This window comes from Chryseobacterium sp. CFS15, from assembly GCF_031118795.1.
Taxonomy (GTDB): Bacteria; Bacteroidota; Bacteroidia; order Flavobacteriales; family Weeksellaceae; genus Chryseobacterium; species Chryseobacterium indoltheticum.
In genome coordinates this window covers 403,699-456,448 of the sequence record NZ_JAVHYL010000003.1, presented here as the reverse complement: position 1 = coordinate 456,448, position 52,750 = coordinate 403,699, and the positions used below count along the sequence as shown (strand labels likewise).

At 34.0% G+C, this 52,750-nt stretch carries 45 protein-coding genes (1 of these 45 cut by a window edge); 29 read left to right on the top strand and 16 right to left on the bottom strand.

Annotated features, from left to right (window positions below):
* Positions 1 to 461: 461 nt before the first annotated feature.
* On the top strand, positions 462 to 656 hold the full coding sequence (locus tag OH814_RS07125) for a hypothetical protein (protein WP_308827691.1): 195 nt from the start codon (positions 462 to 464) through the stop codon (positions 654 to 656).
* 259 nt (positions 657 to 915) lie between these two features.
* Here the strand turns inward: OH814_RS07125 and OH814_RS07120 are convergent, their stop codons facing one another.
* Positions 916 to 3,399, bottom strand: a complete 2,484-nt coding sequence (locus OH814_RS07120) for a DUF5686 family protein (RefSeq protein ID WP_308827690.1) — start codon at positions 3,397 to 3,399, stop codon at positions 916 to 918.
* A 403-nt stretch (positions 3,400 to 3,802) separates the two neighbouring features.
* Between OH814_RS07120 and OH814_RS07115 the strand changes: the two genes are divergently transcribed.
* From OH814_RS07115 to OH814_RS07090, 6 genes are all read left to right on the top strand, one after another.
* Positions 3,803 to 4,255, top strand: coding sequence for a DUF6932 family protein (locus OH814_RS07115; RefSeq protein WP_115619593.1), 453 nt, complete (start codon positions 3,803 to 3,805; stop codon positions 4,253 to 4,255).
* Positions 4,245 to 5,165, top strand: a complete 921-nt coding sequence (locus OH814_RS07110) for a hypothetical protein (RefSeq protein ID WP_308827689.1) — start codon at positions 4,245 to 4,247, stop codon at positions 5,163 to 5,165. The genes OH814_RS07115 and OH814_RS07110 overlap by 11 nt, the downstream gene beginning before the upstream one ends.
* Before the next feature lie 66 nt (positions 5,166 to 5,231).
* Complete coding sequence (locus OH814_RS07105) at positions 5,232 to 6,215, top strand: hypothetical protein (RefSeq protein WP_308827688.1); 984 nt, start codon at positions 5,232 to 5,234, stop codon at positions 6,213 to 6,215.
* Between the two features lie 348 nt (positions 6,216 to 6,563).
* Positions 6,564 to 6,761: a hypothetical protein gene (locus OH814_RS07100; protein ID WP_308827687.1), complete on the top strand. Its 198-nt coding sequence runs from the start codon at positions 6,564 to 6,566 to the stop codon at positions 6,759 to 6,761.
* A gap of 32 nt (positions 6,762 to 6,793) precedes the next feature.
* On the top strand, positions 6,794 to 7,486 hold the full coding sequence (locus OH814_RS07095) for a hypothetical protein (protein ID WP_308827686.1): 693 nt from the start codon (positions 6,794 to 6,796) through the stop codon (positions 7,484 to 7,486).
* 349 nt (positions 7,487 to 7,835) lie between these two features.
* Positions 7,836 to 8,129, top strand: coding sequence for a GIY-YIG nuclease family protein (locus tag OH814_RS07090; RefSeq protein WP_201134844.1), 294 nt, complete (start codon positions 7,836 to 7,838; stop codon positions 8,127 to 8,129).
* A gap of 1,540 nt (positions 8,130 to 9,669) precedes the next feature.
* On the opposite strand, the gene alaS is transcribed toward OH814_RS07090, so the two are convergent.
* On the bottom strand, positions 9,670 to 12,273 hold the full coding sequence (gene alaS / locus OH814_RS07085) for an alanine--tRNA ligase (protein WP_308827685.1): 2,604 nt from the start codon (positions 12,271 to 12,273) through the stop codon (positions 9,670 to 9,672).
* 459 nt (positions 12,274 to 12,732) lie between these two features.
* Between alaS and OH814_RS07080 the strand changes: the two genes are divergently transcribed.
* The 4 genes from OH814_RS07080 to msrB all read left to right on the top strand — a co-directional run bounded on the left by OH814_RS07080 (position 12,733) and on the right by msrB (position 15,199).
* Positions 12,733 to 13,287: a sigma-70 family RNA polymerase sigma factor gene (locus OH814_RS07080; RefSeq protein WP_308827684.1), complete on the top strand. Its 555-nt coding sequence runs from the start codon at positions 12,733 to 12,735 to the stop codon at positions 13,285 to 13,287.
* A gap of 9 nt (positions 13,288 to 13,296) precedes the next feature.
* Positions 13,297 to 13,569: a hypothetical protein gene (locus tag OH814_RS07075; RefSeq protein ID WP_123885504.1), complete on the top strand. Its 273-nt coding sequence runs from the start codon at positions 13,297 to 13,299 to the stop codon at positions 13,567 to 13,569.
* A 78-nt stretch (positions 13,570 to 13,647) separates the two neighbouring features.
* Positions 13,648 to 14,100 carry a DUF417 family protein gene (locus OH814_RS07070; protein WP_308827683.1) on the top strand — a complete coding sequence of 151 codons (453 nt, stop codon included), beginning with the start codon at positions 13,648 to 13,650 and terminating at the stop codon, positions 14,098 to 14,100.
* Positions 14,101 to 14,110: 10 nt separating this feature from the next.
* Positions 14,111 to 15,199, top strand: a complete 1,089-nt coding sequence (gene msrB, locus OH814_RS07065; RefSeq protein ID WP_308827682.1) for a peptide-methionine (R)-S-oxide reductase MsrB — start codon at positions 14,111 to 14,113, stop codon at positions 15,197 to 15,199.
* Positions 15,200 to 15,431: 232 nt separating this feature from the next.
* On the opposite strand, the gene OH814_RS07060 is transcribed toward msrB, so the two are convergent.
* From OH814_RS07060 to OH814_RS07045, 4 genes are all read right to left on the bottom strand, one after another.
* Positions 15,432 to 17,693 carry a glycoside hydrolase family 3 C-terminal domain-containing protein gene (locus OH814_RS07060; protein WP_308827681.1) on the bottom strand — a complete coding sequence of 754 codons (2,262 nt, stop codon included), beginning with the start codon at positions 17,691 to 17,693 and terminating at the stop codon, positions 15,432 to 15,434.
* Positions 17,694 to 18,055: 362 nt separating this feature from the next.
* A complete protein-coding gene (metQ, locus tag OH814_RS07055; protein ID WP_308827680.1) occupies positions 18,056 to 18,865 on the bottom strand; it encodes a methionine ABC transporter substrate-binding lipoprotein MetQ in 810 nt (269 codons plus the stop codon).
* Between the two features lie 150 nt (positions 18,866 to 19,015).
* Positions 19,016 to 19,672 (bottom strand): methionine ABC transporter permease MetI, encoded by a 657-nt coding sequence (locus OH814_RS07050; protein WP_308827679.1) that lies wholly within the window; start codon positions 19,670 to 19,672, stop codon positions 19,016 to 19,018.
* Entirely contained in the window at positions 19,665 to 20,693 is a 1,029-nt protein-coding gene (locus tag OH814_RS07045; RefSeq protein ID WP_308827678.1) for an ATP-binding cassette domain-containing protein, read from the bottom strand. Before OH814_RS07045 ends, OH814_RS07050 begins: the two co-directional genes overlap by 8 nt.
* A 516-nt stretch (positions 20,694 to 21,209) precedes the next feature.
* Here OH814_RS07045 and OH814_RS07040 point away from each other — a divergent pair.
* Positions 21,210 to 21,767, top strand: a complete 558-nt coding sequence (locus tag OH814_RS07040; RefSeq protein WP_308827677.1) for a DUF2652 domain-containing protein — start codon at positions 21,210 to 21,212, stop codon at positions 21,765 to 21,767.
* A 115-nt stretch (positions 21,768 to 21,882) separates the two neighbouring features.
* Here the strand turns inward: OH814_RS07040 and OH814_RS07035 are convergent, their stop codons facing one another.
* The gene (locus OH814_RS07035; RefSeq protein WP_308827676.1) at positions 21,883 to 23,529 is read right to left on the bottom strand and encodes a T9SS type A sorting domain-containing protein; all 1,647 of its coding nucleotides are present in this window, start codon (positions 23,527 to 23,529) and stop codon (positions 21,883 to 21,885) included.
* A 426-nt stretch (positions 23,530 to 23,955) separates the two neighbouring features.
* On the opposite strand from OH814_RS07035, the gene OH814_RS07030 reads away from it, so the two are divergent.
* The gene (locus OH814_RS07030) at positions 23,956 to 26,082 is read left to right on the top strand and encodes a DNA topoisomerase 3 (protein ID WP_308827675.1); all 2,127 of its coding nucleotides are present in this window, start codon (positions 23,956 to 23,958) and stop codon (positions 26,080 to 26,082) included.
* A gap of 201 nt (positions 26,083 to 26,283) precedes the next feature.
* Here OH814_RS07030 and OH814_RS07025 read toward each other — a convergent pair whose 3' ends face one another.
* Together OH814_RS07025 and OH814_RS07020 are read right to left on the bottom strand one after the other, a co-directional pair.
* Positions 26,284 to 27,591, bottom strand: a complete 1,308-nt coding sequence (locus OH814_RS07025; protein ID WP_308827674.1) for a helix-hairpin-helix domain-containing protein — start codon at positions 27,589 to 27,591, stop codon at positions 26,284 to 26,286.
* A gap of 346 nt (positions 27,592 to 27,937) precedes the next feature.
* Positions 27,938 to 28,282, bottom strand: a complete 345-nt coding sequence (locus OH814_RS07020) for a MerR family transcriptional regulator (protein ID WP_034757421.1) — start codon at positions 28,280 to 28,282, stop codon at positions 27,938 to 27,940.
* A gap of 114 nt (positions 28,283 to 28,396) precedes the next feature.
* Between OH814_RS07020 and OH814_RS07015 the strand changes: the two genes are divergently transcribed.
* Complete coding sequence (locus OH814_RS07015; protein WP_308827673.1) at positions 28,397 to 29,275, top strand: helix-turn-helix transcriptional regulator; 879 nt, start codon at positions 28,397 to 28,399, stop codon at positions 29,273 to 29,275.
* A gap of 4 nt (positions 29,276 to 29,279) precedes the next feature.
* Here the strand turns inward: OH814_RS07015 and ccoG are convergent, their stop codons facing one another.
* The gene (gene ccoG, locus OH814_RS07010; RefSeq protein WP_308827672.1) at positions 29,280 to 30,722 is read right to left on the bottom strand and encodes a cytochrome c oxidase accessory protein CcoG; all 1,443 of its coding nucleotides are present in this window, start codon (positions 30,720 to 30,722) and stop codon (positions 29,280 to 29,282) included.
* Positions 30,723 to 30,975: 253 nt separating this feature from the next.
* Between ccoG and OH814_RS07005 the strand changes: the two genes are divergently transcribed.
* Entirely contained in the window at positions 30,976 to 31,866 is an 891-nt protein-coding gene (locus OH814_RS07005; RefSeq protein WP_308827671.1) for an SMP-30/gluconolactonase/LRE family protein, read from the top strand.
* Between the two features lie 75 nt (positions 31,867 to 31,941).
* On the opposite strand, the gene OH814_RS07000 is transcribed toward OH814_RS07005, so the two are convergent.
* Positions 31,942 to 33,249 carry a DEAD/DEAH box helicase gene (locus OH814_RS07000; RefSeq protein WP_308827670.1) on the bottom strand — a complete coding sequence of 436 codons (1,308 nt, stop codon included), beginning with the start codon at positions 33,247 to 33,249 and terminating at the stop codon, positions 31,942 to 31,944.
* Between the two features lie 90 nt (positions 33,250 to 33,339).
* Between OH814_RS07000 and OH814_RS06995 the strand changes: the two genes are divergently transcribed.
* The 4 genes from OH814_RS06995 (at position 33,340) to OH814_RS06980 (ending at position 40,865) form a co-directional block, all read left to right on the top strand.
* A complete protein-coding gene (locus OH814_RS06995; RefSeq protein ID WP_308827669.1) occupies positions 33,340 to 33,762 on the top strand; it encodes a PaaI family thioesterase in 423 nt (140 codons plus the stop codon).
* Between the two features lie 94 nt (positions 33,763 to 33,856).
* The gene (locus OH814_RS06990) at positions 33,857 to 34,201 is read left to right on the top strand and encodes a phage holin family protein (RefSeq protein WP_308827668.1); all 345 of its coding nucleotides are present in this window, start codon (positions 33,857 to 33,859) and stop codon (positions 34,199 to 34,201) included.
* Positions 34,202 to 34,493: 292 nt separating this feature from the next.
* Positions 34,494 to 38,693, top strand: coding sequence for a T9SS type B sorting domain-containing protein (locus OH814_RS06985; RefSeq protein WP_308827667.1), 4,200 nt, complete (start codon positions 34,494 to 34,496; stop codon positions 38,691 to 38,693).
* Positions 38,694 to 38,879: 186 nt separating this feature from the next.
* Complete coding sequence (locus tag OH814_RS06980; RefSeq protein WP_308827666.1) at positions 38,880 to 40,865, top strand: urocanate hydratase; 1,986 nt, start codon at positions 38,880 to 38,882, stop codon at positions 40,863 to 40,865.
* Positions 40,866 to 41,003: 138 nt separating this feature from the next.
* Here OH814_RS06980 and OH814_RS06975 read toward each other — a convergent pair whose 3' ends face one another.
* Together OH814_RS06975 and OH814_RS06970 are read right to left on the bottom strand one after the other, a co-directional pair.
* Entirely contained in the window at positions 41,004 to 42,956 is a 1,953-nt protein-coding gene (locus OH814_RS06975) for a DUF262 domain-containing HNH endonuclease family protein (protein ID WP_308827665.1), read from the bottom strand.
* Positions 42,957 to 43,711: 755 nt separating this feature from the next.
* Positions 43,712 to 43,867, bottom strand: a complete 156-nt coding sequence (locus OH814_RS06970) for a hypothetical protein (protein WP_308827664.1) — start codon at positions 43,865 to 43,867, stop codon at positions 43,712 to 43,714.
* A gap of 440 nt (positions 43,868 to 44,307) precedes the next feature.
* On the opposite strand from OH814_RS06970, the gene OH814_RS06965 reads away from it, so the two are divergent.
* The 5 genes from OH814_RS06965 (at position 44,308) to OH814_RS06945 (ending at position 46,825) form a co-directional block, all read left to right on the top strand.
* On the top strand, positions 44,308 to 44,814 hold the full coding sequence (locus OH814_RS06965) for a S1-like domain-containing RNA-binding protein (protein ID WP_308827663.1): 507 nt from the start codon (positions 44,308 to 44,310) through the stop codon (positions 44,812 to 44,814).
* A gap of 19 nt (positions 44,815 to 44,833) precedes the next feature.
* Positions 44,834 to 45,295, top strand: a complete 462-nt coding sequence (locus OH814_RS06960) for a hypothetical protein (protein WP_308827662.1) — start codon at positions 44,834 to 44,836, stop codon at positions 45,293 to 45,295.
* A gap of 119 nt (positions 45,296 to 45,414) precedes the next feature.
* Positions 45,415 to 45,759, top strand: coding sequence for a hypothetical protein (locus tag OH814_RS06955; RefSeq protein WP_076559296.1), 345 nt, complete (start codon positions 45,415 to 45,417; stop codon positions 45,757 to 45,759).
* A complete protein-coding gene (locus tag OH814_RS06950; RefSeq protein WP_308827661.1) occupies positions 45,740 to 46,036 on the top strand; it encodes a hypothetical protein in 297 nt (98 codons plus the stop codon). Before OH814_RS06955 ends, OH814_RS06950 begins: the two co-directional genes overlap by 20 nt.
* Before the next feature lie 15 nt (positions 46,037 to 46,051).
* The gene (locus tag OH814_RS06945) at positions 46,052 to 46,825 is read left to right on the top strand and encodes an NAD(P)-binding domain-containing protein (protein ID WP_308827660.1); all 774 of its coding nucleotides are present in this window, start codon (positions 46,052 to 46,054) and stop codon (positions 46,823 to 46,825) included.
* Positions 46,826 to 46,876: 51 nt separating this feature from the next.
* On the opposite strand, the gene OH814_RS06940 is transcribed toward OH814_RS06945, so the two are convergent.
* Both OH814_RS06940 and OH814_RS06935 read right to left on the bottom strand, forming a co-directional pair.
* Positions 46,877 to 47,377 carry a hypothetical protein gene (locus OH814_RS06940; RefSeq protein WP_147293577.1) on the bottom strand — a complete coding sequence of 167 codons (501 nt, stop codon included), beginning with the start codon at positions 47,375 to 47,377 and terminating at the stop codon, positions 46,877 to 46,879.
* Between the two features lie 176 nt (positions 47,378 to 47,553).
* Positions 47,554 to 48,012, bottom strand: coding sequence for a VOC family protein (locus OH814_RS06935; protein ID WP_308827659.1), 459 nt, complete (start codon positions 48,010 to 48,012; stop codon positions 47,554 to 47,556).
* Between the two features lie 170 nt (positions 48,013 to 48,182).
* On the opposite strand from OH814_RS06935, the gene OH814_RS06930 reads away from it, so the two are divergent.
* The 3 genes from OH814_RS06930 to OH814_RS06920 all read left to right on the top strand — a co-directional run bounded on the left by OH814_RS06930 (position 48,183) and on the right by OH814_RS06920 (position 51,041).
* Complete coding sequence (locus OH814_RS06930; RefSeq protein ID WP_308827658.1) at positions 48,183 to 48,788, top strand: TonB-dependent receptor plug domain-containing protein; 606 nt, start codon at positions 48,183 to 48,185, stop codon at positions 48,786 to 48,788.
* 81 nt (positions 48,789 to 48,869) lie between these two features.
* Positions 48,870 to 49,256: a hypothetical protein gene (locus OH814_RS06925; RefSeq protein ID WP_308827657.1), complete on the top strand. Its 387-nt coding sequence runs from the start codon at positions 48,870 to 48,872 to the stop codon at positions 49,254 to 49,256.
* A 156-nt stretch (positions 49,257 to 49,412) separates the two neighbouring features.
* Positions 49,413 to 51,041, top strand: coding sequence for an NADP-dependent glyceraldehyde-3-phosphate dehydrogenase (locus tag OH814_RS06920; protein WP_308827656.1), 1,629 nt, complete (start codon positions 49,413 to 49,415; stop codon positions 51,039 to 51,041).
* 94 nt (positions 51,042 to 51,135) lie between these two features.
* Here OH814_RS06920 and OH814_RS06915 read toward each other — a convergent pair whose 3' ends face one another.
* Complete coding sequence (locus tag OH814_RS06915) at positions 51,136 to 51,966, bottom strand: alpha/beta hydrolase (RefSeq protein ID WP_308827655.1); 831 nt, start codon at positions 51,964 to 51,966, stop codon at positions 51,136 to 51,138.
* 202 nt (positions 51,967 to 52,168) lie between these two features.
* Between OH814_RS06915 and OH814_RS06910 the strand changes: the two genes are divergently transcribed.
* Complete coding sequence (locus OH814_RS06910) at positions 52,169 to 52,660, top strand: RNA polymerase sigma factor (RefSeq protein WP_076559279.1); 492 nt, start codon at positions 52,169 to 52,171, stop codon at positions 52,658 to 52,660.
* 83 nt (positions 52,661 to 52,743) lie between these two features.
* Positions 52,744 to 52,750 carry the start of a hypothetical protein gene (locus tag OH814_RS06905; RefSeq protein ID WP_308827654.1) on the top strand. It continues 596 nt past the right edge of the window, so the window shows 7 of its 603 coding nt (coding positions 1–7); it begins with the start codon at positions 52,744 to 52,746; the stop codon falls past the right edge of the window.

Genomic DNA, 52,750 nt, shown 5'->3' with positions numbered 1-52,750 from the left:
ACCTTTTATCTTGAGTGTAAATCTTACTTAAAATCTTGAGTTTTGAGCTTTACATTTCAAGATGTTAAACATTGAATTCTAAAAAGATGAATTTGAAACCTGTAATTGTATTAAAGAACAAATATTACTTTAGAATGCAACTAACCCTAGCCAGAATAGAAGCGGTTAACGCGCAACAGAGTGGAAAAGTCGAAGGTTTAGCTTTGGCAAAGAAAAGAGTGAGTAAAAGCGGATAGCCGGATAAAGATCCTGAAAAAAGTATTTATTTTAAAATAGTTTTAAATTGTAATTATCTTTAATACAAGATTTTAAAGTATCAATAATTATAAATTTTATATTTATAATCAGTTATTTCGAAATAAAATTCTAAATTATATTTCATCATATATTGAAAAATTACTATTTTAGTCAAGCGGAATCCGAAAAGCATTAATAGAGTAGGAACCATTCAAAATCAAAATATGAAAAATTTAATCAAAATCTCTAGAGAAAATCTAAAATCACTTAACGGGGGCGGTGGCCCGACATGTCCTGATGATCCCGCATTCGGAATGTGTTATCCTCCAGGCTGGCCAAATGGAATTTGTATGACAAGGTATCAATGTTGTCTTAAACTTGGGATTGATGAAAAAACTTGTAAAGAATTTCATAGTTAAGAACTAAATCAAAAGATGTTTCACAACTTAATAAATAAACTTGTTTTATTATAATTTCATTAATATAGGTAAAGTTATTAATTATAGTTGCTGTAAAGTCAAATATCATCTACAAGCTGTAGATGATATTTTTATGTTTTATGATAACTTAATGTAAGCCTATATTTCATCAAATCTAAAATATTTTCAAAAAAAACCGCCATAAACTTTAAAAGTGAATGACGGTCTACTATTTTTTACTTTGTTTGTAACAAATTTATCAATTTAAAAGATTAAACCTTAGTTTAATTCCAAAGTTATCTTTGAATTGCGAAGTTTGATAATGTCCTAATCTATAAGAGAAACCTACGCCAAAACCTCTACCTAAAAATCGGTTCCAGATAAAGCCGACTTCCTGATAATAGTGATCGAGTACCTGAAAATCAAACAGATGGTCGCCTCTGTTTTTGAAATCTCCAATGGCTGATTGATATTCCAGCTCGATGTTTGAATATCTTGATCCAAAAGTTTTAAATCTAAACGGCAAATACTGCGAGAATTTAAATGCTATAAATTTATCGGCAAAGAAAGTTCCCGAAGGCATTGTGGCAAACGCTAAGTTGTTTGGAGTATTAATATTAGAATACCAATGATCCGGATTTCTGTCATTCTGACCCGCAATTTCAAAGTTTTTCCAGATTGGAGCTGTTCCTGATGAAATTCCTCCAAAAAGTTTAAGATTAGTAATTCCCAGTTTTGATCTGAACTGGTGAATAATCAATGCATCAGCTCTGTAATAATCCAGATCTCCTCCTAAGGCATCAACTCCTTTTTCAAAATTTACATACACTTGTGGAAATTCTTTTTCATAGGTGTATTTTCCGCTTGGCGTCATAATGTTTTTATCGTTTGGCGAGAATTTTAATGATAATGTTGTACTCACATTGTCAAAACGATTTCCTAAATTTTTGTATTGATAATCAAAAAGTGCTTCTTGTTTCTCTTTATTCACGGCAAGTTTCATGCTTAAAGAGTTTGAAATATCATATAAAAATGAAGCTCCCCATTTCTGATTTTTATAAAAATTGGCATTATGCAAATCTAAATTTAAATCATTCACTTTCATCATCATATCCCACATAGTATTGCTGAATCTTCCTGCAGCAAAGACATCATCTACATAATCAATACGGAAAACAGAGGTTCTTTTATCAGACAATTTCATGTCTAGACCAAGTCCGTATTTCCAGGTGTGATCTTTAAAACCATAGCCGAAATATCCATCCGGAGAGAATGTTTTGCTGAATTTTTCGTTCAGTTTTACACCGGCTCCTAATCGAAGACCTTGATATTTATCATAGCTGAAAAATTTAGTCAGATCAAAATCTATCATTTTATAGCGCAGATTTCCCCGCATTAATTGGGTTAAAAAAGTTAGCTTTTTTTCAAAGTCATGTTTCTCTACAAAGCTGTCAATCTTTGTATAGGTCGCACTTTCTCTTGCGGTCAAACTGTCGGTTCTGTATTGCTGAAGCAGGCTTCCGTCAGAGTTTTTCATTTCGAGAGAATAGCCTTTGAATTCTGAGGCTTTCTGCGTTTCATTCAATTGGAAATCAAAAAAACGGTTTTTTACATACAGATAATTTCCAAATGTTTTTCGGTTGTATTTCTGTCGGTCGCTCAGTTTTTCGCCTTTCTTCAGCGTATCCGTTTTTACGCTGTCTTTTTTTGAAATATTAAACGTCTGGTCCCCCATTTTCAGTTTAATGTCTTCATAATCCAGAAACCATTTTCCGTCAATCGGTTTCCACACCGAAACAATATCGCCTTCGTTTCTTTTTTTACTGGCACTTTCAAACTTTTTCAGGGCATACGTTTCAGAATCAATATAAATCTTTCCATTAAATTTTCTCGGATTTTGCTTTTTCTTGTCGGTAATTTCTTTGAACTTAATAACGTAAGTTTTCCTGCCGTCTAACTGTAAAGTATCTGACAGATAAAAATTAAAAAGCTTTCTGTTTTCCGGTCTTAATTGCCTTGGTGTTCTGTTCAAATTGGATATATTAATAGCTAAAGCCTCATAAATCGGATTTTTAAAACCCGACATTCTGTTGTCGATGATATTGGTTTTCTCCCCGAACTTCTGGGAATATTTGTATTCCGCCGCTTTTTCCCAAAGGAACATCTGACTTTCCTGAGTAGCGTCGAGCAGATCTTCGCCGATCAGAGAATCCTTCTTTTCACTTTCTTTTTGTTTAAATTCTTTTTTATCGACTTTTGAGAGAGAATCTTTTCTCGAAGCAAGGAAATTTTTAAAAGTATCAATTGAATCTTTATCGACATCAATCGAGAATTTGGAATAAGATTTAAAATTGTAGGTATCCAATGACTTTGGTGAGTTTTCTTTTTCCCTTTTATTGACTTCATCTAAAATCCTCAAAGCTTTCGGATCACTTTTATCGGTGATTACCACTTTATCAATATTGCTCTGTTTCTCAGACAGTGGCTGCATGGCAACTTCCATTGATTTTTTAACATCAGCGGTGATATCTTCAAAATTGCTGGCAAGAATTTCTACTTTTTTACATTTTGTTTTAAAAGATAAAATGCCGTCAAAATTGGTTTTCCCCAACAGATTGTCGTCGCAGTAAACGGCTGCATCACGAATCGGTTTTTTATCGGTTTTACTGAAAACTTTCAGTGAAGTCTGCCCGAAATAGAGTACGGTGAAAAATAAAAATAACGTAGATAAATTTTTTGTCATTGAGTTTTTTATTAATAAGACAAAACTATTGATAAGAAGGTTACAAAACCATAACAGAAAATATAATCTTTTGTTAAAAATAAAATTGGCTGTATTTGCTTTATTGATACTTTGTTATTGAGATTTTCAATTCTCGTAGTAAGGATAAATGGAGATTTATTTAAGAGATTTTAAGGCTTTTTGAAAATTAAATACTTTTTCATTAATGACCTGCGTCAGTTCGAATAAAAATTATTGGTAGAATAATTTTGTGTCGAGAACTTTAGACTTCGGTTTTTTTCATTTGGTTCGAATTAAATATTTTATTATAGTGAAAATTATTTATATTTAAACAAAAATATATATTGAATTATGTAGTTTTTAAAGACATTATTCATTGAGATATTTATAAAAACTAAAACTAATGACCAAACCCGAATTTCCGCCATTATTTCCGCCAGGTTTTCACACAATAAGTATTGATGAAATTAATCAAATTTGTGTTACAAACTTTCCTAGAAATGATAAACGAAAAGAGCTATTTGATAATTTTTTAAAATTCTTGAAGCATTTGGAAATGGTGAATTCAAAATTTGAAATTTGGGTTGATGGTTCATTTACTACTGAAAAAGAGGAGCCAGAGGATATTGATATTTTAATTATCTATGATGAACTTCATTTGAAAACATTAGCACCAGGTGAAATAAATATTATAAACAGTTTATTTAATAGAAGTCTTTCTAAGATTAGATTTAATTTAGATGTATTGTTATGTGAAAAAAATGATATTAATCAAAGGAGTTATTGGAGAGGTTGGTTTGGTTTTTCAAGAAGCGAACAATTAAAAGGAATTGCAAAATTTGAATATGGATATTAATAAAATTAAATATAATATTGATTTTTTAACTGAAGAAGTTAAATTATTGTCATTAAAATTAATTGACAACGATAGTCCTATTTTAAAAACTCAAATCGAAAGTTTAAACTTAGAAATTAGGAATTTACAAAATGAACTTAGAAAATATAACGAGATTAGAAATAAAGAAGTTATTTCCTTAAGGTTGATGGGTGAAATAGCTAAGAATGGAACTTTTCCTCTAATATCTGTCGGTGGAATAACTGATTCCTTCGCTAATGCAATATTTAAGACTTCTCAATATTTGCAATATGGTATAAAAGGTGGGAAGAAAATTGAAAAAATTCTAAATGAAAATCTTGACTTACGTTTAGAAGCTTTAGGACAGGGATCTACAATTTTTTATATTTCAGCTAAAACAAATCCAGATTTGTTTGGTAATAGCATAATTCAAAATTCGCTTGAATCAACTTTTGAATTACTTAGTAGTGAACAACCTCATGATTTAATTGAGAACATAGAAAATATTGGAATAAACAGTGCAAAATATTATAAAAATTTCTTTGGTGAGCTGTTAAAAGATAATTTAGAAATAGAAATTTCATGGGAAGATTACAACTTTGAAACAAAAAAATGGTTTGGGACAAAGCAAAAATTACTTCAATTTTATAATACTTTTGATAATATAAACACTCTTGAACCAGAATATCTTGTTGATGATTTTGAAATTATCACATTGAGTCTAAAGAATAGAATTGAAGCAAGAGATATTATTTCTGACAAAATTATAAATATTAAATATTCCCAAGATTTCATTGATTTAATTAAAACATTACATGTCGGAGAAGTTGTAACTCTTAATTATTCAAAAACCACAATTATTAATGAAGTAACTAAAAAAGAAAAATTTCAATTTAACTTAATGGAATAAGACTGTTAGCGAAAATCGAATAATACATTCATAATTCTTCCATTGTTTGCAATCATAAAATTATAAATGAAAAGACTAATCTATTACCCAACCTTAGAACCACAAGATATCAATTGGTTGAAATATGCACTTATATATATTGATAATTTTTCACCAATTATACCAAAATCTGCTGAAAATAAAATCACAGATGTTTTTAAATCAATTACTGATAACACGGATTTAATAACTATACTTAAACCGACTTATAATCAAGGTGATCGGGCTTCTACAAAAACTTTAGTAGAATTGGAAAATATTCAGAGATTTCCAAATCAATATAGAGATAAGTTTAACGTAGTCAATATTGAAAAAACTCTAAAAGATGTAGGCAATTGGGATTATAAAATTCTTAAAGAAAAATTCAATATGGATTTTGGTGATGAAATTCTTAAAAGAGGGTTAGGTATTCAAGTAAAAGAGGGTATAAGAACATCATCTGAATTAGGTAATTTATTTATGATATTCTTATCAGAAGAAATTGCCAAAGATGAAAAAGGTAATCCAATAACTGATATTACAAAGTATGATAATTTAACTACATATATTAGAAGTATTGACATTAACCAGCATGATGTTCCTGCTCATTTTATTAGAACAATTATTGATTTAAGTTTACCAAAAAATATACAAGATATTCCTGTCGAAAAGTTAATAGAATTTAGGAATTATAGTGAAATAAACGAATTACGAAATAAATTAAATATCAGTCTTTCTAATTTTTACAAGTCATTAGAAAATGGTACAGATCCACATCAATATTTGAAATTTATTGAACAAAATTCTAATGAACTAGCTCAGCAAATTTTGCTTTTTTTTGGTGGTTTGTTTGGTGTTTCCTTAGCTGCATCAACGATAATGTCTAACCCTTTAAGCACAGAATCAATTAAAGAAATAACAGAAGGTACATTAATGTCAGTCGAAGCAATAAGCGCTATAAAATCTGCATGGTCTAGTAATGGAGAAAAACGAGCTGCAAGAAAATTTCTAACTAAATTAAACCAAATTTAAAGCTGCTTCCACACTTCCACATGATTACCAACATAAAAACCTCGCTGTCCGCGAGGTTTTCCCATTTCAAAAAAAATATAATCCCAATCCCATTGTATTTAAAAATATTTTTATATTTGTTTTAAGAACAACAAAAAACAAAATGATGATATTAAGAAATAATCTCGCAGTTCATGCGCAAGCTTCCGGCACTTCCGGTTTCAATATCCAACTCAATACTTTTCAACCCATTGCTCATCTTAAAAAACGGTAAACCGTTCCGTTGGTTCGTTCAGGCAGTTTGAGGAGTGCTTCAACCAGTTAGAAAGGGCAATCAGGCATTCCGTTGAAGTAATCAACCACTTCGTAATGGCGTTTAAGTGTTCCGTAAAGGCAGTCAACCGTTCCGAAGAGCCAATCAACCATTCCGAAGAGGCGATCAATCACTCCGAAGAAACAATCAACCACTCCGAAGAGGTAATCAAGTACAATTTGTTATATTTCAGCACTTTACAGCTGTTTCCGAAAAGTCAGGAGATTCAACAGACAAGATACAATAGACTTTAAACCCATTTTTAAACACAAAAAATTACTTTATTATGAAAAAAGAACAGGTATTACGCACTTTCAAACTCGCAGACGCTGTACTGAAACAAAAAGCAGATGAACTGATCGCTTTGATCGACAGAGACATCACCGAATTTACAGATCGTGGCTATAACACCGCAAAAAAGACCGAACTGACGACAGCACGAAACACGGTAGATAGTTTCCCAAGCGATGAACAGCTGGAAGCCATCAAAATAAATCTGACCGAACAAAAAGACGCCGCCAGAAATGCCCTGGAAAAATCGATGCGCAGTATTTTTAAGATGGCAGAACATGTTTTCGGACTCTACAGTGCCAAATACAAAGAGTTTGGCAATGCAGGAATCAGTCAGCTCAGCGATGCCGAGGTGGTACGCATTGCAAAAATGATGAGCGTAACGGCAGAAAAATATCTTCCCCAACTTGCTGACGAAGGTCTTACCTCAGAGAAAATTAATACCCTGATTACCCAACGTGAAGCTCTGGATATTGCTATTGACGCACAGGCTCAAGGGATATCCGACCGGGATGTTGCCACCGAGAGTCGAGTAGAAGCTCTTAATAAACTCTACCAACTGTCCACAAAATATGCAGGCATCGGTCAGGATATTTTTTACGAAACCAACGAAGCCAAATACAACGACTACATCATCTATGACACCCCAAGTGGACTTCCGGAGCTACCACCTGTAAATCCTGTATAAAAAATGTATCTCGTCAGTCCCCTCGTCAGTTCGAGTGTTTTTCGTAGCGCAGCGCAGAAAAATGTATCGAGAACCAGTGAACCGAAACACAAATTTTGTCTGTGAATCAAAAACTTCTCGATACGTTTTTCTTCAAAATCTACTCGAAGTGACGTATTGTTTACACGATACGAAAACGGTTTCGTCAGTTCGAGTGTTTTTCTTAGCGCAGCGTAGAAAAATGTATCGAGAACTAGTGAACCGAAGCACAAATTTTGTCTGTGAATCAAAAACTTTTCGATACTCTCCGCTTCGCTTCGTTACTCGAAGTGACGTTCGTTGAATCAAAAACTTCTTTATACGATTAATCATGCAAACATCATTCGTCTACATATTACTTTGTTCCGATAAAACCTACTACACTGGAGTAACCGAAAATGTGTACAAACGTTTTGACGAACATCAAGACGGTAAATATTTTGGCTCTTACACATTCTCAAGACGCCCGTTACAGCTAGTCTATTTTTGTCAGTTTATGGATATTGAGCAAGCAATTATTTTTGAGAAAAAGATTAAGAAATGGTCTCAGGCAAAGAAATTGGCATTAATTGAAGGACGATATGAAGACCTGCCTAATCTTGCGAAAAAGAATTTTGGGAAGTAATTGATTTATCTTATCAATTTGCCCTCGTCAGTCGCTCCGTCAGTTCGAGTGTTTTTCGCAGCGCAGCGCAGAAAAAAGTATCGAGAACCAGTGAACTGAAGCACAAATTTTGTCTGCGAATCAAAAACTTCTCGATACGGTTTTTTGCGAAACCTACTCGAAGTGACGTCTTGTTTACACGATACGAAAACGGTTTCGTCAGTTCGAGTGTTTTTCTTAGCGCAGCATAGAAAAATGTATCGAGAACCAGTGAACTGAAGCACAAATTTTGTCTGTGAATCAAAAACTTCTCGATACGATTTTTTGCAAAAATCACTCGAAGTGACGTCTTGTTTACACGATACGAAAACGGTTTCGTCGGTTCGAGTGTTTTTATTAGCGCAGCGTAGAAAAATGTATCGAGAACCCGTGAAGGGAAGCACAAATTTTGTTCTATAATCAAAAACTTCTCGATATGACTTTTTGCAAAATTCTACTCGAAGTGACGTCTTATTTACACGATACGAAAACGGTTTCGTCAGTTCGAGTGTTTTTCGTAGCGAAGCGTAGAAAAAAGTATCGAGAACCAGTGAATTGAAGCACAAAATCTGTCTTCCCATCAAAAACTTCTCGATACGGTTTTTTTCAAAACCTACTCGAAGTGACGACTTGTTTACACGATACGAAAACGGTTTCGTCGGTTCGAGTGTTTTTCGTAGCGCAGCATAGAAAAATGTATCGAGAACCAGTGAATCGAAGCACAAATTTTGTCTTCCAATCAAAAAACTTCTCGATACGGTTTTTTGCGAAACCTACTCGAAGTGACGTCTTGTTTACGCGATATGAAAACGGTTTCGTCAGTTCGAGTGTTTTTCTTAGCGCAGCATAGAAAAAATTATCGAGAACAAGTGAATCGAAGCACAAATTTTGTCTGTGAATCAAAAACTTCTCGATACGATTTTTTTGCAAAAATCACTCGAAGTGACGTCTTGTTTACACGATACGAAAACAGTTTCGTCAGTTCGAGTGTTTTCTTAGCGCAGCGTAGAAAAATGTATCGAGAACCCGTGAACTGAAGCACAAAATCTGTCTTCCCATCAAAAACTTCTCGATAAGATTTTTTGCAAAAATCACTCGAAGTGACGTCTTGTTTGCACGATACGAAAACAGTTTCGTCAGTTCGAGTGTTTTTCTTAGCGTAGCGCAGAAAAATGTATCGAGAACCAGTGAATCGAAGCACAAAATATGTCTTCCCATCAAAAACTTCTCGATACGGTTTTTTTCAAAACCTACTCGAAGTGACGTGTTATTTACACGATATGAAAACGGTTTTGTTAGTTCGAGTGTTTTTCGCAGCGCAGCGCAGAAAAATGTATCGAGAACTCGTGAACCGAAGCACAAAATCTGTCTTCAATCAAAAACTTCTCGATACGAATTTTTTCAAAATTCTACTCGAAGTGACGATGTACGATTGACGTTGTAAAATACAAACAATCCCTTTCAAAAACTGAAGGGGATTATTTGTGTAGAAACCGCAAAAGCGGTAATATTTATTAGTAATTTAAATATTCAAAGCTTTCTGATAAGCATTTTCCAAGCCATCAATATTTTTTCCTCCGGCTGTAGCAAAACCTGGGTTTCCGCCGCCGCCGCCCTGGATTTCTTTAGCTAACTCTTTAATAAGTGCTCCAGCCTGATAAATTCCTGCTAAATCATCAGAAACGCCAACGGTAATCATTGGTTTTCCGTCTGCGTCGGACAGGATAATCGTTATAGAAGTTGGGATTTCTTTCTTTAACTGGAAGACGATATCTTTTACAGAACCCGCGTCCAGAGAAGTTTTCTTCACTAAAAGTAATTTATCGCCTTTTTGCTCATAAGCACCTTTCCAGTCACCGATTTCGCCTTTTGCTTTTTCCTTTTTCAAAACGTCAACTTCAGACTTCAATGCTGCATTTTCTTCAATTAACTTCTCGATAGAACGTACAACATCTTTAGATTTTAGCAATTGAGAAAGCTCAACAACCTGCTTTTCTAAACCTTTGAAATATTCCTCAGATTTGTCTCCCGAGATTGCTTCAATTCTTCTGATTCCTGCTGCCACAGAGCTTTCAGAATTAATTTTAAAGTGACCGATTTCGCTGGTGTTTTTTACGTGAGTTCCACCGCAAAGTTCTTTTGAACTTTCAAACTGAATCATTCTTACGCTGTCACCATATTTTTCACCAAATAAAGCCATTGCACCTTTATCAATCGCTTCTTTGATCGGAATATTTCTAAACTCTTGCAGAGCTATATTTTCTTTGATTTTTGCATTGACCTTTTCTTCAATTAAAGCCAATTCTTCCTCCGTCATTTTACTGAAATGTGAGAAGTCGAAACGAAGATAATCAGGACCAACGTAAGAACCTTTTTGTTCAACGTGAGTTCCCAAAACCTCTCTCAAAGCTTCGTGTAACAAGTGCGTTACCGAGTGGTTTGCCTGAGAATTTTTTCTTTCTGCGGCATTTACTTTAGCGTAAAAAACAGCACCTGCATCTTTCGGAAGTCCGTTGATTAGGGAAATAATCAATCCATTTTCCTTTTTAGTTTCAAGAACTTCAAAACTTTCAACAGCATTTTCCAGAACGCCTTTATCACCGATTTGTCCACCACCTTCAGGATAGAAAGGGGAGTCGCTCAATACAACCTGATAAAACTCACCGTCTTTATTTTCTACTTTTCTATATCTTGTAATGTAGGTTTCAGCTTCAATTTGGTCGTAACCTACAAAAGTTTCAGGTTTTTCTTCTAAAACAACCCAGTCATATACTTTAGAAGCAGAATCTTTTTTAGAACGTTGCTTTTGTTTTTGCATTTCAGCTTCAAAACCTTGTTCATCGATAGTCAAACCTTTTTCTTCCGCAATAATTCTCGTTAAATCATCCGGGAAGCCATACGTATCGTACAGTTCAAAAACTTCTACACTTGGAAGAACTTTAGAATTTTCTGCAATGGTCTGCTGAATTAATTTTTCAACTCTTATCAAACCATTTTCAATAGTTTTTAGGAAAGATTCTTCTTCACTTTTAATGACTTCAGTAACCAATTTTCCTTGCTTTTCCAATTCCGGGAAGAATGCTCCCATTTGATTTTGAAGAACGGCAACCAATTTATAAAGGAAAGGTTCTTTCATATCTAAAAATCTGTAAGAATAAGAAATTCCTCTTCTCAAAATTCTTCTGATTACATAACCTGCTCCTCCGTTGGAAGGTAACTGTCCGTCTGCAATTGCAAACGAAACCGCTCTGATGTGGTCTACCACAACACGAATCGCAATATCTTTTTCGTCTTCTAAAATTCCGGTATATTTTTTACCAGAAACCTCTTCAACTTTAGCAATCAAAGGCGTAAAAACGTCTGTATCGTAGTTGGAAGATTTCCCTTGAAGCGCCATACAAAGACGCTCGAAGCCCATTCCTGTATCAACGTGTTGCTTCGGTAGTTTTTCTAAGCTTCCGTCAGCTTTTCTGTTGAATTCCATGAAAACCAGATTCCAGACTTCTACCACTTGAGGGTGGTCGTTGTTCACCAATTCAAGTCCTGAAACTTTAGCTTTTTCTTCAGGAGTCCTCAAGTCAATATGAATTTCCGAACATGGTCCGCAAGGTCCGCTTTCACCCATTTCCCAGAAATTATCTTTTTTATTTCCGTTGATAATTCTGTCTTCAGAAATGTAAGATTTCCAGAAATTGTAAGCATCCTGATCTCTTTCAAGATTTTCAGAAGCGTCACCTTCAAAAATAGTTACGTATAGGTTTTCTTTCGGAATTCCGTAAACTTCCGTCAACAATTCCCAGGCAAAAGCAATAGCATCTTTCTTAAAATAATCACCAAAAGACCAGTTTCCCAGCATCTCAAACATGGTGTGATGATAGGTATCACGGCCCACATCATCCAAATCGTTATGCTTCCCTGAAACTCTCAGACACTTTTGTGTATCGGCAATTCTCGGTGCTTTAGGATCTTTGTATCCTAAAAAATAATCTTTGAACTGCGTCATTCCGGAGTTGGAAAACATTAAAGTAGGATCGTCTTTCAACACAATGGGCGCCGAAGGAACAATAAGGTGGTCTTTGCTTTTAAAATAATCTAAAAATTTCTGACGGATCTCTTGTGATGTCATAATTATATATTGCTTTGCTTTTTACAAATTTTTGATAAGATGCAAATTTAATGTTTTTAAAGCAATAGAAAAATATAGTTTTGTGTTTTAATTTATTTGTAAAGTAGTATTTGAGTTTGTCATTTCGACGAAAGAGAAATCTATTATTCTTAATCTTGTAATCTTCCATCATCCAGCTTCTAACTTTCTTTCTTTTTTGGAGCTATTTCCCGCTTTCCGCACTCGCTATTTTTTGTGTTTTGGCGACGGCAAAGCCGCCGCCAAAACACAAAAAATGAGCTCAGACAAATGCTCCAATCGGGGCTAAACCTGTTGCAGAAAAAACAAACCTCATAGGTTTTTAAAACCTATGAGGTTCTAGACTGATTTTTTGAACAGAAAAAAGGATTAATAAAAACTTTGCACTTCTGAGTTTAACTTATTACCTTCGCTAGTATCTGAAAAGAGACAAACAAAAAAATGACGAAAAACGAGACCTTAAAAAACTGGATAGAACAATACTCTGAATCGTTGTTGAGAAGAGCAATTTATTTGCTTTCGGATAAAGTGGAAGCAGAGGATGTCGTTCAGGAAGTTTTTATTGCTGCCTTTTCGTCTTACGGTTCTTTTGAAGGAAAAAGCAAGCCACTCACTTGGCTCAACACGATTCTCAATAATAAAGTTGCCGATTTTTACCGCAAAAAATACAAGTCTGAACCATATATAAAACTCGATCATTTTTTTGATGAAACCGGATCCTGGAAAAACGATTCGGTGTTGAATGATTGGAACGTTTCTAACCAGGAATCTGAACTTCTGGACAATCAGGATTTTAGTAAAAGCTTGGAAGACTGCATTGAAGATCTTCCCTCACGATGGAAGATCCCGATGAAAATGTATTACCTCGAAGAAAAAAAAGCACCCGAAGTGAGTCAGGAATTGGATATCTCTACGACTAATCTTTGGAAGATTTTACAACGCACCAGAATGCAGCTGCGGGAATGCCTGGAAATTAATTGGTTTTCAAAATCATAAGGAATAAAAATGTTAAAAAAAATAATTCATATTTTCTTTTTACCGTGCAGTAAAGCTACTTTACTGATGGAAAAGCGTAATGCAAAAAGCATTTCGCCAAAAGAAAACTGGCAGCTTTCTATGCATGTAAAGATTTGTAAATGGTGCAAAGCTTATCAGAAAAAAGTAGAGATTTTAGATTCCATCTTGAAAAAGAAATGGTTCGGAGAAGAAGAAGTTGATATCAATACTACTGAAATTCAAAACTTTAAAGATAAAGTATTTAGGAAATTAGATTTTTAGTAAAAGCCTGTCAGGATTTTGTAATTGTTGCGACTATAGTTTTGAAAATAATAAATATTAATTCAAAATCTAAGAACAATGCAACAGACATCGCAACACAAAAGTTTACCAACGTACAAAATCGGTTATTACATTTCGCTTTTCGGAGCTGCAATTATTTTGCTTTGGATCGGGGCTTTCAAATTTACACCCACGGAAGCTGCAGCCATAAAACCTTTGGTAGAAAACCATTTTCTTACGTTTTTCGTATATGATATTATGAGCGCCCAGGCGGTTTCTAATATAATCGGCGTCATAGAAATTATCATTGCCTTGTTACTGATCTTTAGCGTGAAATTTGCATATCTAAAAAAGTTTGCAGGTATCGGAATGGTGGTAACTTTTTTGGTGACACTGAGTTATCTCTTTACAACACCGAATATTTGGCATATTGTTGACGGCGTTCCTGTTACAGACTTTTTTATTCTTAAAGATCTGATGCTTTTAGGATTTGGTTTAATGCTTTTAAATGGAAAAAATGAAAACATATAATAAAACAAAAATGAAAAATATATTAACATTTCTCGGAATGATTCTGGGAATTGCAGTCTTTGCAACAAGTTGTGGAGAAGCAAAACAACAATCTTCATCAATTAAAAAAGGAAATGAGACCATTATGAATGCTAAAAATGTAAAAGAAGTTTATTTTGCAGGCGGATGTTTTTGGGGAACGGAACATTTTTTTCAACAAATCAGAGGAGTGGTAGGAACTGAAGTTGGGTATGCCAACGGGAATAAGAAAAATCCTACTTATGAGGAAGTTGTAAGTCATACAACAGGTTTTGCCGAAACCGTGAAAGTAAAATACGATCCGGAGCAGGTTGACCTTAAGCTTTTGATTGATTTATATTTTAAAACAATTGACCCTACAAGCTTAAACAAGCAGGGAAATGACAGAGGCGATCAATACAGAACCGGGATTTATTCTACAGACAAAGAGACAGAGGCGGTAATTAAAGAGGAAGTTCAAAAACTAGCGAAAAATTATAACAAACCTTTGGTTGTAGAAACGATTCCGTTGAAAAACTTCTACAGTGCTGAAAATTATCATCAGGATTATTTAGATAAAAACCCGGGAGGTTATTGCCACATTGAGCCGGGATTATTTGAAATGGCAAGAAATGCAAACCCACTTCCAAAAGCTAAATATCAAAAACAGGATAAGGAAGTTTTAAAGAAAAAACTAACTGCAGAACAATATGCAGTTACGCAGGAAAATGCTACAGAAAGACCTCACACCAATGAATATGACAAAGAATTTCGTGAAGGAATTTATGTGGATATTACAACAGGAGAGCCGTTATTTATCTCAACTGATAAATTTGAATCAGGTTGTGGATGGCCAAGTTTCTCAAAACCCATATCTAAAAATGTTATCGACGAAAAAACCGATAATTCAATCGGAATGGCAAGAACAGAAGTAAGAAGTAAAACGGGAGACGCTCATTTGGGACACGTTTTTGATGACGGACCGAAAGACAAAGGCGGACTGAGATATTGTATCAATTCTGCATCATTGAAGTTTGTTCCAAAAGCTGAAATGAAGGAAAAAGGATATGGAGATTATATTTCTCTTCTTAATAAAAAGTAATTAAAAGAAAGATTTTCGGATCTTGAAACGTAACAGGTTTTTTATCTGTTACGTTTTTTTTTGAAGAAATTTTAATATTGAAAAGTTAAAGATATTTATTAAGAAAAGCTCTGTAAGAGCGGCAAAAAAAATTGGACAGTTCAAAAGTTAAAAAACAATAAAAAAATCTGCATTATGACAATGCAGATTCTTTATTAATAATATTAAAATAAAACGTGTTGTTTTTCGCTAATTACTTTAAAGTAAATTTTACTTTTGTTTTAATTGCATCAGAAGAATTTCCGATTTGCGCTTCAAAATCTCCAGGTTCTGCAACCCAGTCGTGCTTTTGAGCATCGAAATAGCTTAAAGCAGTTTTATCGATCGTGAAGGTTACCTCTTTTTGCTCACCAGGATTTAAAAATACTTTTTCAAAACCTTTCAGTTCTTTTGCAGGGCGCTCAACTGATGATTTTACATCAGTAATGTATAATTGAGCTACTTCTGCACCGGCTTTTTTACCTGTATTTTTTACAGTAACCGTGAATGTGATTTTATCATCCTGATTCATGCTTGTTTTGTCGGCTTTAGCTTTCCCAAACTCGAAAGTGGTATAACTTAAACCATGACCAAAGCTGAACAAAGGCTTGATTTTTTTGGTGTCGTGCCAACGATAACCTACAAATATTCCTTCGTTGTATGTAATGTTGATCGGGTTTTTCTGGTCTTTACCTTTTCCTGCAGCCAATTCTTCTTTATTTCCAGGATATTCACCCATTGTGTGAGCTGAATTGTCTTCCAGTTTTACAGGAAAAGTAAACGGTAATTTTCCTGAAGGATTAGCATCACCGGCCAAAATAGAAGCGATAGAATTTCCTGCTTCAGAACCCAAATACCAACCCTGAACTATAGATGGAACGTCTTTAATCCACGGCATTGCTACTGCATTTCCTGTGATTAAAACAACGGTAAAGTTCTTGTTAGCTTTTGCTAAAGCTGAGATCACATTATCTTGGTTGTACGGAAGTCCATAACTTTTTCTGTCGTTTCCTTCGCTATCCTGAAAGTCAGCTTTGTTTAATCCACCTACGAAAATAACGTAATCAGATTTTTTTGCCAACTCAACAGCTTCGTTCAATAATTCTTCCGGTGAACGCGTGTCTTTCAAATCCTGACCAGATTTTACACCGTTGTATTCGCCACCGATATCTCCCACATAACCTCTTGCATATTGTACGTCTGAATTTTTACCGAATTTAGCTTTAATTCCGTCTAAAGGTAATGTTTCATATTTTACTTTTAATGAAGAAGAACCACCACCAACTGTCATTACTTTGATGGCATTCTCACCAATTACCGCAATTTTCTTTGCTTTGTTGATGTCGATTGGAAGTACGTTATTTTGGTTTTTCAACAAAACAATTCCTTCTTCACCGATTTCTTTTGCTACCGCTTTATGCTCTTCAGAAGCGATATTTCCAAAAGGTTTTTTGGTATTCATCGTTGTTTTATACGCTAAACGTAAAAGTCTCGTCACTTTATCGTCAAGCTCTGCAGTTCCTACTTTCCCAGATTTAATAAGGTCTAAATAAGGTTTTGCTAAATAATAATTGTCATATGCATTTCTTGTTCCTGCAGAAAGACCGTTGGTCCAGCTTCCGAATTCTACATCCAATCCATTATGAATAGCCTGTTCGGTATTGTTTACTGCGCCCCAATCTGAAACCACAACCCCTTTATATTTCCATTCTCCTTTAAGAATATCATTTAAAAGATATTGGTTTTGGCTTGCATACTGATTTTTGTACATGTCATAAGCGCCCATAATCGTCCAGGAATCTCCTTCTGTTACTGCAGCCTTGAAAGGCGGAAGGTAAATTTCATATAACGTTCTGTCATCAACAATCACGTTGCTCGTATGACGGAACATTTCCTGATTGTTTAATGCAAAATGTTTCACAGAAGTAGCCACTCCGTTAGATTGTACTCCCTGAATATAGGGAACTACCATTTTAGAAGTTAAGTATGGATCTTCACCCATGTATTCAAAATTTCTTCCGTTTAGAGGAGTTCTGTAAATGTTTACTCCGGGTCCCAAAAGGATGTCTTTTTTTCTGTATCTAGCTTCTTCACCTAATGCTTTACCGTAGTTCCAAGACATTTTCTTGTTCCATGTTGCTGATAAGGCGGTTAAAGCAGGGTAAGCGATAATAGAGTCATTCGTCCAGCCAGCCTGATCCCATTCGTCCCACATTACTTCGGGGCGAACTCCGTGTGGACCGTCGGTTGTCCAGAATTCAGGAATTCCTAATCTTGGAACGCCGGGAGAACTGAACTTTGACTGTGCGTGAAGCATTGCTATTTTTTCTTCCAGTGTCATTCTGGAAAGTGCGTCCTGAATACGCTGTTCAACAGGTTTAGATTCGTCTAAATAAACAGGTTTTGTATTGTTTTGAGCCATTGCAGAGGCAGATATTAACGTAAACAAACTTAGAAGTACAGTTTTCTTCAACATAAAAAACTTTTTATTGATTGTTCACAAAAATAGGAAAAATATTTATTATCTCAAATTGAGAAAATGTGTTTTTTGAGAAATGGTTATTTTTAACTATAGTATATAAATCGGTAGAATAATTGGATTGATGAGAAGAGTTTGAATTTGTTTTTGAAGTTTCAACCACTATAATATTTAAAATATTATATGATTTATACAGTCAATTTCATTTAACTTTTAAGATGCTTCAAAATAAAAATACCGCTCCGGAGGAAAAGTTCCCGAAGCGGTATCGCATATAATAATAGAATTTTCTTTATGATTAGAGGATTTTTAATTTGCTATCAACTATCAACTATCAACTATCAACTATCAACTATCAACTAATCCCAACCTTTCACAGCACCGCCTTTAAAGATTTCTTTTGCTTTATTTTCCACTTCTTTAGACTGATAAGCTTTCAGGAAATTTTTCACTTTATCTGTATTTTTATTGTCTTCTCTTGAAACCACAACATTCATGTAAGGAGAATCTTTATCTTCTTTGAAAATACCGTTTTTATCGGCATCCAATCCGGCTTGAGCTGCGAAATTATTGTTGATAATGGCAATTACCACTTCTTTATCATCCAAAACTCTTGGCAATTGAGGAGCTTCTATTTCAAGAATTTTCAACTGTTTCGGATTTTCAGCAATGTCGGTTACTTTGGGTAGCAAACCGATGTTTTCTTTTAACTTTAATAAACCGTTTTTTTGTAAAAGTAGGAGAGAACGACCGCCGTTGGTTGGATCATTAGGAATAACAATGGTACTTCCATTTTGAAGTTCTCCAATGTTTTTTATTTTTTTTGAATAGGCTACAATCGGATAAACAAAGGTATTTCCAATTACTGCCAGTTTGTAACCACGCTGTTTCGACTGTTCGTTCAGATAAGGAACATGCTGAAAGGCATTTGCATCAATATCGCCATTATTTAAAGCCTCGTTAGGAATCACGTAATCGTTGAAAGAAACGAGCTCTACTTCCAGATTATACTTTTCTTTAGCTACTTTTTTAGCAGTTTCTGCAATTTGTTGTTCAGGTCCGGAAGTAATTCCTACTTTGATAAAGTTTGGATCATCTTTTTTTGGCGAATTACACGCTCCGAATAACAACAAACCTGCTGCTAATCCTAAGATTTTTATTTTTTTCATTGTAAATTATTTTTATTTTTTAAGTTGGATGCTGGATGATGGAAGCTGGATGTTTATTCAGTAATACCGTACGATTAGAGATTGTATGATTAAAATTTTGTCAATCGACTTTTCATTCTCAATAACGCTAAAACTCTCCAACACTCTAACTCACCTATGATCAAATCTCTTCACCAATCTGTCACCTGAAAATTGAATGATAAAGACGAAAGCGACCAATAAACCAAGAACAAGATTCATAATCAGTGCGTCATAACCGATATATCCGTATTGATAACCGATCTGTCCTAATCCGCCGGCTCCGACAGCTCCACCCATTGCGGAATATCCTACAAGAGTTATTAAAGTAATCGTCGCATTATTGATCAATGATGGCAAAGCTTCGGGCAACAAAACTTTTTTAATGATTTGAAACGGAGTTGCTCCTAACGCTCTTGCGGTTTCAATCAATCCATTCGGAATTTCTAATAGACTGTTTTCAACCAATCTTGCAATAAATGGTGCAGCTCCAATACTTAAAGGAACAAGTGCGGCATTCATTCCGATAGAAGTTCCTACCAAAGATCTCGTGAAAGGAATCATCCAGACAATCAAAATAATGAAAGGAATCGATCTGAAAATATTAACCAAAACCGACAGAATTCTGTTGTAAATGGTGTTTTCTAAAAGCTGTCCTTTTTTAGTAATAAAAAGCAGAATTCCAACAGGAAGACCCAAAACAAAACCAAAAAATCCTGAAACAAACGTCATGTAAACTGTCTCCCAAATTCCTTTTCCAAGAAGCGAAATTACCGTATCACTAAGCATATCCTTTTACTGTATTTTGAATGTTATTTTGATTAAAATAATAAATTGCTTTCTGGTTTTCCTCAGTTCCTCCCTGTAATTGCAAAAGCAGTTTTCCGAAATTGGAATCTCCCAAATATTCTACATCAGCTTTCAGAAGTTTATATGGAATTTTATATTGATCGTAGATGACAGAAAGTAATTTTTCTACGCTGATACTTTCGTTCAGTTCGATTTCAACCAACGGGAACAAACCGTCTTTTGGTTCTTTCTGTAGTTTTTTATTGAGTTCTTGCGGTATAGTCATAACACCTGAGTTTAAAAATTGTTTGATGATAGGATTTTCTTTGTTGGAAATAATTTCACTCAAAGTTCCTTTTGATACTAATTGTCCTTTGTCGATGACGGCAACGTGGTTGCAGACGGCTTTAATGACTTCCATTTCGTGGGTAATCAATAAAATTGTTATTCCCAGACGATGGTTGATATCTCTGAGCAACTGTAAAATAGATTGGGTCGTTGCAGGATCGAGTGCGCTTGTCGCTTCATCACAAAGTAGGAGATAGGGATCATTCGCTAAGGCTCTTGCGATGGCAACCCTTTGTTTTTGTCCGCCGGAAAGGCTTTTAGGATAATCATGAGCTTTATCTTCAAGTCCTACGATTTGTAAAAGTTCATTCACTTTTTCTCTGATTTTATCTTTACTTAAATTGTCCAATTCAAGTGGAAGTGCGATATTTTCAAAAACTGTTCGTGATGAAAGAAGATTAAAATGCTGAAAAATCATACCTATTTTTTTTCTTTCGTGAGCTAACTGTTTGGAATTTAGTTGTGTGAAATCTTTTCCGTTGATGATGATTTGTCCTTCATCCGGTCTTTCCAATAAATTAACGGTTCTGATTAAGGTACTTTTTCCGGCGCCTGAAAAACCAATAATTCCGACAATATCACCCTTTTCAATACTTAAATTGATATTATTTAAAGCTTGAAAAGCTTGTTTTTTCTGATGAAATGTTTTTGAAATATTCTTTATTTCTATCATTTTTTCTCTGTAATTTTTAATAAAAAAAGGCTCTACAACGTGGTAAAGCCTTTAAAAATATGTGATAATAAAAGTAAGGTCAGCCACTAAAATTCCCAAAAAAAGGCATACAGCAATACATCATCATATGGATGATGCTCATCTTCGACATAAAATTGTAGGTGAATTTTGATTTCATTTTCATTTCCTAACTTGAATACGGATGCAAATATAAAACATATATTTTTATTAGTCCACCAAAGTAATAGACTTTTTGTGTTTTAATTTAAATTTAGTAATTAAAATGTTGTAAATCAATGTTTTATTTTTGTGTTTTTAATTTGTTTAAATTAGAAAAATATTTTTGTTCTCAGAATAATCTTATTTAAGCTAATGAAATGAATTCATTATTGAAGTATAATTTCACTATGCATTAATTATCATTTAAGTTTAAAAATATTGATGGTTTTTAATTTCCGTAAAGTAAAAATTATATTTGTTCGTCTCTTTCAAAAAAGGTTTTAAAACCAAAGAATTATGGAGAATACGAACATCAATAGCGGAGTTATTCTGATTCCTGACTTCAGTGGATTTACTGAATTTGTGTTCAATACAAAACTTTATACCGGCGAATATATTGTAAAACAACTACTTTCTATTTTGATTGATGTTAACAATCAGTATTTTGATGTTTCAGAAATTGAGGGCGATGCGATTTTATTTTATCGATACGACAACAAACCTTCGTATAAAAAGATTTCCGGAATGCTGAGAAATATGAGAAATGCTTTCAATATGAAAATTCAGGAATTAAGCGAAATGTTGAATACTACCATCGAATTATCATTAAAATTCATTGTTCACTACGGAAAATTTTCACAATACAACATTGGAAGTTTCAGGAAATTATATGGGAAACCTATCGTAGAAGCGCATCAAATGCTAAAAAATGGTTTTGCCGAACAGCCTTCTTATGCTTTGTACAGTCATTCTTTTCTGGAAAAAAGCAGGCAATTAGTTAACATCAAAGAGATGGAATTGTTCGAATTCGGTGAAATTGAGTATTTTGAGAATATGATAATGAAAAACAGATAATTATAAATGTAATTAATTACTGTCAGATTTTTATTTTACTATAAAAATTATAAGAATATAACATTAAAAAACCGTTTCGCAATAACGAAACGGTTTTAACATTTTTAGATTGTAATTATTTTTTGATTACTTTGAATGGTTTAGTACTGCCATCATTCATTTTAAGGTTAACGATATATAATCCTGTTGTCAAACTTGAAAGGTTTATTTCTGTAGCAGGTGCAAGAGATTTAACTTCTCTTCCTGAAATATCACTTATAGAAATAGACTTAACTCCTTTAATATCAGAGATGTTAAGGGTGCTTGAGAATGGATTTGGATATACAGATAAATTTCCTTTTTTATTAATGTCAGAGACTGCCAAAGTTTGAGCATTTACTTTTAAGATGTGATCTTCTGATTGTCCATTAATTACATTACTACACGGTGAACTTAGTGCTGCTAATTGAGTCGTATTGTTGGTAGTTGGGAAATAATTGGTTTTTATTCTCATCCTTAAGTTACCTACAACCGCATTTGAAGGAACTGTGAAAGTTGCCGGTATAAGTGGATATTTGTTTGCATCTGTACCAGTACCGGTTAATGGAGTAGTAGTATTAAAAGCTTCATTAGTATCGTCAAAATCTCCATCATTATTCCAATCGATAAAAAATGTAAGTCCCATTCTGTTGGTATTTGCAAAAACCATTACATCCATAGTTACATTGTCGGCCTGAGTAACAGTAAAGTTTGTCGCATCCTGTAGGAAATATTCTTGTGGCGGTGTTGTAGGACCTGGGGTTGTGCCTGAGACTTTTTCCAAGCTTCCAATTTTTACAGAGGTAACCGGAAATTTATTATCAGCTCCATTTGCAGAAACACTACAATAGTCAAACTTGTAAGTAACCGTGTTGGAAACAGCATTCTGTCCTGAGTTTGTACACGTTGTTTTTAATCTGTAAAGTATAGAATTTCCAAAATTTCCAATTGGAGTAATGCTTGAAGAGGGGGTTGTGGCGGAAGAAATATCGCTCCACGAAGCTCCATTGTCGGTAGAACTCTGCCATTGATAGGTAATTCCTCCTCCAGCAGAAATTGCTAAAGCAGAAGTTGTAATTGGTGTTCCGGATTTTCCTATATATGAAGATAAACTAACGGTACCTGCATTAGGTGTTCCGGAGCAAGCAGGAGCAACTCCTGTAATTTTAACGTCATCAATACTCAAGCCTGGCTGTGTAGCAGTAGTTGTATTAGCATTGAAAAGCCATCCGACGTAAATAACAGCATTTTCAGCTCCTGCTGGCAAAGCTAAATCTGTAATAGTCTGGGTGGCAGTTTGACCTTGTAGTCTGGTACTAACAGGTATCCAATTTATTTTATCCGTAGAGTATACTAACTGTCCGTAGTCCTGATCTGCTTCTCCTCCACATTTCCATTTGTATGATAATTTGAGGTTATAGTACGAGGTGGTGTCTACCATACGATAAATTAACGCTGCAAATCCTGTATTAGTTGCAGAAACACTTTGATATGAACAGCTAAAACTCGTAGCCGCAGTTACGCCAGTGACCTGCATTGTTTTGACACTTATTAAATTAGAAGCACATCCACTTTGAACGTAAAATGCATTATAAGGATAAACAGATAAAGTTCCAATGTTGGTTCCCGTCCAACTTCCCGTGGAGCCATTAGTGACAGTGTCAAAATTGTCCTCTAAAAGTGTTGTTTGCGCAGAAATGCCAATTCCAAATACTAAAAGGCACGATAGTAAAAAATTTCTCATAATTATTTTAAATTTATATTTCAACTAATATATAAATTATTTATAATATTTTAATATCTTTTAACTAAAATAAAACAATAGAAAAACTATTTTATTGTGTTTTTATTAAAATAATCATTTACAAATATATAATTTCAACAAGATTTTATTTATGTTTTAAATTTTGATAATAATAACTATAAAACATTTTTTTATTTTTTTTAATTTAAAGGAAAAAATTATTGTCAAATTAGAAAAGTGTATGCAATGAGCTTTTTGTAATTACAGCTAATAGTATTTTAAAAGTTATTTTGTTTTACGATTATAAAAATGTATGACAGTAAAAAAAACCGATATTTAAAGTAGATCATTAATTTCACTATCTCATTTCAATAATTCCAAAAAAAATCCCGACTTTTGCAACCCTCCCAATAATCCCGACTATTCATGAAACTTTGTATTGCCGAAAAACCCAGCGTTGCCAGAGATATTGCCAAAGTATTGGGCGCAACTATGCCTAAACAAGGCTATATGGAAGGAAACGGCTATTGCGTGACTTGGACTTTCGGACATCTTTGTACCCTAAAAGAACCTCACGACTACGGTCCGCAATACAAATCCTGGAATTTGTTTTTGTTGCCGATTATTCCTCAAAGTTTTGGGATCAAATTAATTCCGAATAAAGGCGTTGAAAATCAGTTTAAAGTAATCGAAAGATTGGTAGCCGAATGTGATGAGGTTATCAATTGCGGGGATGCCGGTCAAGAGGGAGAACTTATTCAAAGATGGGTTTTGCAAAAAGCAAAATGCGACAAACCTGTACAGCGTTTGTGGATTTCATCATTAACAGAAGAAGCGATTAAAGAAGGTTTTGAAAAGTTAAAACCAGCCGAAGATTATAAAAATCTTTACCTCGCAGGAAATGCAAGAGCGATAGGAGATTGGTTGTTGGGTATCAATGCAACGCGACTTTTTACCAAAAAATTTGGCGGAAATAAAGCGGTTTTGTCCATTGGAAGAGTACAGACTCCGACTTTGGCGATGTTGGTTCAGCGTCAGAAAGAAATTGATGCATTCTCAACCGAAGAATATTGGGAACTGAAAACCAAATACCGTGACGTTATTTTCAACGCTGCAATTGACCGTCTCAAAACTTTAGACCGAGCCGAAAAAGGTTTGGAATATCTAAAGGTTAATCCTTTTGAAATTCTTTCATTTGAAATTAAAGAAGGAAAAGAAAAAAATCCAAGACTGTTTGATTTGACCGGACTACAGGTGGAAGCCAATAAGAAGTTTGGGTATTCTGCAGACAGCACTTTAAAATATATTCAGAGTCTTTACGAGAAAAAACACGTTACTTATCCGCGTGTTGACACGACATATCTATCGGAAAGTTTATATCCGAAAATCGGAGGAATCCTTCAAAGTATGTTCATTTACAAAGATTTGATTTCACCTTTGCTGGAACAACCGATTCCAAAATCTAAAGCGGTATTTGACGATGCGAAAGTGACCGATCACCATGCGATTATTCCGACTGAAATTCCACCTTCTCCAAATTTAACAAGAGAAGAGAAATTGATTTATGATTTGATTGCGAAGCGTTTTATCGCCGTTTTTTATCCGGAATGTAAAATTTCAAATACGTTGGTTGAAGCTCAGGTTGGGACGATTCCATTTAAAACAAGTGGAAGGCAGGTTCTCGAACCGGGTTGGAGAGCAGTGTATGCTAAAGACGCTAAAGATGAACCTACCGACAAGGAAAAAGATAAGGAAGAGGAACAGACGATTCCTGAATTCAAAGTTGGGGAAACGGGACCTCATGACCCGATGATTCATCAGGGAAAAACTTCGCCACCAAAACCCTACACCGAAGCAACTTTACTTCGAGCGATGGAAACTGCCGGAAAGCAAGTAGATGACGAAGAACTTCGTGAAATGCTCAAAAATAACGGAATTGGAAGACCTTCAACGCGAGCAAATATTATCGAAACACTTTTCAAGCGAAAGTATATTGAGAAGAAAAGAAAAAATCTGATTGCTACCCAAACCGGAATTCAGTTAATTGATACCATTGAAGACGAATTGCTGAAAAGCCCGGAATTAACAGGGGAGTGGGAATTAAAACTTCGAAAAATTGAAAGTGGTGAATACGAAGCCAATCAGTTCAAAGATGAATTGATACAAATGGTGACCGAACTCACCAAAAAAGTGGTTGACGGAAAAGCAAAAGTTTTCACCTTGCATGAAGAAAAGGAGGAAGTCAAAGAAAAGAAAAAACGTGAGCCGGCTGTAAAAAAAGAATTACAGTCTTGGGAAGAAACACAATGCCCGAAATGCAAATCACATAATTTGATGAAAGGAAAAACCGCAGTCGGATGTTCCGATTTTAAAAACTGCGGCTTTAAAGTTTCATTTGATATTTTTGGCAAAAAACTTTCCGATAAACAATTGATGGATTTAGTTTTAAAAGGAAAAACTTCAAAACTAAAAGGTTTCACTACTCATCCTGATGGTTTAGCAGAAGGAGTTGTTACGCTTTCTACTGAATTTCTAATAAATATTAATTCATAATTAAATGATTAAATTTTAGATTGATTTAAAACTTTAAAAGCTTTTTAAACCATTAAGATTAGTTTAGAAGTTGAGATAGATTAAGAAAAATCTAAAGATTTTTTAAGCTGAATTCTTAAAGCAAAGCTCAAACTTAATATTCTAAAAATCTCAACTAATCTTAATGGTAAAATTTTAAATATTTTTGCTATCAACTATCAACTATTTCACATAAAGCCTCATTCTCGCTTCATATTCAGGTTTAGTTTTCAATAGCTTCCAGATTTTTTTATCATCGGGATTGCTGATTCTGTAATACATAATTTTGTCTGCGGAATATTTGAAATACGGATGATTTTTCAGCCATTCTTCGGGCGCATCGACCAAAGTATGTCGCTCAACTTTTGAATTATCGAGTGGAGCAAAGCTTAATAATTTTTGAACCAATTCTTTATCAATATTGTAGGTCTCCAAAATTTGTTCTTTAGTCATAAACCCACCCAGTTTTTTTCTGAAACCGATCATTGAACCTGCGCTTCTTTCATCCAGACCAAATTCTAAAAGCTGTTTAAACGTAATAGAATTCATATCAGTTTTTGAAAAATCAGTTTTCTCCTGTTTGAATTCCGGCTTTTTATCTTCAGCATTTTTCGCCATTGTAGAAGCGTTTAATTTGATGAATGGTTTTAATTCTTCGAACTTTTCCGCAGAAATAACAAAGCAGTTTTTAATATCCTCCAAATTTTTAAAACTTCCTTTCAAGTTTTTGTCACGATAATTAACGATCACATTCGCTTGCTTTTCTGAGAATCCTAAAGCCATCCAACCTTGAACATCCAATATATTCGGATCAAAAGAAGTTTGCAGCGTTTTAGATTTGAATGAATTGGATTTTCCTGCATAAGCATTAAAATTGGCCGGAGTTTTTGCCGGAAGAATTATGTAAGGCTCGAGTTTCGCATAATTTTCTTCATTGATGATAAAACATTCTTTGAATTTTTCTTTGCTCACAAAACTTCCACCCAGATAATTTTTATATTTTAAAATTGCAGCAGCTTGTTTCACAGAAAATCCGATGTTTTCCCAATCGGTTTGTGAAAGTTGGTCAGGATTAAATTTTCTTGTGATGTTTAAAGATTTCTTTTCATAACTTTTAAAATCTGAATTTCCGGATTTTGCTTCCAAATTGGTTTCAGGTAATAAAATAAAAGAATTGAGCTGGGAATATTTTTCTTCTGAAATCGCATAACATTTCTTGAACTGTTCTTTTGACAGAAATTTTCCGCCGACAATTTTTTTGTATTTTAAAATTGTTGCTGCTTGTTTTTCGGAAAATCCGAGCTTTTGCCATTGATTTTCATCTAAGTCGTTTGGGTCAAATTCTGAGAATGATTCTACAGGTAAACTTTCGGAAATAAATGTAACCTCTGGAAAAGTTTCATCAGATTTGTTAGCGTATTTTTGAAATCCAACTAGTGTAAAGAACAGCATTCCAAGAAATGCCATCTTTTGATAGTAATTTTTTTTCATCGTTATATATTTATGTTTTTTGGCTTATTTCGATTTACCGAACTCAGAATACAATAAAGTTATGAATTAATTTAATTCATAAGCAAATAAAAATGAAAAAATAGTAATTAAATTATTGTTTTACAGTGAATTGTAAAAATGTTTATATGAAAAAGATAAACTTAAGAATCACTTTTTTTGTGAATAAAAATTTGGACAAGTGACACGACAAAGATTCCAATCAAAGCGGCCATTAAATAAGTATTCACATTAAAAACAGCTCCGATAATTATAAGAAATAATGAGACTCCAGCCAGAGTTTTTAAATGCTTTCTGTATTTTACTTTAATCATTTGGGATTACATTTTTATTCAGAATCTTTTTCTACCAAAGAATCTTTTAGCTTAAGCAATTCTGCTTTTACGAATTCTAAACGGTCGATTAATGTTACCGTTTCAGAAATTTTTGAGTTGGTTGTTAGGGCAATTCTTGCTCCGTCAAGTGTGTAGCCCTTTTCTTTTACCAAATGATAAATGATTTTTAGGTTTTTGATATCTTCGGGAGTGAAGTAGCGGTTTCCTTTTTTGTTTTTTTTAGGTTTAATAATTGGGAATTCTTGTTCCCAATATCTTATCAATGAAGCGTTTACATCGAATGCTTTCGCAACTTCTCCTATCGAATAATACAGTTTGTCGGGTAAATTTGTCTTCATTATAAAATCCTGAAAACTCAAAGATAAATATTTTTTAAGCTTTACTACAAATACACGTTGTAAAATGTGCAGTTTAAGTGTATTTTTGTTCTCTTTCACACATAATTAATCAGGATGAATTCTATCTCGGTATTGCACATCAATCTTTTTCAGTCAGAGAAAAACGCTCCGGATTTTTACTTTAATACGTTAAGAAATCATTTGGTTTCCAGCCATAAACATATCGAGAAACCGCACCGTCATGATTTTTATGTCACCGTTATTTTCACTAAAGGAAACGGGATTCATGAAATAGATTTTCAAAAATATGATGTTTCTGAAGGAAGTCTGTTTTTTCTTTCTCCGGGACAGGTGCACAGTTGGGAACTTTCTCCGGATACGGATGGCTATATTTTCTTTTTTTCTCAGCCTTATTATGAGATGCACTACGTTAATCAGAAGTTGAAAAATTTCCCGTTTTTTAATTCTCCGAGTTTTCCGAGGAGGCTTCAGCTTCAATCAACAGAATTGGAAGCTATGATTCGCCTTTTTGAGGCTATTCAAAATGAACATCAGTCTCAGAATGTCATGAAGCAGAGCTTTATTCTTTCTCTTATTTCTCAAATTTATATTCAGTCGGTAAGAGAGTTTTCTAAAGGTGATGAAAAAACATCCGCCACAAGTGTATCTTATTTTAAACATTATCAGGATTTCGAAAACTTGCTGGAAGAGTCTTTTACTTCTCAAAAATCGATTTCTTTTTATGCTTCACAACTCAATATTTCAGCAAAGCATCTTAACAGAATTACCCAAACCGTTATGCAAAAAACGGCTTCTGAAATTATTACTGAAAGAGTGATTCTGGAAGCTAAAAGAATGCTTATTTATCTTGATGAAGGGCTTGTAGAGATTGCTTTCAGATTGGGGTATGAAGAGTATTCTTATTTTGCGAGGATGTTCCGTAAAAATACAGGAATTACCCCCTCGCAATTTATTAAAAGTCATAAAAACTAATGCTTTACAATGCAAGTTTAAAAGGTCCTTCAAAAGTTGTTTCGAAAGTATCTAAAACTTCATTTTTTTCATCTAAGACAACAAATGTTATATTTTGTTTGGACGATTTAATTTCATTTTCAGGGAATGCAATGCTGATTGAACCTTTGAGAATCTGGTCGCCTTTTAAGACGATTTTACTCGGTCCTGAAGAGATAATTTCAGCATGATTGGGATGCGTTATTTTTATCGTAATTACTTTTTTTTCATTGGTTTTGTTTAAAAAAGTATAGGTGAAATTATTGATGATTTTTCCGTCTCTCACAAAGAATGTAGATCCTGCGGGTTTTATAAATTTTGCTTCCATAGAACCTCTGTCGTTTAATAAAAATCCTAAAAATCCTATTAATAACGCCAGAAAAATTGTGGTAATAATCATTCTTGAAGTGATTCCAAGTTTCTTTCCGGTTTCAATTTCTGCTTCTGTGGCATAACGTACCAATCCGGTTGGTAAACCTACTTTTACCATTACCTCATCACAAGCGTCAATACAGGCAGTACAGTTGACGCATTCTAATTGCTGACCGTTTCTTATATCAATTCCTGTGGGACAAACGACAACACATTGTCCGCAATCAATACAATCACCTTTTCCTGAAGATGTTCTGTCTTCTCCGTTTCTCCATTTAGCACGGTTTTCTCCTCTTTTTGTGTCGTAATATACATTGATGGTCTGCTTGTCGATTAACACGCCTTGAAGTCTTCCATAAGGACATATCAAGGTACAGACTTGCTCGCGCAACCAAGTGAAAACAAAATAAAAGACCAGTGAAAAAGACAGCATTGCCGTAAAATGTAAAGGATGTTCTACCGGACCTTCCTGAATGATTTTGAAAATATTTTCGTATCCGACAATGTACATAAACATAAAGTGGGAGATAATCAATGAAATAATAAAGAAAACAGACCATTTTAAAAGTCTTTTTCTTATTTTTTCGGAATCCCAACTCTGTCTGTCGAGTTTCATTTGTTTGTTACGGTCGCCTTCAATCAAATATTCTATTTTTCGGAAAACCATTTCCATGAAAATGGTTTGCGGGCATAGCCATCCACAAAATATTCTACCGAAAACTACGGTAAAAAGCATTACAAAAATGACAGAAATCACGGCTCCTAAAGCTAAAATAAAAAAATCCTGAAGGTAAAACGACTGCCCTAAAATAAAGAATTTTCTATCAATAAGATTAATTAATAGAAATGGATTATTATTGATCTTTAAAAATGGAATTCCGAAAAATAAAGCTAATAAAACATAACTTGTATAATCTCTGTAATTGGTAAACTTACCTTTTGGTTTTCGAGGAAAAACCCATTTTCTTTTCCCTGTATCGTCCATTGTTCCTACGGAATCTCTGAAAGCCTCACCATCACTTCCCGGAATTTTTATATTACCTTGCTGAATGCTCATCTTTTGAATTTTATTGAATTAAAAGGACTTTTTTAGATGATTTGTAAATCGTTTCTGAAATATTCAGTCTAAATTTTCCTCATTAAAAGATGATGCAAAGCTCTTGATTTTAAGGTTTAATAAATAATATTAAATACTTACAGAATAGGACAAAAAGGACATTTGGTTGTTTATATTTAAACTAAATAATTATTCATATAAAATTGGCAATACTTTTTACAAATCGTAAATTGTAAGCTTTAAATTTATAGAAATGAAAAATATTTTGAATGCAGGTCTTGTTGGTTTGGTTTTGGCATTTGTCAGTTGCAAATCATCAAATTACAATGCTATGTTGGAAAACACTGAACCAAAATTAATATCAGATCAATTTTCATTTACCGAAGGACCTGCAGCAGACAAAGCCGGCAACGTTTATTTTACAGACCAACCCAATGACAAAATTTATGTCTGGGATTGGAAAACAGACAAAGTATCTTTATTTTTAGATAAAACCGGACGCGCCAACGGAACCTATTTCGATGAAAATGATAATTTGATTACCTGTTCAGACAATGAAGGTGAAATCTGGAAGATTGGTAAAGATAAATCAGTACAGGTTTTATCTAAAGGCTTTGAAGGGAAACGACTAAATGGTCCCAACGATCTTTGGCTCGACGGAAACGGAGGAATTTATTTCACCGATCCATTGTATAAAAGAGATTATTGGCAAAATTTTAAAGTGGAGATTCCTGAAAAGAATCTGTATTACAGAAACAAAGATGGCAAAATTTCAAAACTGGAAACTTTTGTGCAGCCTAATGGAATCATTGGAAATGGGAAGACAAAAAAACTGTACGTTTCAGATATTGATGCCGGAAAAACGTATGTCTACGATATTTTAGGAGACGGAAAATTGTCTGAAAAGAAATTATTCTGCGAAATGGGCTCAGACGGAATGACGCTTGACAAAGATGGAAATCTTTATATTACCGGAGATGGCGTCACTGTTTTTAATGCTAAAGGTGAAAAAGTACATCACATTAAAATTCCTGAAGACTGGACTGGGAATGTAACTTTTGGAGGCGAGAAAAACGATATTCTGTTTATTACCGCTTCAAAATCTGTTTACACATTGCAGACAAAAATCAAAGGATTGAAATAGGGTAAATTAAGGTTGAGGTTTAGGTTAAGGCTGATTTTTGTTAGTCTCAACCTCAACCTTAACCTCAGCCTCATCCTAATATGCAACTTCCATTTTCACTTTCTTGCCTTTCAGCTTTTCAGTGCTCAGTTTCTTAAGTAAATCTCTTACCTTAGTTCTGGAAACAGCTACATAAGATGTCGTATCTTTTACTTCGATCAGACCTAAATCTTCTTTTTGTAACTCACCTTTTTTCAATAAATATCCAACGATATCTACCTTATTGACTTTATCTTTTTTTCCTGCGCTGATGTAAATTGTTTGAAAAGGCGGGTTTGCGGGAACTTTAGAAAATTCTTTTACAGATTCTTCTGGCGTATCTTTTTTAATGAAAGGAAATTTTTCATCTTCGGTCATCACCAAATAAGCAAAACCTTTTGCATTCATCCTTGCGGTACGACCGTTTCTGTGAATGAAAGCGTCTTCTGTTGCCGGCAATTGATAATGTACGATCGATTCAACTTCCGGAACGTCTAAACCTCTTGCAGCCAGATCTGTGGTAATCAAAACTCTGGCGGTATCATTTCTGAATTTTAGTAAAGCACGTTCTCTTTCATCCTGTTCCATGCCGCCGTGGAAAGTTTCTCTGGCGATACCTTTATCTAAAAGTAAATCAGCAATACGGTCAACCGTTTCTCTGTGATTACAGAAAATCAGAGTTCTTTTATTTCCTATTTTGCAAATCAGATGAAATAAAGTATCCAGTTTTTCCTCAGAAATCGTCATCACTTTTCTTAACTGAATATCAGGTTTATTTTCTCCTAATTTTAAGAAATCAATTACCTTTTCGTCTTTCAAGCCTGTAAACTTAGGAATTTCATCCATTGAAGTTGCGGAAGTCAGAATTCTCTGGTAAAGATTATACATGTTTTCAATGATATATTCCATATCATCATGAAAACCCAATTCTAAAGCCTTATCAAACTCATCAAGTACCAGATTTTTGATTGTTTTTACATCAAGATTTTTATTTCTCATGTGATAGGCAATTCTTCCCGGAGTTCCGATCAATACAGCAGGAGCTTCCTTGAGATTGTTGATCTCAATTTTTTTATCGTGACCGCCGTAGCATACAGTCACCTTAAAATCTGTTCCCATCGACTTGAATACCTGCTCAATCTGTAAAGCCAATTCTCTTGCTGGTACTACTATTAATGCCTGAATTCCTGTTGATTCTTTCTTAAGATTCCTGAGAACAGGAAACAAAAAAGCTAATGTTTTTCCTGATCCTGTAGGTGAAAGCAAAACAACATCGGTATTGTTTTCTGTAGTTTTATATGTAGATTTCTGCATCTGATTCATATCCTGAATCTGCAGTTTTTTGTAAATAGATTCTAATTCCATTTTGCAAAGGTAAGTTAAAAGTATTTTTGTGGAAATTATTAAATAAATTTTACAGAAATTTGCATAAACCCTCAAACCCTCCCACTCAAAATGACTCCCGAAAAAAGAAAACTCATGACCGACAGTTTCAATCGCTCTGAAACATTGAAATTCTATAAGGCTGAATTACTAGAAGTAAACGCTGATTTTGTTTCTATTAAAATTCCTAAAATGGAATTAATGACCAGAAAGGCGGGAATGTTCAACGGGGCAATGATTGCTTCCTTGGTTGATGTTTCTTCAGGATATGCGGCAGTAAGTCATTACGAAGAAGATTGCTATGTAGTAACGGTGGAGTTGAAGGTGAATTATTTAAGACCTGCAATGGGAGATGCGCTGGTTTCAAAAGCTTATGTCGTGAAAGGTGGTTCTAAGATCAGTGTCATCAGAACAGAGATTTTCACGGTTGACGAAAAACACTCTTCTGAAAGTCATGTAGCAACGTCTTTGGTGACGATGATGAAAATTAAATAAATTTATAACAAAGAAAACTTAGTATACATCAATGATTGCATGTCATTGGAATAAGTTTTGTTTATAAAAGACAGATAATATAAAAATAAATACGATGAACTTAATTATTAGACTTCTTATAACAGCTATTGTGGCTTTTTTACTGACCAAAATTTTACCGGGTGTACATTTTGACGGCTTTTCTACGGCAATCATTTTTGCAATTGTTTTAGGACTTCTAAACCTCTTCGTAAAACCAATTTTAAGTCTTTTTGGGTTGCCGCTTACCATTATTACTTTAGGCTTTTTTGCTTTGGTAATCAATGCTGTAATTATTCTTATTGCAGATTATTTTATAGATAGTATGGTTGTAGATGGTTTTTGGTGGGCGTTTATTTTCAGTATAGCACTTTCTATAGTGACGTCGCTTGCCAATTCTATGTTTTCAGATGGAGATTAATTAAGATTAATTTTTAAATATTAAAGTGGAAATTCAAAAGATTTCCACTTTTTTTTATGAAATAGAGTATGCTTTCCCTTTTCGCAATTGAATATTGTCGAGTTTGTGTGGTATTTTAGAATGTAGATAATGTTTTAATATAGGGTTTTTATTATAATATTAATTAATTCTTAATAATTTATAAATAAATGGTATTTGTTGTGTATTTTGTACATAAAAAGTGTTATTTTTAAGTTATATTTATTATTAAATTGTTTTAATTAATTAATAATTTAAATCACACCAAATTTCTATGACAAAATATTTACAGATTTTCTTACTGTTGATCAGTTGTTATGCCTTTTCGCAAGCTCCCATAAGTGTAAAAGTGAAAGACGCTGTTGGGAATGAAAACTTTCATGTAACGTGTACAAATGATCTCGATGCTAATGGCTGTATTCCGCTGCATGTAGAATACCCGGAGCTGAAACAAACAACGACGTACCAGCTCACGCAGGGAACGTATGATCCGCCAATTCCTCTGAATCAGGGAACGGCATTGAATGCTAATTTTGACGATTTATTTACGCCAAAAGTAGATTTACCATTTAAATTTTGTTTTTTTAATCAATATTTTGAGTCTGTCGTCATTGGCTCAAATGGAATGGTCACTTTCGATCTGAATCAGCAGGGAAATATCAATTATCCCAATATTCTTTGGCAAAATCCTAATGTAGGTTTGCCCAAAAATTCTATTTTCGGAGTGTATCACGATATGGTGTTTTCTGCTGCAGATACATCAGAAATTTACTATTCTACAGTGGGAACTGCACCTTACAGAAAGTTTGTAATCAGTTATTATGACGGAAGAGTTGCCGGATGTACCGATCGTTCTTCTTCACAAATTGTTTTACACGAAACCACCAATATTGTAGAAGTTTTTGTAGATAAAAAGCTCACACCGTGCCCAACCAGAAAGTTTGAAAATGCTTTGATTGGAATTATAAATGATACGGGAACGGTAGGATATTCTCCGGCTTCACGAAATACCGGAAACTGGCAGGCTTTGCAGGAATCATGGAAGTTTACTCCAAACGGAAGTGTAATTCAGCCAACTGTAACATGGACTAATTCAGCAGGACAGACCGTGGCATCGGGCATTCAGGCTACTTTGTGTCCTACACAGAATGAAGTTTATACTGCTAATGTTGTTTTTAATATTTGTGGAAATAGTAATTTAACGTTAACTGATGATTTCACTCTTGATTTTGATCCTTCTTATCCTATTTCAAGAAATTATACACAAGACTTTTGCGGAAATGCTCCGATTCAGCTTAATTTAAATGATTTTAAACCTAATGTAACTTCACAATATCCGGCGAATTTTAATTTTACTTTTCATGAATCTTTAGCTGATGCACAGAATAATCAGAACAGTATTTCGACAAACTATTTGTTGAATGCCAATAAGGTTTTATATGTGAGAATTCAGAATCCCAATGTTCCCGGATGTTTCAGAGTGGCAGTTATGACGTTGAACTTTCTTACGAAAAATCTTTTGACAGATACTATTTTACTTTGTGATACCAACAACGATGGCATTGAGCAGAATTATGATTTGAGTTTCTTAAACGGCCTGCTTTTTCCTGCTGGAACATCAGGATTTTCATATTATCTGTCTCAGGCTAACGCCCAAAATAATACCAATGCTGTAACTACGGCAGATATTACTACAAATACAAAGATTTGGGTAAGACTGCAGGATGCGGCATGTACTTACATTCTTGGTCCTGTAAATTTTTCTTTCCAGCCGGGAGTGAATGCTAATTCTCCGATTAATTTTTCATACACGATGTGTGACATTAACGCAGATAATAATGAACCTTTTGATTTTGCTTTAAATATTGGTCCTTTAATTACGACACAACCGGGCGCTACTTTCACGGTGTATCAAACTTTTCTGGAAGCCTATAATAATTCAGGAACTGTAATAGGAACGATAAAAGAAGGGCAGTACACGGTGTATATCAGAGTTCAGATTCCAGGAGGATGCTTTGCGGTAGTTACTGTCAATTTGAATATTACTTTTACCAAGATTTTAGTCAATGATAAAAATGAATATATCTGCTTTAACGGAACAGATGATATTACCGTTAATCTGCAAACACTTTCTGCGGGTATGCTTGTTGCTCCGTCAACGGTACCTGTTACCGAGTTTTATGATAATTATTTAGCAGCTTTAGACGGAATAAATCCTATTTCGCCCAATCAGACGATTACAGAAAACGGAAACTTTGTAAGCAAAACATTTTATGTTCGGTTTGAGCAAAGTGAAACGTGTTATACCATTAAAGCGATTAATGTACATCTGGTTCATCCGGTTATTGTAGACTCCAATTTTACGGTTTGTGATTTTAATAATGATAATACCGAAGTTGTTGCGCTTGCTCAGTTTTCGGGAGCGATAATCGGAAATCAGAATGCAACCACAACGTTCTATCTTACCCAAGCTGATGCTCAGAACGGAACCAATCCTGTAACGAGTATAAATGTTGTAGGTACGAGACAGCTTTTCGTAAAAATTAATTCTTACAATTGTATCCAGATTTATCCGGTTACCATTAGTTTGGTATCAACTCCTGCAGTGAATTCTGTTGTAAATATCAATCTGACCAATATTTGTGATAATAATAACGATGGAGTAGAGCTGTATAACCTTTTGTCGGCACAACCTCAGATTTATAGTGGTTCAAATGTTACATTTACTTATTACACTTCATATAATCCTGCCACGCATGCTTTTTCAGGGGCAATTACCAATCCGACTGAGTTTCCTGTTCCAGGGAATGCAACAGTTTATGTGAAAGTTAAATTTAATAACAATGAATGTTTTTCTGCATCACAATTGAATATTCAGATGACATTTTTACCGGTGATTATACTTACGAATGCTGTTTTAAATACTTGTGATGAAGATTTTAATTTGAATGAAACGTTTCAGCTTAATGATGCGGTTTCACAAATGTTTTCAGCGTCTCAGAATACGTATCCACTTTCGGATATGAATATTACATATTACAACACTTTAGCGGAAGCCAATGCGGGAGTTCCTTCCACTCAGATCGGAAACAGTATCGTAACAACAGTTTCTACGGTGCAAGTTTGGGCAAGATTTCAATCGAAAACAAATGGCTGTTTTTCAGTAGCGCCGATTCAACTGAATACTTATTTTCCTCCAAAAGCAATCAATTCAACCATAACCGTTTGTGATGATAATCTTGATGGTGTTTATGAAGTCAATCTGATGAATTATACCAATCTTTATGTAGATATTCCGAATCAGATCAATACATTCACTTTTTATCTTAGTCAAAGTGATGCACAAAACGGAACGAATCCGATTGCAAATCCACAAAATTTTACAGCAAATCCTTTTCCACAGCAGATTTGGGTAAAAGTGATGAATATTCCGGGATGTGATGATATCGCTACGATCAATTTTATTATCGGAACTAAAGTCGTTCTTCAAAATTCCGGTCCATTCCTTCTCAATAATGTCTGCGATACCTTAAATGACGGCATTGAAAATGTAAACCTTACCCAATATGAATCGCAAATTTTCTCAGGGACTAATGCTACTTTTACTTATTATGCTTCTTTAGCTGATTTAAATTCAGGAACGAATGCCATTGCAAACCCGGCGAGTTATCCATTTAATCAAAATTTAGGATCAGATATCGTGTATGTGAAAGTAAGTGTACCGGGATTATGTCCTGAAATAGCAACTATTAAAATATCACTTAAGAAGGTTCCTATTTTTGAGATCCCAACACAGTATTTCTGTCCGGATGCAACATTCGGCTATACTTTAGAAGTAAAAGATCACACAATTGTAAGTTATGTATGGACAAATCCTGCAGGGCAAATAGTTTCTACTACAGATACTCTTCTTAATGCAGGAATGGTAGGAACCTATACCGTAACAGTAACTTCAGATAACGGATGTTCTTACACTGCAACTTTTGAAGCAAAATATTATGATGTTCCGGTCATTCAGAATATGATTGCGAGCGGTAATACTTATACGATAATAGCGACCGGTTCACAGCCGATCCTCTATTCAATTGACGGTATTAATTGGCAGGGAACTAATGTTTTTTACAATCTGCCGACAGGAATTACAACATTTTACGTGAAATATGTGGAAGGAAAATGTATTGTAAAACAGGACGGAGTTATTTTAGATATTAAAAATGCAATCACACCAAATGGAGACGGGCAAAATGATAAATGGATTGTCAGAAACCTTCATGTTTTCGGAAATAAAATGACGAATGTAAAAGTATTTGATCGTTATCAGTATTTAATTTTCGAGCAAAATACCAATACTCAGATTGTTTGGGACGGAACCATTTCAGGAAGGCCAATACCGACCTCAAGTTATTGGTATGTCATCACACTTCCGGATGGAAGAACGTTTACGGGATGGATCCTTGTGAAAAATAGTAATTAAACCTTAAAAATAATTAAGCCGACAAAACCTCATTTATTTTCAGTGAGGTTTTGTTGTATTTAAATCTAAGTCATTTTGTTATATGATATATTTTTTCACATTAGTTGCAGGAATTTTCTAATTTGAATATCTTTAAAACCACAAAAAAAACAAGCAACTATCAACAAACAACCATCAACTATAATAATGACTTTTCAAGAACAGATACAGCAAGGTATTCCAAGCCAATTACCTCAGCCAAAACCATACGAAACCAATATCAATCACGCTCCGAAACGTAAAGAAATTTTAACGGATGAAGAGAAAAAACTCGCTCTGAAAAACGCTTTACGTTATTTTGAGCCAAAATTTCATGCAGAATTAATTCAGGAGTTTAAAAAAGAACTCGATGAGTTCGGAAGGATTTATATGTACCGTTTTCGTCCCGATTATGAGATGAAAGCGAGAGATATTGCAGAATATCCCGGAAAATCTGAGCAGGCAAAAGCGATCATGCTGATGATTCAGAACAATTTGGATTACGCAGTGGCACAACATCCTCACGAACTGATTACTTACGGTGGAAATGGTGCGGTGTTCTCCAACTGGGCACAGTATTTATTGACCATGAAATATTTGTCTGAAATGACAGACGAACAAACATTGACGATGTATTCAGGTCATCCGATGGGATTATTTCCTTCACATAAAGATGCACCAAGAGTTGTGGTGACCAACGGAATGATGATTCCGAATTATTCTAAACCGGATGATTGGGAAAAATTCAATGCTTTAGGTGTGACGCAGTACGGACAAATGACGGCAGGATCTTATATGTACATCGGGCCTCAGGGAATTGTTCACGGAACGACGATTACCGTTTTGAATGCTTTTAGAAAGATCAATAAAGAACCACAAGGTGGATTGTTCGTTACTTCAGGTTTGGGCGGAATGTCCGGAGCGCAGCCAAAAGCAGGAAATATTGCAGGCTGTATTACGGTGATTGCGGAAGTAAATCCGAAGATTACCAAGATCCGTCATGATCAAGGATGGGTAAATGAAATCCACGAAAATCTTGATGAATTGGTTGCAAGAGTTAGAAAAGCTCAGGAAACTAAAGAAGTGGTTTCTTTGGCTTATCTTGGAAACATCGTTGAGGTTTGGGAAAAATTTGATGAGGGAAATTTAAGAATAGATATTGGCTCAGATCAGACTTCGCTTCACAATCCTTGGGCGGGCGGATATTATCCTGTCGGACAAAGTTTTGAGGAATCAAATACAATGATGGCAGAAAACCCTGAATTATTTAAAGAAAAAGTTCAGGAAACTTTGAGAAGACACGCTGCAGCGATCAATAAACATACAGAAAAAGGAACCTATTTCTTCGATTACGGAAATGCATTTTTATTGGAAGCCTCAAGAGCGGGAGCCGATGTAATGTCTGAAAATCCGACGTTGGGAAGAGAGTTTAAATTCCCTTCTTATGTTCAGGATATTATGGGACCGATGTGTTTTGATTATGGTTTCGGGCCGTTCCGTTGGGTTTGTACAAGCGGAAAACCTGAAGATCTGCAGAAAACAGATGAAATTGCCTGCCGAGTTTTAGAAGAAATGATTCAAAATTCTCCTGAAGAAATCCAGCAGCAGATGAAGGATAATATTCAGTGGATTAAAGGGGCGCAGGAAAATAAATTGGTGGTTGGTTCACAGGCGAGAATTTTATATGCCGATGCAGAAGGAAGAATGAAAATCGCTGAAGCTTTCAACAAAGCCATTAAAAACGGCGAGATTGGAGCGGTAGTTTTGGGTAGAGATCATCACGATGTGTCGGGAACAGATTCGCCATACAGAGAGACTTCCAATATTTATGACGGTTCGAGATTTACGGCAGATATGGCGATTCACAATGTGATCGGTGACAGTTTCCGTGGGGCAACCTGGGTGAGTATTCACAATGGAGGCGGCGTTGGTTGGGGCGAAGTGATCAACGGTGGTTTCGGAATGTTATTGGATGGAAGCAATGACGCCGACAGAAGATTAAAATCGATGCTTTTCTGGGACGTCAACAACGGAATTTCCAGACGAAGCTGGGCAAGAAATGAAGGTGCTGTTTTTGCGATTAAAAGAGCGATGGAAATAGAGCCGAATTTGAAAGTGACGTTGCCGAATTTTGTGGATGAGAGTCTTTTTTAATTTGAGAATTTGAAAATGATTTAATTTGAAAATGTTTAATAATCCCGTCACTTCGAATAGCTTTTGAAAAAAGCGTATCGAGAAGTTTTTGATTCAAAATATAAAAACCTGCTGTGAGGCAGGTTTTTTTGTTGATTATCATTTCTTTCGCAAGAATTCAAGTCCTAAAAATTTTATTTTCTCATTTTCATTATTGAATTTTATTTTCCACCTTTTTTCCAAAAAATCAACTAATTTAAGCCCTCTATCCAAGATCTCCTTCGATGTCCATTTTTCAAAATTTGTAATTTCATTTTCTGAATAGCAGCCATAACGATAGCCCACAGAATTTACATTATTACTAATCTTACTTTCAAAACATCTATCTTTCAATGAAGAATTTTTTTCTGTTGAAATAGGTAATAAATTGCCAAGTGAATTACGCAAAGACTTTCTTTGCGGTGATGTGAAGTTTTGAAAATTTTCTCGCCAGCAAAGCTGTCTTGACGATTGAGGATAAATATGTTCAACACTTTTGTAGTCCATTTTATCAAAAGTTTCCCATTCTAATTTAACTCTTTTTGTTTTGGAATTCTCACTTAGATGTAAATCGTATTCATAAAGAAAATATCTCACTCCATCCCATTGATAAAACCCCTTATCTCTGAAAGATTTTATCATTATTTCTCTTATTTCACGTGTATTTAAAAATTTGTTAGCTGCATCTTCGATTTTTCTTATTATCTCATCAGATTTAAATTTTTTATTATGAAATTCAATAGAGAGTTTTAAAAAGTTTAAATCTTCCAAATCTAAATAATAAAACCTGATATGATGTAGACTGACAATAAATATTAGTCTTTCAATTTCAATTAAAAACTGTAGTCTTTTCACATTACTATCTTCATTTTTGAAAAAAGTCATAATGAGAGGAGAAACTGAATTGATTCCTAATCTGTTAATCTTATCTAGGTATTTCTTTATATCAGAAGAATAATGTGAATCTTGCGGATTGTGTAGCTGATACCAAATATCTACAGAATTTTGAAGGTTTTCGACATAATTATTAATTGACATTAAATCTATCTTAGAGTCATTTAAATTCTTTGTTGTAAATTTTTTTTCGAGCAAAAAATTTGCATATTCGTCTCTTTGCGGTGAGGTAAAACTCGGAACCCTAAGTGTTCTGGTGTTATATTCTTCTTTAGGATATAATTCAGAACCAAAATATATTATATAGTGATTAAACAAGAAATTATCGTCTTTTAGAGGTTTGGATTTGTTCCTACCTAGGTTATGATAAATAGATTTCCAACATTCATTTATTTTTTTTCGCAAGCTATTTTTTTCGTAGTCTTCATTTGAAAGCTTAGTACTCAAGTAAATTAATCTATTTTTTAATAACTCTAAGTGTGATAGAGGTTTTCCTCTATTATTCATAGTTTCAAATGAAACAAAAGTATCAATATCAGAAGTAATTGTATAAATGTTAAAATACAAGTTCTGAGTGAGTTTTCTATATAGTAATTCTATATTTTTTATACTTTGCTTTTCTAATTGCTTTAAAAAAAAACTCTTTGCATTCTTTAAATTTTGAGTATATATTGTTTCTTGTTTTTGAGATCTTGTTTCAGAGTTTTCTAAAAAAATTTCTGTTTTAAGGTATTCATAGCTGGGGTTGTCTTTTTCATAGCCAAAAATATAAGATCTTGATATGCCTTGGTCTTTAGAATCAAAAATGAACTTTTTTCGTATATCGCTTATAGGAGTATAATTTAATTCTTCACATTTTTTTGAAGAAGCCTCAATGATTGACTGTATTAAGATTAAAGAGGTAGTTAGTCTTTGCTGACCATCAACTATATAATAAGGATAATAACTTTTACTACTAATAATCCATGCATCATCATACCAATTACTTGAAATATTATCTTCTACTGGCTCTAGAGTTATCACACCAGTATAATGATTTTTACCATCTTCTAACTGTTCTAAGTCATTCCAAAAATCCTTCAACTGTTTTTCAGTCCAGGCATAACCTCTTTGATAGTCTGGTATTCGAAAAAGTCTCTCATTAAAAATTTTCGAAAGCGAGAACAGAGTAGATTCCATAATTTTATTTAGTTTTTAATATTAGTTATACATTATACTTTAACATATTACTCAAATATAGAAAAACAAAACAATATATTAAAAATACCTTATCATCTGTGATGTTTATCATTACTCTACATTTTATTGTATTTCATTTTCAAAACTACTTAAAATGTCCTTGATTAGTTAAAGCATCCTACTCGTAGTCATAAAGCAAATAAAGAGATGAGGTTAAACTTGTGCTAACAGATTATAATAGCAAAATATTTCTACTCAAAAATATTCCAATTAACCCCCCCCCCCCGCTGGCGCGAGCATCATGCTCGTACCCACAAATAAATTACAGCACGAGCTTGAAGCTCGCGCTAGCGTAATACAATATGAAAATATTTACATTTAAAATAACCCAAATAAAAAACCAATCGCATCCGCAAGACCTTACAAACACCCTTAAAACAAATCTCCTACATCTGCATAAAGTCTCCAACACAACCATTGTGATTTACCAAAAAAAAGTCATAGCACCAGCACCAGCGAAAATCATTATCGACACGTTCCCAACCCCACATTTGAGGTTCTAAACCCTTCGGGATACGTAAAACATATATCGCTATACGTTCTGAAGAAGTCCCAATACGTTCCGAAAAGGTTTCGATATGTTGTATAACCTATTACGATACGTTCATCAAAGATCCATTGTGGTTGGTGTTGCCTCCGATGGAGTTACTTAACCATTCAGACAGGTCATACAACCTATCTCGACAGGTAAAAGATTAGTAGAGATATATAAACAACCGCATCGAATCTTTCGTGTACGTATCCGGAGCGGTAAATGATATATTCAGACCATTGAAAAAACCTCTCTTGATCATTAAAACACCTGTGCGAAGCTTCACTAAACCTCTCGGGAATGATAAATGACGTCTCATGATCATTTAATGACCAGTTTGATTGGATGAGTATTATATTTTTGGAGATAAGTAATGAAGACAAGTGAGAGATTTGCAGAAGTGAAAAACAAAGAATGAAATTTTTGAAATGCAATTTGCAGATCAGGCAGAAGCCAACGCAGACCTCCGACAGATCTTGAGAAAAACCTGAAAACTTATCTCACCCTTTTAACCGCAATGAAAGACGTTCCGGATTGGGAATTACTCTACAGCGATACGAATGAACTGGTATATGCAGCGAGAAATTTGGATATCAAACCTCAACCAAGCAATAATCCATACATAATGAACTCAGCGGATCGTTGAGTTTTTTTGTTCTAAATTTTTGAAAAAAATCTTAAAGTTATTCTACTTTTCTTTAGATTTGAGATAGTTTTAACTAAGAAGTATTCATGGACTCCGAACATAAACATAAGGTAATGTCATCTTCTCATCTGTCAAATTTTGGAATCATTGTAATGATTTCGGATGTAGAATGTGGATTAAAAAAAGGAATGGTATTAAAATCAATTTCCTTTGGACTTTATTGGGAGGTTCAATCAAGAATTATTCATTCATCAGAAGAGAAAAAATTTGAAGGGGAAACTGAAATTTTTATCCATATCAATATTAGAGGAGTAGAAGATTTACAAAATAGAAAGGAAACCGTTGAGAATAGTTTTGAATATTGCCTACAACCAATCGGGCATCATGAGAAACCTTCTCCTGATGATTTTTTAGTTTTCAGTTCTACTATCGCAAAACCTTCATCATTAAAAATTATTGATATTTATGAGGATTATTTTTTACTAGATACAAAAAATGGAAATACCGGTGTTTTACATAAAAAGTATGTTTCCAAAAAAGCCCAAATAGGAGACTATGTAAAATATAACGAGCATATGTTTCATAATTTGGTTGACGAATCTGGAAAATTTATTTTATAACAACATATAAATTTAATTAATGACTAGATTTTTTTATTTCATTTTAATGCTTTTTCTTATTTCTTGTAAAAAAGATTATATAGAGAAAAAAGTTGAATGGGATTATCTGAATAATTCATTTAAAAATCCCGATAATCAGACTAGTTTGGGGATGCTTTGCGGTTACGATATATTTGAGCTCAAAAGAATTAAAGATTCTCTTTTTGAAATAAAGTTAGCTGAATTTCAAGGCTGGAAAAAGGATTCTAAAAATTACGACGATACCTTGAAATTAACTGAGAACAAAAAAGTTCTGAATTCAGCAGGAAATCAGAAAAAACAAATTTTAAAATTTTCCAATAAAAATAATATTGATTTCGAATTAGTAATTAGTAAGACTGGAATTCTTCCAGATTCAATTTATACTTACGAGTTTTCAGGAAAAATTAATATAGATAATCATAAATTCAAATATTCTTGTGACGAACTTTGGGTGAAATAATATGGATAGGTAAAGTTAAAGCCAACAAATTTTTACTTTAAAAGATATTGCTTCATAATTATTGAGTCATAAATTGATTACATTTGTATCAGATAATGATACTTAAAAATATAAAAAACATGACAGCAGAAATAGAAAAATACATCGAAATCCAAAATAACATTGATGAGATTCTGAAAAATTCTCCTTTCAAAATGTCTTATATTATTGAGAAATCGGGAATTAAGAAACCTACTTTTTTCAAGAAACTAAAAGAAAAAAGATTCACACCGGAAGAGCTTTTAGTAATCTCAAAAACCATCGAACCAAAACAATGGCGCAACGAAACCAAAGAAGAAATTCTGGAGTCTTTGAAACGTTCTGAAGAAGATTTTAAAAACGGGAGAGTTCATGATTACAAAGATGTTATGGAAGCTACAAGATTACGTTTAGAAAAATACAGAAATGAAAATAAACTTCTCTGATGAGTCACTTGCAGATTTAAGAAATATTGAAAAATATCTTCTTGAAAAATGGAATGATAAAATTTATGATGATTTTCTAACTAAATTCGCAGAAATCATAGAAATAATTTCTGCGGGAAATGTGGTTTTTCAAAAATATGAGAATACAGATTATCACAAGATTTTAATTACAAAACACAATACTCTCATCTACACTATTGAAAATAATGTTTTAAAGATTATTAAAATCCTTCAAAACTTCCAAGATCCTGATAACAATTACAAATCACTGAAATAATACTCAAAAGTAAATATGAAAAAAATAGGCATCATCGGCTGCGGCTGGCTCGGAAATCACATTGCAGAACGATTATCAAATCAATATGAAATCTTTGCAACCACGACTACAGAATCAAAGGTTGAAGATCTACAATCGAAAGGATATCACACCACTTTAGTCAGTTTTCCTAATGAATTGGATCCAGAAATGAAAGAATGGAATGCAGCAAAAAAACTGGATGCTATTATCATCAGTGTTCCGTTTTCGGGAATCAGAGGTGCTCAAATTCCTATGAATGACAAACGTAAAAACTTGCTGAATTTTCTTGGAGATTTTAAAGGTCAATTGTTTTTGACAAGTTCGACGGGCGTTTATCCTGAAACTGAAAAAGACTTTACAGAAGACGATAAACCTGCACAAGAAGTAGAAAGTGAAAGTTTTATCTTAGATAAATTTCCACAGACCAATATTTTAAGATTGGCTGGGTTGATGGGAGATCAGAGACTTTTGAAGAATTACAATATTTCCAATATAGATCAGTTGGTGAATCATATTCACTACTCAGATATTTGTTCTGTAGTTGATAAAATGCTGGACAATCATTCTGAATCTAAAGTATATAACGTTGTCGCTCCGATTCATCCAAACAAAGAAGAAGTGATTAATGCTCAGAAAGATTTGCCTTATTCTGGTGAAAGAACAGATGTCGGAAGAACGATTTCTCCAAACAAGTTAATTGAAGAGTTGGATTTTGAATTTCAATATCCTGATCCGAGATATTTTCATCTTGAGGATGTTCACGAATAAAATAAAATGTTTTAAGTACAATAAAACCTGCCACACAGCAGGTTTTATATGTTATTTATTCACTAAAATATTTTCAATAGATTCAAGAATTTCTTTTTCTACACTTTCTTCATCAAGTGTTTTCAGCGTGTAATTTTGTTCTTTCAATGCTGCGATTCCAATACCGTTTTGGAAAATTGTATCCTGATGTACAACGATTCTTTTTAAATTTTTATCAGCAACAAACATAATATGCGGAAACTTATCGTTGGCATAAAAATTAGAATCTACGTTTCTTGAGATCTGAAGTTTTATATTGGTTTGTGAATTGATGCCTAATCCATTTTTAATTTCTTCATTAAATGAAATCTTGCAGCCAAATCCGTTTTCTCTCAACATTCTTCTGAATTCCTGCATTTTTGGATCGATGAAGTTCTTGCAAAGCGTTTTAAAACCTTCAATAAATAAATCGTCTTCGCTTTTCTGTTTCTCCAGACTTTCTTTGAGTTTTTGTTCTTCCGATTTTAAATTTGAGAATAAGGAATTGAGCCTGTTGATATTTTCTTCTTTCATTTGCATTAATTTTTTGGATTGCCTATTTGACCTGTTCTATTTTATCTCGCAGGATAATATTTTTCAAATATAAATAAAATCATAAAAGAATTATATTGTCAAGTCTTATGTTGGAGATGTATGATTTGATAGACTTATTCACTTATTCTTTTTTCTCGTGACTTCTAAAAGTTTAATTAGTCTTTGTTGTTTTCAATTTTTTCTGCCAATCCGATAAGAATTCCTTCAGGACCACGAATGTAACAAAGTTTATATATATTTTGGTAGTCAACGACCTCTTCCACAAGTTGAGCGCCATGTTTATAAAGTCTTTTGAGCGTATCATCTAAGTCTGCAACGGCAAACATAACACGTAAATAACCTAAAGCATTTACGGGAGCGTTGCGATGATCTTCGATTACTTTTGGATTAATGAATCTCGAAAGTTCCAGTCTGCTGTTTCCGTCTGGGGTAACCATCATGGCAATTTCTACCGATTGATTACCAAGCCCTGTTACACGACCTGCCCATTCGCCTTCAATCATTGATCTTCCTTCCAGCTCTAGACCAAGTTCGAGAAAAAAAGAAATCGTTTCGTCGAGAGATTCTACAACGATTCCCACATTGTCCATTCTAAGTAAATTCTGTTTTTTCATAGTTTTAAAATTATAAAAAATAATCGATTTGTAATATTTACAATCATTTGAAAATAAGATATTTATTCGAATAATAATAATTATCACTTTTAAATCTATTGTTGAGGTAATCTTCAATTTTGTTTTCCAACCTTTTTATTCAATACTGCATCTTTAATAAAAAAGAGACTATGAAAATTACGATACCAAAGCCTTGTCATGAAAAATGGGAAAGTATGACTCCACAGGAAAAAGGGAGATTCTGTGCTGTCTGTTCAAAAACGGTCAGAGATTTTACGAATGATTCTGATGATGAAATTTTAGACTATTTTTCTGATTCTTCATCTCAAAATACCTGCGGAAACTTTTATGAATCGCAGCTTAATAGAAATATGCACTATTCAATAATCAACTCACTTTTTTCAAAGTTTGGTTTTATCTTAACAGTCGGTGGAATTGTTTCTGTTAATGCTCAGGAAAATGATTCAGTAAAGACTTCGGCTCTTGCCAGTCTTCAAGGGAAAATATCTTGTTTAACAGTTAATCAAAACAATGCTTATTCTTCACCTCGAATAATGGGAAGAGGCGCACCTTCATCCATTCAGGGAAGCAACGAACCTTTATGGGTAATTGATGGCGAAATTGTGGAAACTAAAACCTTAAAAGATTTTGATCCTAATAAAATTAAGAAAATGAATATTATCAAGGGAAATCAGGCAACTTCACTTTACGGAACTAAGGCACGTAATGGAGTAGTCATTATTAAACTGAAAAAAGAATTTAGAAAGAAAAATTAATTCAAAGCAGCGATTTTTAACAGAAATAAACATAAGATTGGAATCATTCTTGACTTATGAGTGTATCACAAAATATACATTATGAAATCAGAAACCATCAAAACCGTCGCAAAATATGGTCTCGGAGCCATGTTGATTACAGCAGGAATAGGTCACCTCACATTTGCAAGAAAAGAATTTCAGGCGCAGGTTCCCAATTGGGTTCCGATCGAGAAAGACGATACAGTTGTTTATTCAGGAATTGCAGAGATTGCTTTAGGAACAGCTATTATCGCCACTCCCAAAAAATATGAATCTATTGTAGGTAAAATAGCAGGAACTTTTTTTACTGCTGTTTTCCCGGGAAATATTGCGCAATATAAAAACGATCGAAACAGTTTCGGCCTAAATACCGACTCGAAAAGACTAACCCGATTATTTATGCAGCCGTTACTCGTGTTCTGGGCATTAAAATCGACAGAAAAGTAAATCGAACTCAGCGACAACGCTGAGTTTTTTGTTGTGTATTAATTCTTATTCAAATACGCACCAGATAGAGCAAATCTATGAATAGTCTCTTTTAAAAACGGATTTTTAGATCTAACTTTATTCTTTCAAATTTCAAACTATTAAAATATAAAATTTATGAGTTTAAATAATCAAGTGTTATTCAGTGACCTTTTTAAATCAGAAAATGAAATTCCAGAAGAATATAAGGTTCCCGAAATTCACCAGCGAGAATATCTCCTTAACGGAGAATTGATAGAATGGAAGGGAGATGTCACGGATATTTATTCGCCGGTCTGTATTAAAACAGAGAACGGTTTAGAAAGAAAAAAATTAGGAAGCATTCCGAATATAAGCCCAAAAGAAGCGATGGAAGTTTTGGAAGCTTCGGTAAAAGCTTATGATAACGGATTGGGAGAATGGCCGACGATGTCTGTGGAAGGAAGAATAAAATGCATGCAGAAATTTGTGTTTCTGATGATAAAAGAGCGTGATTTAATTATCAGATTACTGATGTGGGAAATCGGAAAAACGTTGCCCGATTCTACCAAAGAATTCGATAGAACGGTTGATTATATCAATCAGACAATAGATGCATTAAAAGATTTAGACAGAGAATCTTCACGTTTTCAGCAGGCAGAAGGTACGATTGCTCAAATCAGAAGAGCGCCTCTTGGTGTAGTTTTGAGTATGGGGCCATTCAATTATCCTTTAAACGAAATTTTTACCACACTGATTCCTGCTTTGATTATGGGAAATACGATTTTGTTTAAACTTCCTAAGCATGGTGTTTTAGCACATTATCCATTATTAAAAGCATTTAAAGAAGCTTTTCCAAAAGGAACGGTCAATACATTATACGGAAAAGGTTCAGAAATTATCACTCCGATCATGGAAAGCGGAAAAGTAAATGTTTTAGCTTTTATCGGTTCGAGCAAAGTAGCCAACGGATTGAAGAAATTACACCCGAAAGTAAACCGATTAAGAGCAATTTTAAGTCTGGATGCAAAAAATGCAGCAATTGTTACAAAAAATGCAAACCTCGATGTTGCGGTAAGCGAATGTATATTAGGCGCACTCTCGTTTAACGGACAAAGATGTACCGCTTTGAAATTAATTTTTGTTCAAAAAGATGTTGCTGAAGAATTTATACAGAAATTAACGGAAGCTGTTTCTAAAATGAAGCCCGGACTTCCTTGGGAAAAAGACGTGAAAATTACTCCACTTCCAGAAGTTAATAAACCACCTTATCTGAAAGAATGTATTGACGATGCGTTAGCAAAAGGAGCAAAAGTTCTTAATGAAAATGGCGGATTTACAGAAGAATCTTTTGTTTTTCCTGCGGTGGTTTATCCCGTAAACAGTGAGATGAAACTTTATCATGAAGAGCAGTTTGGCCCGGTAATTCCGGTGGTTCCATTTGATGATATTGAAGAGCCAATCGATTATCAGGTGAATGCAAATCACGGAATGCAGGTGAGTATTTTCAGTGAAGATGCGATGGAAGTCTCAAAGTTAATCGACTCTTTTGTAAATCTGGTGAGCCGTGTAAATATCAATTGTCAAGCTCAGCGTGGACCGGATGTTTTCCCTTTTACCGGAAGAAAAGACAGTGCGGAAGGTACACTTTCCGTTTTTGATGCACTTCGCTCATTTTCTATCCGTTCTTTAGTCGCTGCAAAAATTACAGATTCAAATAAAGAATTGTTGAATACGATTGTGAGAGACCATGATTCTAATTTTCTGAGTACAGATTATATTTTTTAAGGATTTAAGTTTTAAACTTTGATACAAAAAACCGCAATACATTCTATTGCGGTTTCTTTGATCATTAAGGTTCAAATATATTGAAACTTAAAACTTAGTTGTTAGTTAGAAACTTAGTTAAGGTTTCATTTAACAGTTCTGCATGCGTTACATTTAATCCATGTGGTCCGCCTTCAATAATGACAAAATCATTATCCGCAATTCCTTCTGCGGCTTGTTTTCCAGCTGTTTCTATTGGTACAATCTGGTCGTCATCACCATGTACGATCAAGGTTTTTACATTTACATTGGCTAATTCCGGTCGGAAGTCTGTATTTGCCCAGCTTTCTGCACACTTTATCGTTGCAATTGGAGAGGCGCAAGATGCGATGCTCCAATCATAATCCAGCTGTTTTTGACTGACTTTTTGAGAAAGCAATCCGTAATTGTAAAAGTTTTTATGGAAACTTTCAAGGAAAGTTACTCTGTCAGTTTTAAGGCTTGTTAAAATTCCATACAATTCTTCTTCAGAAACTCCATGTGGATTATCATCTTTCTGTTTTACTAAAGGAATGATAGATGAGATCAACGCTATTTTATCTACATTTTCTGAACCGTAATTGGTTAAATAACGTACAGCTTCACCTCCGCCCATAGAGAAGCCGAAAAGGATGACATTTTTTAATTCTAATTGCGTGATAAGTTCGTGTAGATCGGCAGCCAGGCTATCATAATCATAACCATCTAACGTAGGAGAAGATTTTCCGAAACCTTTTCTGTCGTAGGTGATTACACGATACCCTAAGTCTAAAAGTACAGGAACCTGAAGTTCCCAAGATTTTCCGCTTAAAGGCCATCCGTGAATTAAAATAATCGGTTGTCCGGAACCGAAATCTTCGTAATAAAGTTCAAAGTTTTTGCTGTCTTGTTTTGTAAGGTAAGGCATATTAATATTTTTTTGTGATGTTTACTATAAAACACAAATTTTGCGCCATGAATGCAGCGAGATGAAGATGAGGTAAATGTTATGTTTTGATTTTCTTAAATTTTTTGTTTGGTGAAAGATGATTGGATCATTATCGAAAAAAAGAAAAAAAAATGTAACATTTATTTCAAAAAACTACTAACTCTACAGAGAGTATAGAACCATGACCTCACAACAGGAATTTATTACCAAAATCGATAAGCATAAAGGAATTATTTTTAAGATTTCTAAAATGTATATGGATGATAAAGATGACCGCGATGATCTTTTTCAGGAGATTACGTATCAGGTCTGGAAAGCATATCCGAATTTTAAAGGTGAAAGTGAATTTTCAACATGGCTGTATAGAATTGCACTGAATACTGCGATAATTTTTTTGAAATCTGAAAAGAAAAGAAGCTTTATCGCCAATGAAGATTTTTCAAATTATAAAATTGTAAATGATGAATATGATCATGAAAAAGAGGATAAGCTTGCTGAAATGTATAAAGCCATCAATCAGCTGAATCCTATCGATAAAGCATTTATTTTTTATTATCTCGAAGATTTTTCAGGAAGAGAAATTGCTGATCAAATGGGAATTTCCGAAGGAAATGTAAGAGTCAAAATGAATCGCGCCAAAAATAAACTGAAAGATATTTTAAATAATCAATAGGCAGAATGCGGGAAGTTTGAAGTTGGAAGACTTTCACTATCCATCTCCGAACTTCCATCCAAGAATTTACAAAAACAAACATTATGAATA

Bases quoted from the DNA above. Each gene is read 5' to 3' on its own strand.
- OH814_RS07125 (WP_308827691.1), top strand. From the start codon at position 462: ATGAAAAATTTAATCAAAATCTCTAGAGAAAATCTAAAATCACTTAAC.
- OH814_RS07120 (WP_308827690.1), bottom strand. From the start codon at position 3,399: ATGACAAAAAATTTATCTACGTTATTTTTATTTTTCACCGTACTCTAT.
- OH814_RS07115 (WP_115619593.1), top strand. From the start codon at position 3,803: ATGACCAAACCCGAATTTCCGCCATTATTTCCGCCAGGTTTTCACACA.
- OH814_RS07110 (WP_308827689.1), top strand. From the start codon at position 4,245: ATGGATATTAATAAAATTAAATATAATATTGATTTTTTAACTGAAGAA.
- OH814_RS07105 (WP_308827688.1), top strand. From the start codon at position 5,232: ATGAAAAGACTAATCTATTACCCAACCTTAGAACCACAAGATATCAAT.
- OH814_RS07100 (WP_308827687.1), top strand. From the start codon at position 6,564: ATGGCGTTTAAGTGTTCCGTAAAGGCAGTCAACCGTTCCGAAGAGCCA.
- OH814_RS07095 (WP_308827686.1), top strand. From the start codon at position 6,794: ATGAAAAAAGAACAGGTATTACGCACTTTCAAACTCGCAGACGCTGTA.
- OH814_RS07090 (WP_201134844.1), top strand. From the start codon at position 7,836: ATGCAAACATCATTCGTCTACATATTACTTTGTTCCGATAAAACCTAC.
- alaS (WP_308827685.1), bottom strand. From the start codon at position 12,273: ATGACATCACAAGAGATCCGTCAGAAATTTTTAGATTATTTTAAAAGC.
- OH814_RS07080 (WP_308827684.1), top strand. From the start codon at position 12,733: ATGACGAAAAACGAGACCTTAAAAAACTGGATAGAACAATACTCTGAA.
- OH814_RS07075 (WP_123885504.1), top strand. From the start codon at position 13,297: ATGTTAAAAAAAATAATTCATATTTTCTTTTTACCGTGCAGTAAAGCT.
- OH814_RS07070 (WP_308827683.1), top strand. From the start codon at position 13,648: ATGCAACAGACATCGCAACACAAAAGTTTACCAACGTACAAAATCGGT.
- msrB (WP_308827682.1), top strand. From the start codon at position 14,111: ATGAAAAATATATTAACATTTCTCGGAATGATTCTGGGAATTGCAGTC.
- OH814_RS07060 (WP_308827681.1), bottom strand. From the start codon at position 17,693: ATGTTGAAGAAAACTGTACTTCTAAGTTTGTTTACGTTAATATCTGCC.
- metQ (WP_308827680.1), bottom strand. From the start codon at position 18,865: ATGAAAAAAATAAAAATCTTAGGATTAGCAGCAGGTTTGTTGTTATTC.
- OH814_RS07050 (WP_308827679.1), bottom strand. From the start codon at position 19,672: ATGCTTAGTGATACGGTAATTTCGCTTCTTGGAAAAGGAATTTGGGAG.
- OH814_RS07045 (WP_308827678.1), bottom strand. From the start codon at position 20,693: ATGATAGAAATAAAGAATATTTCAAAAACATTTCATCAGAAAAAACAA.
- OH814_RS07040 (WP_308827677.1), top strand. From the start codon at position 21,210: ATGGAGAATACGAACATCAATAGCGGAGTTATTCTGATTCCTGACTTC.
- OH814_RS07035 (WP_308827676.1), bottom strand. From the start codon at position 23,529: ATGAGAAATTTTTTACTATCGTGCCTTTTAGTATTTGGAATTGGCATT.
- OH814_RS07030 (WP_308827675.1), top strand. From the start codon at position 23,956: ATGAAACTTTGTATTGCCGAAAAACCCAGCGTTGCCAGAGATATTGCC.
- OH814_RS07025 (WP_308827674.1), bottom strand. From the start codon at position 27,591: ATGAAAAAAAATTACTATCAAAAGATGGCATTTCTTGGAATGCTGTTC.
- OH814_RS07020 (WP_034757421.1), bottom strand. From the start codon at position 28,282: ATGAAGACAAATTTACCCGACAAACTGTATTATTCGATAGGAGAAGTT.
- OH814_RS07015 (WP_308827673.1), top strand. From the start codon at position 28,397: ATGAATTCTATCTCGGTATTGCACATCAATCTTTTTCAGTCAGAGAAA.
- ccoG (WP_308827672.1), bottom strand. From the start codon at position 30,722: ATGAGCATTCAGCAAGGTAATATAAAAATTCCGGGAAGTGATGGTGAG.
- OH814_RS07005 (WP_308827671.1), top strand. From the start codon at position 30,976: ATGAAAAATATTTTGAATGCAGGTCTTGTTGGTTTGGTTTTGGCATTT.
- OH814_RS07000 (WP_308827670.1), bottom strand. From the start codon at position 33,249: ATGGAATTAGAATCTATTTACAAAAAACTGCAGATTCAGGATATGAAT.
- OH814_RS06995 (WP_308827669.1), top strand. From the start codon at position 33,340: ATGACTCCCGAAAAAAGAAAACTCATGACCGACAGTTTCAATCGCTCT.
- OH814_RS06990 (WP_308827668.1), top strand. From the start codon at position 33,857: ATGAACTTAATTATTAGACTTCTTATAACAGCTATTGTGGCTTTTTTA.
- OH814_RS06985 (WP_308827667.1), top strand. From the start codon at position 34,494: ATGACAAAATATTTACAGATTTTCTTACTGTTGATCAGTTGTTATGCC.
- OH814_RS06980 (WP_308827666.1), top strand. From the start codon at position 38,880: ATGACTTTTCAAGAACAGATACAGCAAGGTATTCCAAGCCAATTACCT.
- OH814_RS06975 (WP_308827665.1), bottom strand. From the start codon at position 42,956: ATGGAATCTACTCTGTTCTCGCTTTCGAAAATTTTTAATGAGAGACTT.
- OH814_RS06970 (WP_308827664.1), bottom strand. From the start codon at position 43,867: ATGAGACGTCATTTATCATTCCCGAGAGGTTTAGTGAAGCTTCGCACA.
- OH814_RS06965 (WP_308827663.1), top strand. From the start codon at position 44,308: ATGTCATCTTCTCATCTGTCAAATTTTGGAATCATTGTAATGATTTCG.
- OH814_RS06960 (WP_308827662.1), top strand. From the start codon at position 44,834: ATGACTAGATTTTTTTATTTCATTTTAATGCTTTTTCTTATTTCTTGT.
- OH814_RS06955 (WP_076559296.1), top strand. From the start codon at position 45,415: ATGACAGCAGAAATAGAAAAATACATCGAAATCCAAAATAACATTGAT.
- OH814_RS06950 (WP_308827661.1), top strand. From the start codon at position 45,740: ATGAAAATAAACTTCTCTGATGAGTCACTTGCAGATTTAAGAAATATT.
- OH814_RS06945 (WP_308827660.1), top strand. From the start codon at position 46,052: ATGAAAAAAATAGGCATCATCGGCTGCGGCTGGCTCGGAAATCACATT.
- OH814_RS06940 (WP_147293577.1), bottom strand. From the start codon at position 47,377: ATGAAAGAAGAAAATATCAACAGGCTCAATTCCTTATTCTCAAATTTA.
- OH814_RS06935 (WP_308827659.1), bottom strand. From the start codon at position 48,012: ATGAAAAAACAGAATTTACTTAGAATGGACAATGTGGGAATCGTTGTA.
- OH814_RS06930 (WP_308827658.1), top strand. From the start codon at position 48,183: ATGAAAATTACGATACCAAAGCCTTGTCATGAAAAATGGGAAAGTATG.
- OH814_RS06925 (WP_308827657.1), top strand. From the start codon at position 48,870: ATGAAATCAGAAACCATCAAAACCGTCGCAAAATATGGTCTCGGAGCC.
- OH814_RS06920 (WP_308827656.1), top strand. From the start codon at position 49,413: ATGAGTTTAAATAATCAAGTGTTATTCAGTGACCTTTTTAAATCAGAA.
- OH814_RS06915 (WP_308827655.1), bottom strand. From the start codon at position 51,966: ATGCCTTACCTTACAAAACAAGACAGCAAAAACTTTGAACTTTATTAC.
- OH814_RS06910 (WP_076559279.1), top strand. From the start codon at position 52,169: ATGACCTCACAACAGGAATTTATTACCAAAATCGATAAGCATAAAGGA.